Annotated in this window: 40 protein-coding genes (1 of these 40 only partly in view); 22 read left to right on the top strand and 18 right to left on the bottom strand. The window is 39.0% G+C overall.

The features are described from left to right. Positions 1 to 570: the 5' portion of a class I SAM-dependent methyltransferase gene (locus ACKGJN_RS05645; RefSeq protein WP_409538476.1), read on the bottom strand. Its footprint begins 186 nt before the window's first position; only the first 570 of its 756 coding nucleotides appear in the window; it begins with the start codon at positions 568 to 570; its stop codon lies beyond the left edge, outside the window. Between the two features lie 793 nt (positions 571 to 1,363). Between ACKGJN_RS05645 and ACKGJN_RS05640 the strand changes: the two genes are divergently transcribed. From ACKGJN_RS05640 to ACKGJN_RS05620, 5 genes are all read left to right on the top strand, one after another. Further along, positions 1,364 to 2,476: a glycosyltransferase gene (locus ACKGJN_RS05640; protein WP_409538475.1), complete on the top strand. Its 1,113-nt coding sequence runs from the start codon at positions 1,364 to 1,366 to the stop codon at positions 2,474 to 2,476. A 257-nt stretch (positions 2,477 to 2,733) separates the two neighbouring features. Next, positions 2,734 to 3,672: a GNAT family N-acetyltransferase gene (locus tag ACKGJN_RS05635; RefSeq protein WP_409538474.1), complete on the top strand. Its 939-nt coding sequence runs from the start codon at positions 2,734 to 2,736 to the stop codon at positions 3,670 to 3,672. Between the two features lies 1 nt (position 3,673). After that, positions 3,674 to 4,891, top strand: coding sequence for a hypothetical protein (locus ACKGJN_RS05630; RefSeq protein WP_409538473.1), 1,218 nt, complete (start codon positions 3,674 to 3,676; stop codon positions 4,889 to 4,891). A 199-nt stretch (positions 4,892 to 5,090) separates the two neighbouring features. After that, the gene (locus tag ACKGJN_RS05625; protein ID WP_409538472.1) at positions 5,091 to 6,065 is read left to right on the top strand and encodes a polysaccharide deacetylase family protein; all 975 of its coding nucleotides are present in this window, start codon (positions 5,091 to 5,093) and stop codon (positions 6,063 to 6,065) included. Between the two features lie 580 nt (positions 6,066 to 6,645). Continuing rightward, positions 6,646 to 7,734 carry a site-2 protease family protein gene (locus ACKGJN_RS05620; RefSeq protein ID WP_409538471.1) on the top strand — a complete coding sequence of 363 codons (1,089 nt, stop codon included), beginning with the start codon at positions 6,646 to 6,648 and terminating at the stop codon, positions 7,732 to 7,734. Positions 7,735 to 8,062: 328 nt separating this feature from the next. On the opposite strand, the gene ACKGJN_RS05615 is transcribed toward ACKGJN_RS05620, so the two are convergent. Together ACKGJN_RS05615 and ACKGJN_RS05610 are read right to left on the bottom strand one after the other, a co-directional pair. Then, positions 8,063 to 11,089 carry an AAA family ATPase gene (locus tag ACKGJN_RS05615; protein WP_409538470.1) on the bottom strand — a complete coding sequence of 1,009 codons (3,027 nt, stop codon included), beginning with the start codon at positions 11,087 to 11,089 and terminating at the stop codon, positions 8,063 to 8,065. Continuing rightward, positions 11,086 to 12,309, bottom strand: a complete 1,224-nt coding sequence (locus ACKGJN_RS05610; protein WP_409538469.1) for an exonuclease SbcCD subunit D C-terminal domain-containing protein — start codon at positions 12,307 to 12,309, stop codon at positions 11,086 to 11,088. The genes ACKGJN_RS05615 and ACKGJN_RS05610 overlap by 4 nt, the downstream gene beginning before the upstream one ends. Positions 12,310 to 12,571: 262 nt before the next feature. On the opposite strand from ACKGJN_RS05610, the gene ACKGJN_RS05605 reads away from it, so the two are divergent. Both ACKGJN_RS05605 and tnpA read left to right on the top strand, forming a co-directional pair. Beyond that, positions 12,572 to 12,805, top strand: a complete 234-nt coding sequence (locus ACKGJN_RS05605) for a hypothetical protein (RefSeq protein ID WP_409538468.1) — start codon at positions 12,572 to 12,574, stop codon at positions 12,803 to 12,805. Positions 12,806 to 12,939: 134 nt separating this feature from the next. Beyond that, positions 12,940 to 13,392, top strand: coding sequence for an IS200/IS605 family transposase (gene tnpA / locus ACKGJN_RS05600; RefSeq protein WP_409538467.1), 453 nt, complete (start codon positions 12,940 to 12,942; stop codon positions 13,390 to 13,392). Between the two features lie 298 nt (positions 13,393 to 13,690). Here tnpA and nhaA read toward each other — a convergent pair whose 3' ends face one another. Both nhaA and ACKGJN_RS05590 read right to left on the bottom strand, forming a co-directional pair. Next, complete coding sequence (nhaA, locus tag ACKGJN_RS05595) at positions 13,691 to 15,112, bottom strand: Na+/H+ antiporter NhaA (protein WP_409538466.1); 1,422 nt, start codon at positions 15,110 to 15,112, stop codon at positions 13,691 to 13,693. Between the two features lie 328 nt (positions 15,113 to 15,440). Beyond that, complete coding sequence (locus ACKGJN_RS05590; protein WP_409538465.1) at positions 15,441 to 16,013, bottom strand: pentapeptide repeat-containing protein; 573 nt, start codon at positions 16,011 to 16,013, stop codon at positions 15,441 to 15,443. A gap of 248 nt (positions 16,014 to 16,261) precedes the next feature. Here ACKGJN_RS05590 and ACKGJN_RS05585 point away from each other — a divergent pair, with 248 nt between their 5' ends. Next, a complete protein-coding gene (locus ACKGJN_RS05585; protein WP_409538464.1) occupies positions 16,262 to 17,230 on the top strand; it encodes a carbohydrate kinase family protein in 969 nt (322 codons plus the stop codon). Here ACKGJN_RS05585 and ACKGJN_RS05580 read toward each other — a convergent pair. The 3 genes from ACKGJN_RS05580 to ACKGJN_RS05570 form a co-directional block, all read right to left on the bottom strand. Next, positions 17,227 to 17,769, bottom strand: coding sequence for a 2'-5' RNA ligase family protein (locus ACKGJN_RS05580; protein WP_409538463.1), 543 nt, complete (start codon positions 17,767 to 17,769; stop codon positions 17,227 to 17,229). The two genes, ACKGJN_RS05585 and ACKGJN_RS05580, sit on opposite strands and share 4 nt — an antisense overlap. 241 nt (positions 17,770 to 18,010) lie before the next feature. Beyond that, on the bottom strand, positions 18,011 to 19,231 hold the full coding sequence (gene lysA / locus ACKGJN_RS05575; RefSeq protein WP_409538462.1) for a diaminopimelate decarboxylase: 1,221 nt from the start codon (positions 19,229 to 19,231) through the stop codon (positions 18,011 to 18,013). Between the two features lie 267 nt (positions 19,232 to 19,498). Then, entirely contained in the window at positions 19,499 to 20,677 is a 1,179-nt protein-coding gene (locus tag ACKGJN_RS05570; RefSeq protein WP_409538461.1) for an MFS transporter, read from the bottom strand. Between the two features lie 457 nt (positions 20,678 to 21,134). Here ACKGJN_RS05570 and sucC point away from each other — a divergent pair, with 457 nt between their 5' ends. Then, the gene (gene sucC, locus ACKGJN_RS05565; RefSeq protein WP_409538460.1) at positions 21,135 to 22,328 is read left to right on the top strand and encodes an ADP-forming succinate--CoA ligase subunit beta; all 1,194 of its coding nucleotides are present in this window, start codon (positions 21,135 to 21,137) and stop codon (positions 22,326 to 22,328) included. A gap of 149 nt (positions 22,329 to 22,477) precedes the next feature. Here sucC and ACKGJN_RS05560 read toward each other — a convergent pair whose 3' ends face one another. Then, on the bottom strand, positions 22,478 to 22,735 hold the full coding sequence (locus ACKGJN_RS05560; protein ID WP_409538459.1) for a DUF1456 family protein: 258 nt from the start codon (positions 22,733 to 22,735) through the stop codon (positions 22,478 to 22,480). 228 nt (positions 22,736 to 22,963) lie between these two features. Between ACKGJN_RS05560 and ACKGJN_RS05555 the strand changes: the two genes are divergently transcribed. Both ACKGJN_RS05555 and ACKGJN_RS05550 read left to right on the top strand, forming a co-directional pair. Then, the gene (locus ACKGJN_RS05555; RefSeq protein ID WP_409538458.1) at positions 22,964 to 23,965 is read left to right on the top strand and encodes an aldose epimerase family protein; all 1,002 of its coding nucleotides are present in this window, start codon (positions 22,964 to 22,966) and stop codon (positions 23,963 to 23,965) included. A 71-nt stretch (positions 23,966 to 24,036) separates the two neighbouring features. Then, positions 24,037 to 25,626, top strand: a complete 1,590-nt coding sequence (locus ACKGJN_RS05550; RefSeq protein ID WP_409538457.1) for a solute:sodium symporter family transporter — start codon at positions 24,037 to 24,039, stop codon at positions 25,624 to 25,626. Between the two features lie 204 nt (positions 25,627 to 25,830). On the opposite strand, the gene ACKGJN_RS05545 is transcribed toward ACKGJN_RS05550, so the two are convergent. Continuing rightward, on the bottom strand, positions 25,831 to 26,868 hold the full coding sequence (locus ACKGJN_RS05545) for a UDP-glucose--hexose-1-phosphate uridylyltransferase (protein WP_409538456.1): 1,038 nt from the start codon (positions 26,866 to 26,868) through the stop codon (positions 25,831 to 25,833). Between the two features lie 72 nt (positions 26,869 to 26,940). After that, on the bottom strand, positions 26,941 to 28,116 hold the full coding sequence (gene galK, locus ACKGJN_RS05540; protein WP_409538455.1) for a galactokinase: 1,176 nt from the start codon (positions 28,114 to 28,116) through the stop codon (positions 26,941 to 26,943). A 111-nt stretch (positions 28,117 to 28,227) separates the two neighbouring features. On the opposite strand from galK, the gene ACKGJN_RS05535 reads away from it, so the two are divergent. Both ACKGJN_RS05535 and ACKGJN_RS05530 read left to right on the top strand, forming a co-directional pair. Beyond that, the gene (locus tag ACKGJN_RS05535) at positions 28,228 to 28,929 is read left to right on the top strand and encodes an NUDIX hydrolase (protein ID WP_409538454.1); all 702 of its coding nucleotides are present in this window, start codon (positions 28,228 to 28,230) and stop codon (positions 28,927 to 28,929) included. 123 nt (positions 28,930 to 29,052) lie between these two features. After that, positions 29,053 to 29,946 carry a hydroxypyruvate isomerase family protein gene (locus ACKGJN_RS05530; RefSeq protein WP_409538452.1) on the top strand — a complete coding sequence of 298 codons (894 nt, stop codon included), beginning with the start codon at positions 29,053 to 29,055 and terminating at the stop codon, positions 29,944 to 29,946. 226 nt (positions 29,947 to 30,172) lie between these two features. Here the strand turns inward: ACKGJN_RS05530 and ACKGJN_RS05525 are convergent, their stop codons facing one another. Beyond that, positions 30,173 to 31,555, bottom strand: a complete 1,383-nt coding sequence (locus tag ACKGJN_RS05525; RefSeq protein WP_409538451.1) for an OmpP1/FadL family transporter — start codon at positions 31,553 to 31,555, stop codon at positions 30,173 to 30,175. A 735-nt stretch (positions 31,556 to 32,290) separates the two neighbouring features. Between ACKGJN_RS05525 and ACKGJN_RS05520 the strand changes: the two genes are divergently transcribed. Further along, positions 32,291 to 34,897 carry a cellulase family glycosylhydrolase gene (locus ACKGJN_RS05520; protein WP_409538450.1) on the top strand — a complete coding sequence of 869 codons (2,607 nt, stop codon included), beginning with the start codon at positions 32,291 to 32,293 and terminating at the stop codon, positions 34,895 to 34,897. 58 nt (positions 34,898 to 34,955) lie between these two features. Here ACKGJN_RS05520 and ACKGJN_RS05515 read toward each other — a convergent pair whose 3' ends face one another. The 6 genes from ACKGJN_RS05515 to ACKGJN_RS05490 all read right to left on the bottom strand — a co-directional run bounded on the left by ACKGJN_RS05515 (position 34,956) and on the right by ACKGJN_RS05490 (position 43,623). Further along, a complete protein-coding gene (locus ACKGJN_RS05515; RefSeq protein ID WP_409538449.1) occupies positions 34,956 to 35,792 on the bottom strand; it encodes an IS3 family transposase in 837 nt (278 codons plus the stop codon). Between the two features lie 2 nt (positions 35,793 to 35,794). Then, positions 35,795 to 36,208, bottom strand: a complete 414-nt coding sequence (locus tag ACKGJN_RS05510; RefSeq protein WP_409538448.1) for a transposase — start codon at positions 36,206 to 36,208, stop codon at positions 35,795 to 35,797. 190 nt (positions 36,209 to 36,398) lie between these two features. Then, on the bottom strand, positions 36,399 to 37,844 hold the full coding sequence (locus ACKGJN_RS05505; protein ID WP_409538447.1) for an alpha-amylase: 1,446 nt from the start codon (positions 37,842 to 37,844) through the stop codon (positions 36,399 to 36,401). A 91-nt stretch (positions 37,845 to 37,935) separates the two neighbouring features. Then, positions 37,936 to 39,057 (bottom strand): SusF/SusE family outer membrane protein, encoded by a 1,122-nt coding sequence (locus ACKGJN_RS05500; protein ID WP_409538446.1) that lies wholly within the window; start codon positions 39,055 to 39,057, stop codon positions 37,936 to 37,938. Positions 39,058 to 39,073: 16 nt separating this feature from the next. Further along, positions 39,074 to 40,675: a RagB/SusD family nutrient uptake outer membrane protein gene (locus tag ACKGJN_RS05495; RefSeq protein WP_409538445.1), complete on the bottom strand. Its 1,602-nt coding sequence runs from the start codon at positions 40,673 to 40,675 to the stop codon at positions 39,074 to 39,076. 26 nt (positions 40,676 to 40,701) lie between these two features. Continuing rightward, complete coding sequence (locus tag ACKGJN_RS05490; protein WP_409538444.1) at positions 40,702 to 43,623, bottom strand: SusC/RagA family TonB-linked outer membrane protein; 2,922 nt, start codon at positions 43,621 to 43,623, stop codon at positions 40,702 to 40,704. A 291-nt stretch (positions 43,624 to 43,914) separates the two neighbouring features. Here ACKGJN_RS05490 and ACKGJN_RS05485 point away from each other — a divergent pair, with 291 nt between their 5' ends. From ACKGJN_RS05485 to ACKGJN_RS05450, 8 genes are all read left to right on the top strand, one after another. Further along, positions 43,915 to 44,955: a LacI family DNA-binding transcriptional regulator gene (locus ACKGJN_RS05485; RefSeq protein ID WP_409538443.1), complete on the top strand. Its 1,041-nt coding sequence runs from the start codon at positions 43,915 to 43,917 to the stop codon at positions 44,953 to 44,955. A gap of 114 nt (positions 44,956 to 45,069) precedes the next feature. Then, positions 45,070 to 46,590 carry an MFS transporter gene (locus ACKGJN_RS05480; RefSeq protein ID WP_409538442.1) on the top strand — a complete coding sequence of 507 codons (1,521 nt, stop codon included), beginning with the start codon at positions 45,070 to 45,072 and terminating at the stop codon, positions 46,588 to 46,590. Continuing rightward, entirely contained in the window at positions 46,577 to 47,236 is a 660-nt protein-coding gene (gene pgmB, locus ACKGJN_RS05475) for a beta-phosphoglucomutase (protein ID WP_409538441.1), read from the top strand. The genes ACKGJN_RS05480 and pgmB overlap by 14 nt, the downstream gene beginning before the upstream one ends. 1 nt (position 47,237) lies before the next feature. Continuing rightward, positions 47,238 to 49,544 carry a glycoside hydrolase family 65 protein gene (locus ACKGJN_RS05470; protein ID WP_409538440.1) on the top strand — a complete coding sequence of 769 codons (2,307 nt, stop codon included), beginning with the start codon at positions 47,238 to 47,240 and terminating at the stop codon, positions 49,542 to 49,544. Positions 49,545 to 49,634: 90 nt separating this feature from the next. Continuing rightward, positions 49,635 to 51,497: a glycoside hydrolase family 13 protein gene (locus ACKGJN_RS05465; protein WP_409538439.1), complete on the top strand. Its 1,863-nt coding sequence runs from the start codon at positions 49,635 to 49,637 to the stop codon at positions 51,495 to 51,497. 47 nt (positions 51,498 to 51,544) lie between these two features. Next, a complete protein-coding gene (locus tag ACKGJN_RS05460) occupies positions 51,545 to 53,935 on the top strand; it encodes a glycoside hydrolase family 31 protein (RefSeq protein WP_409538438.1) in 2,391 nt (796 codons plus the stop codon). 47 nt (positions 53,936 to 53,982) lie between these two features. Continuing rightward, entirely contained in the window at positions 53,983 to 55,863 is a 1,881-nt protein-coding gene (locus tag ACKGJN_RS05455; RefSeq protein ID WP_409538437.1) for an alpha-amylase family glycosyl hydrolase, read from the top strand. Between the two features lie 8 nt (positions 55,864 to 55,871). Continuing rightward, a complete protein-coding gene (locus ACKGJN_RS05450; protein WP_409538436.1) occupies positions 55,872 to 57,548 on the top strand; it encodes an alpha-amylase family glycosyl hydrolase in 1,677 nt (558 codons plus the stop codon). Positions 57,549 to 57,671 lie beyond the last annotated feature (123 nt).

Below are 57,671 nucleotides of genomic sequence, written 5' to 3'. Positions count from 1 at the left end.
TTTTTTTTCTGTGAGTTTTAGGGAGGAATCTGCTAGTTGTTTTCTGAATTTATTTATGTCATAATGCCGATAATGTTTTTCTGAAAGTTCCCGAACTGTTGTGGGAACACATATTATAATATGTCCCCCTGGTTTTGTTCGGGAATACATGGTGCTTAAAAATTGAGTGATCTGCTCATCTGGAATATGTTCTAAAACTTCAATAGCTGTAACAACATCAAAAGTTTCCTGAAGATCTGCAGCATCTTTTGCTTGAAATTCAATTTCCGGATGAAAAGCTTTTGCAAAAAGAATAGGCCTTTCGGAAAGGTCGACACCGACTTTTCGTTCAATTTCATGGTTAAGTAGTCCTAAAAATCTTCCTTCCCCGCAACCTATGTCTAAAACGGAATCGGGATTAAGCGCTTCAGTCAATTCTTTTGTTTGCAGAAGATAGCAAAAATATTTAAAACCCCAGGAAAGAGACCGATGATTAACTACATTCTTGTTTTTGTCAAGATAGGGCAGATGATGGTAGGGAAATCTATACTGATCTTCCTGTATTTTAAATTTATCTTTTATAATTTCCATGAAATATTTCTGTTTATCTATAATGAGTTACTGAATGCGAAATAGAACAATATCTTGGGAACTTGTCCGAAATATTGACAACGACTAATTTGTATCATGAAGTGCAAATATGAACAGCTTTGCCAAAAGCAAATATATCAAATAAAGCTATTATTAAAGAGGAAAAGAACCAATTTGAGATAAACCCTATTTTAGGAGAATGTTGGCGTATCTAAGAAAATGGTATTGGAACAAGCTTTGTAAAAGCTGTTTTAGAAACTCTGGAAAATTCAAATTTGGAACAAATTGAAACTGCGCGCTTGATGGTGCTTAAGGAGAATATGAATGAGGAGATTGCTGGGAGGTTTGTTGAGGTTTATAAAATGATGGTTTGATGATGTGATTATGTGATGTTATGATGATTTGATTTTGGGATAAGTAAATTGAAATTTTTAAACAAATTCTTTATCTCTCCCTTTAACGCCAATTCTAAAGAGTGCGGAAAAAGTATTCAAATTTTCGGGCGAACCTACTATTTAAAAAAATCTCTTTTTTTATCTTTTGCTCCCCCTTTGGGGACTGGGGGGCAATATCTTCTCATCCTTTAGGTGGTCGGGGGCCGGACAGCCTCCTCAATTCGGGTTTTCCAAACTCCCAATCTGCGTAATCCGTTTTCATCCGTGGAATCTGTGTTTACCACCAATCCGTGCAATTCGTTTTAATTCGTGTAATTCGTATTTCTAATAAATTCCTCTTAAAATCTTGTTATCCTTTCTTATTCAAGTATTTTTGCACCGTAATACTGAGCAAGTAAATGCAAAAAAATAAAATTCTTCACATCATAAAATCCCTGGGTCGCGGTGGGGCAGAAATGTTATTGCCTGAAACCATGAAATTGCACAATACATCAAAATTTGAGTTTCACACAATTTATTTTCTTCCCTGGAAAAACCAGATGGTGGAAGCACTCGAAAGTGCAGGGGGAAAGGTGTCTTGTTTTTCAGCGACCAACAATTTAAAATTGATGCAACAGTATTCAGGGGTGATTGAGTATTGCAAAAAAAATGAAATAGATGTAATTCATTGTCATTTGCCCTGGGCCGGGTTTTTGGGGAGGTTGGTTTTTGCTAAAACCAAAATCCCTGTTGTTTATTCCGAGCATAATATGCAGGAACGTTATCACATTGCTACCAAAACAATTAACAGGTTCACATTTAATTCCCAGAGCCTGGCTTTGGGGGTTTCAGAAGATGTCACCAACTCAATAAAGAAGAACATCAACCCAAAAATTCCTCTAAAAACCCTTTTAAACGGGGCCAATACCGATTCATTTAGAAGAGATCCCAATTCGGGAACCAAAACAAAACTGAAATTGGGCATTCCGGAAGATGCTTTGGTTATAGGAAATGTTGCTGTTTTCCGGTTTCAAAAGCGGCTTATTGAATGGTTAAAGGTTTTTAAAGAAATTGAGACTAAAAATTCAAATGTATATGGAATAATCGTCGGCGCCGGGCCGTTAGAAGAGGAGATCAAAGCTGAACTGATCAAACTGAAATTAGAAAAAAAAGTTTTCTTCCCGGGTTTAAAAACCGATGTTAAACCCTATTTTTCTGCGATGGATATTTTTATGATGAGCAGCTCTTTTGAAGGATTGCCTATTGCCCTTTTGGAAGCCATGAGTATGGAATGCGCTATTGTTTCAACAGATGCAGGGGGGATTAAGGAGGTTATAAGAAATGGGGAAGATGGCCTGACTTGCAAAGTCGAAGAATGGACGAAACTCTCCTGTTTGTGTAAGGTTTTAATTGAGGATCCTGAAAAGTTAAGCAACTATAAAAATGCAGCCCGTGAAAGGGTATTGAATAATTTTAGTTTGAGGAGGATGGTTGATGAGTTGGAGGAAATTTATTTATCTGTGATTCGTTAATTCGGGATTGGTTAATTAGTAATGTAGTGATGAAGTGACGATGTGATGCAGTAATCTGTTGCGAAGTAACTTGTGTTAATTGAAATAATAAATTTTTAACAGAAAACAGAAAACTGAATGCTTAACCAATTAACCATTTAACAAATCCTCAATCTCCTTCTCCCCCTTTGGGGGATCGAGGGGGAAAGAATCCCGAATTAACTATTTTACCAATTTACCAATTAACCAATCCCCAGTTAACCAATTAACCATCAACTATGCAAATCAGAGAAGCCACAGAGCAGGACATCCCGGAAATTTTGAGAGTGCTAAAAGCCAGCCTTGGTGAGACTTCTTCAAAAAAGACGGAATCTGTATGGAGATACAAACATGTAGATAATCCCTTTGGAAAATCCCTGGTTTTGGTTGCTGTTGAAAATGGCAGTATTATTGGAGTTCGTGCTTTAATGCGATGGAAATGGCAATTGGGGAAAGATGTGTTTTCCACATTTAGAGCGGTAGATACGGCAACGCATCCCGATCATCAGGGAAAAGGAATTTTTAAAAAACTTACCTTGAGGGCAATTGAAATAGCTAAGGAGAACGGTGATTCTTTTATTTTTAATACCCCCAACACCCAAAGTTTGTCCGGATATCTGAAAATGGGTTGGGAGGAAGTGGATAAATTAAAGATCCGTGCAAAGCTTGCTAACCCTTTAAATTGGGTTGGAAATAAACGGTACAGGCATTACGAGATAAACAATAATAGTTCAGATGTTCAAATCACCAAATTGATCTCAAAATATAATGATTTAAAAAGTGGAGAAAATAAATTATTTACTTTAAAATCTCCCGAATATCTTTCATGGCGCTATGAAAATAACCCTTTGCAGGAATATGAAGTAAAAGCAGAAACAGATTTTTATCTGGCAGGATACATCAAACAGCACAAATTTTTTAAAGAACTGAGAATCACTGAGCATATTTATTCTGATGATTCTGGTCTTGTTAAAATAAGTAACGCGGTAAAAAAAATTAGCAAAAAGTTTGGGGCACAGGTTATTACTTCAACTGAACTAAAAGCGGGTTTGGGATTTTCGGGAAATTATGGCCCTGTATTAACCCTGAGAGATGTAAATTTGGACTCAAATTTGAAACGGGAATTATTACAGCTTAACAATTGGTCTTACACGTTGGGGGATCTGGAATTATTTTAATATGCTTGGAGCATTTTTTTTAATATTACTACTTTTACTCATTACCCAGGGACTTTTTAGTTCCCTGAGTAAAAAACATGCATTCTTTTCCAAGAAATTGATGAATCAGCTTTTTGGTTATCATCTTATTTTTCTGGGGATTTATTACGCCTATACCATATTTAACCGTTCAGACTCTAAGGCATACTTTGAAAGAACAAAGAGAGAAGATTGGGGTTGGTTTGATTTTTTTGGCACGAGTACAACTTTTATAGATTTTCTTTCATATCCCTTCATCAATTTTTTAGGCTTTAATTATGAAATGATGATGCTGCTTTTCGCCTGGTTTGGTTATCTGGGGTTTGTATATGCCTATCTTTTTTTCAGGGAAAATATTCCAATTAAGGTTACGGTTTTTAAAAATTTTGATCTACTTACCCTTATCCTGTTTTTTCCAAACATGCATTTCTGGACCGCCTCTTTAGGAAAAGGTGCTCCTATTTTCCTGGGATTGATGATGTTTGCTTATGCTATTAAAAATCCAAAGTCCAGACTTGTCCCTTTAATTTTGGGTTCATTGCTTATTTATTATATCCGTCCTCACGTATTCATGTTTGTGGCTGTTGGTACCGTTTTGGGATATATGAGTGGAAAGGAAAAAATATCATTCGGCAGGAAATTATTTGTTTATATCGTCTTGATTGGGTTATTGGTACTGGTTCAGGATACTATTCTGGGAGTGGTTGGATTGGAAAGCTCTGACGAACTGGTGGGAGGTTTTGAAGATTTTTCTGCACACAGATCTGAATCCTTAAGTTCCTCTGGTTCCGGAGTTGATATGAATTCTTATCCCTTGCCACTAAAACTTTTTACTTTCTGGTTCAGGCCATTATTTTTTGATGCGCCGGGCATACTGGGGCTTATTACCTCGGTAGAAAACCTGATGTATCTATTGCTTTTCTTTAAAATTTTAAAAAAGGATTTTATCACTTTTATAAAAAATTCAACAGTAGTTGTAAAAATGAGTTTGGTGGTATTTTTCCTTTCCTCATTTGCAATGACTTTCATTATGTCTAATTTGGGAATCATTATGCGCCAAAAATCCATGGTAATGTATTTCGCCTTTTTTGTGATCTATTATTACCTGGCTCAGAAGAAGTATGATAAGATAATTAAGATGAAGAAATTGAAGCGCATTAGGGAAATTGAGTTGGAAAAGGAAAATATTGTGACCATGTGAAGCTGTGACGTTGTAATGAAGGGACGATTTGATACTGTTGGAAAAGAAAATAGAATATAGAGAATAGACTTTTTGAAGTAGAATTTGACATCTCGACTGCGCTCGATGTGACATGTGTATCGAATTAACGAATTACAAATCACCAATCAACCAGTTAACAAATCCCGAATTCCCAATTAACCAATTAACCAATTAACAAATGAACGAATCAACAAACGGTTTTTTAGTAATATCATTGGATTTTGAACTTCTTTGGGGAGTTTTTGATAAGGTGGATCATAAAGAAAAGGAAATCTACTTCAAAAATACGCGCCAAGTTATTCCTGAAATTTTAAACTTGTTTTCTGAATATGATATACATTGTACGTGGGCAGCGGTAGGAATGTTGTTCAATAAAAACTGGGAAGAATGGAGGGGAAACACACCAAATGTTTTTCCGAAATATAAGAATTCGGACCTGTCCGCTTATCATTATGGGAAATCTATACAATCCCCGGAGACAGAATTTCTTTGTTTCGCAAGGGATCTGATTCAGCAAATTCAAAATACTCCCCATCAGGAAATTGGCACCCATTCCTATTCCCATTATTATTGTCTGGAGGAAGGTCAGACTTTATCCTCCTTTAAAGCCGATTTGGAAAAAGCTATTGAAATGGCTAAACAAATGGGAATAGAGCTTAAATCCCTCGTGTTTCCGAGAAATCAATTCAATGAAGATTATTTAAAGGTTTGTTATGATTTAGGTATTGTAAATGTGCGTTCCAATCCAACCGATTGGTATTGGAAAGACACTCAAAATGATTCCTTAAAAAATAAAATATTCAGGACCGGAGATGCTTATATCGGTCCCAATAATAAATCATATAAGTTAACAGACCTAAATATTGAAAAAGGAAAACCCTTAGCTCAAAAAGCCAGCAGGCTCCTGCGTCCTTATTCCCCGAATAAATTTCTCAACGATTTGAAATTGAAAAGGATCAAATCGGAAATGACCGCCGCTGCAAAAAACAAGGAGATATATCATTTGTGGTGGCATCCGCATAATTTTGGAAACAACCCTGATGAGAATGTTGCTGATTTAAAAGAAATCCTGGATCATTATTTAGCTTGTAAAGAGAAGTATGGGTTTCAATCTGCAACAATGGATGAGATAAATAAAGTTATGATGGTTTGATGATGTGATGGTTTGATGAAGTGAATTAAATTTTTAAACCAAAATATCTTCTCCACTTTAGTACACCGTAAACACGGTTTTTCCACTCTTCATAAAAAACTGGTTTTATTATGAAAAATTTAAAATATGGAAAGGTTTTCTTATTTCCTGAAATTTAATTATGAGTGTTGTTTTGGTTTATTTATCCCGCCCGTTTAAATACATTTCTGCCTCTTTATGTCGTTTTTGAAGCTTTTCGTGCGTTTTGGTTGTTTCGTAACAGCATTTTTTAAGTGAAAACCCTTATTTCACTGGGGGTTTCATATAGATACCCTATGCCAACCCTATGGATCACCTATGTAAAACCTTAAAAACCTCCATAAAAACCTTATAAATCTCCTAATTCCACCCCGATGCATCGGGGTCTCCGTCACCGAAATCCTGCAACTTATTTCCTCCCTACATATTAAAACAATTAACCTATAATTCCTAAAATTACTATAGAATGCTTAAATTTAAGATGTAATCTCTAATGAAACCCAAAAACCCTGAATTTGAAACCTGCTAACATCAAAATAAAAACCTTTAAAATATAAAACATATGAAAGGCGCATTAACAATTGGCAGGGTATCCGGAATACGCCTGGAGGTTCACTGGACATTCATATTTATTTTGGCGTATGTATTCATTATTTATTATCAATTGGAAAAGGACTTGCAGCAGGGATTGCTCGGGGTGCTGTTGATTTTGGCATTATTTGTTTGTGTGGTCCTGCACGAACTGGGGCATGCGCTCACGGCCAAAAGGTTTGATATAATGACCAAAAGCATCACATTGCTTCCCATTGGTGGCCTGGCGCGACTAGAGAAAATTCCTGAAAAACCTAAACAGGAATTTCTGGTTGCCATAGCCGGCCCTCTGGTGAATGTAGTAATTGCTGTTGTAATTTATTCTTTTTTATATGCCAGCAATGTTATTCCCACCCTGACAGAAAATCCGGAAGACCTGGTAAAACTTTCCGGGGCAGCATTTTGGTTTAATCTGTTGATCGCCAATGTTTTTTTAGCGGCATTTAATTTTATTCCCGCCTTTCCAATGGATGGTGGCCGAATTCTCCGTGCTTTGTTGCTTTACAAGTTCAGCCGGGAAAAAGCAACCCGAATCGCAGCAGGAATTGGTCAGTTTCTGGCAATTATATTCTTCTTCGCCGGATTTTATGTAAATATCTGGCTGATATTTATTGGGATATTTATTTTTCTTGGTGCCGGTGCCGAAGCTCAGTTTGAAATTTCCAGAACAGCATTATCCGGACATAAGGTTCGGGATGTTCTTATGAAGGAATATATCGTTTTGCTCCCGGATGATACCCTCGATAAAGCGGTTCAGTATTTACTAGACGGGCAGGCAACGGAATTTGTGGTAGCAAAAAATGATGAAGTTATGGGTATTCTCACCCGCGATGAACTTATCAAAGGATTATCGGAAAACGGAAAAGATTCCAAAGTTTCAGCTGTTATGAGAGAAGATTATCTCGTTCTGGACCCGGTAGCGCCTTTAGAGGAAATCTATCAGAAAATTATGACCACCAAATGTCCTGTAGCGCTTGTTAAGGAAAACGAAAAATTCATAGGTATAGTTGACAAGGAAAATATCAATGAATTTATTATGGTTCAACAGGCAACAGAATAATTCAAAAATGGAAAATAAAGGGCTCCTTTCCCTTGAAAGGGAAGGTGGCTTAATCGGTACGAAAGTATTTTTATATAATTAGAATTATCCTACCGATTAAGACGGAAGGGTTAAGGAATTAAATTAGAACTGGAACCACCCCAACCTTTGGCCACCCCTCCTTCCCAAGGAGGGGAGCTTTTATATTTTTAAAATTTAAGTTTGTCTTATTGGTAAGAAAAACAAAGGGCTCCTTCCCTTGAAAGGGAAGGTGGCTTAATCGGTACGAAAGTATTTTTATATAATTAGAATTATCCTACCGATTAAGACGGAAGGGTTAATTTAATTTTTAACTTGTTACCTCCAGGGTACTATATCCCTGTCCGTGCCTTTTTAGCTGAATTTGTGTCGCGATACGTTCTTTTAAAGAATCTACATGACTTATGATTCCTATGGTTTTAGAGGATTCCGATTGTAATTTTTCAAGGGTGTCCAGGGTTTGATCCAGGGTTTCGGGATCCAAAGTTCCAAATCCTTCATCTATAAATAAACTGTTGATCTCCACATTCCGTGAAGCCAGGTCAGAGAGGGCTAAAGCCATCGATAAACTCAAAATAAAGGTTTCTCCCCCGGAAAGGGTTTTTACAGATCGTCGCTGCCCACCCATATGCTCATCAATTGCTACCAGGCCATCATCTTCCTGCGCTGTAGGTTTATCGATCTTATAGCGGTCGCTAAGGTCTGCCAGCCGTATGTTTGCATGTTGCAGCAACTGACTCAAACTCAAATCCTGTGCAAAATCGTTGAATTTTTTCCCCTGGGAATCCCCAATAAGTTCATTCAGCAACTTCCATCGTTTATTTTGTTTTTCCTTTTCTGCAATTCCGGCCTCCAGTTTTTCCAGTTGTTCCCTACGATCTTTGTCATTTTGCAATTTTCTTCGCAGCTCTTCGCAAGCCGATGTTATGCTTTGAAACAGGTCCTGATGCTGTTTTAATTCCGAAACTAAGGTTTCAGCGGTTTTTTCCACATCCTGTTTTTGGAGATTCTGTAATTGTGTGGACAGTAATTTCAGTGAGTTGAGGTGGATATCGAGGTCATTTTTTATTTTTTCCCTTCGTGATCGCAACTGGTTATAATCCAGTTCGGGCAAAAGTGCTTTCCGGGCTTCCGCAATAGTTGAAAAATCCTGTGCCTTAACCGCATCAGTTAAATGGTGCTCCAGATTCCTGAAGATTTCTGTTTGTTTTTCGATTCTGATTTCCAGTTCTTTTAACTGATTAGCAAGTCCGGTATGATCTTGTTTTAATGCGGTCCATGTTTGCTGAAATTGGCCGCAATCTTTGTGAATATCAGTTCCCAAATAAAGTTTATCCAATTGTGCCTTTACTTCCACGCCTTCGCTTAATACTCCATTTAACCTAAAATGTATTGGGATCGCTGTTTGAATCGCCTTTAATTTGCCGTATTCTTTTTCATATGCTTCCAACTGTTGAAGTTGTGTCCTGTAATTCCTGAAAAGTTGGTCCCAGTCCCTGTTTTCTTCAATCTGAAATTGAGGGAATTTCTCTTTAAATTGGGATAAATCTGCTTTCAGTTCGGCTTCCAAATTTGCTTTTTGTCCGTTGATCACGCTCTGTCGATCATCAAAATGCTTAAAACTTGTGGTTGCTTCAGTGAGTTTATCGGTCCAGGTTTTAAGTTCAGCAGCTGTTTCAACGATCTTCTTTTGAAGTTCAGAATCCTGTTTCGGAAGTTCTTCAGCATAGGGATGTTCCAGGGCGCCGCATAAAGGACAGGCTTCCCCGTCAACCAAATGCGCACGATGTTCTTTCAGGCTCGACCTAAGAACCTGGTTGTGTTTTTCAAGATCCAGCTTATCCCGGCGCTCCTTAAAAAGTTCGATCCGGTTTTCAGCAGTCGTTATTTCCACGGGAAAAGCAGCAATTTTAGGCAAAAGGAGTTCCGATTCCTTGTCCAGTTTTTCAATAGCAGCTGAAGCCTGATCGAGCTTATCCTGCTCCTGCTTGGCATTCATCGCTTCTTCCAAAGCCTTGTTTAAACGGTGTTTTTCGGCTTCACATCGCTCCAGATCTATATTTTTTAATTGTTTCTGAAGTGCTTCGATGGCTTTTTCTGAATCGTTTTTCAGCTCATTTAAGGTTTTCAGACTTGCATCCGGATCTTTTTCGTTTAAGCTGAAAGAAACATTTTCCAACTCTCTTTGCAGTTGAAGCTTAAGTGTTTTATATTCCGTAGATCGTTCTGATCTTTTTTGCTGAAGTTCACTTACTTTTCTGCTGAAACACTCTAGTTCATCAGAAATATTTTCTGAGGTTATTTCAGTTCCGGTAAATTTTCCGGTAGATTCAAGACACTTTTGTTGCTCCTGAAGATTTTTCTCAAGCCCGTTTTCTTTGATTTTTTTATCCTCCTTTATTCGCTGAAGTTCAACTTGCTGGTGGCTCCATGTTCGAAGGTCTTCAGCGTGATTCTGAAGTTTTTCGTGCTGTTTCAGACTATGCCCAAATTGAGCATGAAACTCTTTTAAATGGTTTTCTTCCGCATCTTTATTTAATTCCAGCACCTGGATCTCCTTTTTCCGGGTTTTGATGGCTTCCTTTAATTCCAGGCTTTTACTGATGGTTTTCAGCGTTGCTTCCAGGGATTTGCTCTCCTGTTCTTTTTGCTGAAGATTTTTTGAGATTTTCTTCTTTTTTTCATTTTCCAGCAGCTCATCTTTTATCACCACGATTCTGTCCTGTTGTGCCTTGATCACTGCATTTACTTCCCTGAATTTTTCAAAAGCCTTAATTCCCAGTTGGCGGTACATTCCGGTGCCGGTGATCTTTTCGAGCAATTCGCCACGTTCCTCTTTTTTAGCTCTTAAAAACTGCGCGAATTCGCCTTGAGCAAGCAATACCGACTTAATAAACTGATTGTAATTTAAGCCTATAAGTGCTTCATTCCTGGCCGGAACCTCCGATTTTTTAAGGTCGAGAAGTTCACCGCTGCCAACCTCAGCAATTTGCATCTCGTAATCTTTCAGGTTTCCGGTTCTTGCAGTGGAGATGCTCCAGGTGGAGGCATATTCCCCGCTTTTACATTCGTAGGTTACCGTTGCGAATGCCTCTTTTTGGTTTCGGGTAAGAATAGCCCCTTTTTCTTCTATTTCTTTCCTGGAGATCTTGCCCAACCTGGGCACCTGGTTGAAAAGCGCCAGGGAGATCACATCCAGGATCGTGCTTTTTCCGCTTCCGGTGGGTCCCGTGATCGCAAAGAGCGAACTCGTTGTAAAAGGAGCTTTGGTAAAGTCGATTATATGGGTTCCGCGAAGGGAATTGATGTTCTGGAATTCTATTTTTAGGATCTTCATAAAGCGGTATTTTCATCCATTTCAACTTCTTGCAATAACTCATCAAAAGCGCTCAGGATCTCCTGGTGCAATTCCTGATTACACTCGTGTTTTGTAATGAGTTCCAGGAATACTTCCCGGGGTTTAAGATCTTCCAGTTGTTGGGAATTTTTATAAAGATCGGCAGCACCTTTTAGTTGATGCTTAAAATCTGTTCGGTGTTTCACGATCTCAAATCCGGGTATGTCAAAACCTGTTATCAGCTCATCAAAAAGCAATATTTTATCTGCATCGTATTGTTCTTCGGTTAGAATTACTTCCAGTAAAGATTGGAGTTCTCCGGGATCTCCCGGCGATTCCAGCTTTAGCTGAAGCTGTTCCAGGGTACCGGTAATTTTTAAAAGTTTTCGAAATGATGGAACAGGAATGCTTTCCGGAATAAAACCTTCATCTGTATCGAGCAGTAAAACCCGTTTTTCATCTTTCCGTTCACTGAAGGAAAGCGGAATTGGCGAACCGCTGTAGTAGGTTGGTACCTGCGATTTTACCTGTTGGGGTTTATGAATATGCCCCAGGGCGATGTACTGAAAATAATCCCCGAACTGATTGGCATCAAATGCCGCCAGATTTCCTATTTGGATATCCCGTTCACTGTCTGAAGTTTCAATTCCTGCCGCAAACAAGTGTCCCAGCGCGATTGCCGGAATCCCCGGGTAGCTCGTGTTGCATATTTCTGCAGCCTGTAAAAATGTCGTTTGAATTCCTTTTCGCAATGCCTCGATCCTATCTGTATAAGTATGTCCGTCGTAAGCGCTGCGCAAATCGGAATCGCGAAGGTAGGGCAGGGCAACGATCACCAGTTTCGGAATTCCGTCTTTGTTTGTGACGGGGATAATAGTGTCTTCGAGATTTTCGGGTAGGCCGCCAATAATGTGCATGTCCAGTTCCCGCATCAGTTCCCGGGGAGCATCCAGCATTGCCGGGGAATCGTGATTTCCGCCGGTAAGGATGATCTTACACTGAAATCTCCTTAGTTTCATCAACGCCCGGTAGTACTGATTTCTTGCTTCCGAAGAGGGGTTTGCAAGATCGAATACATCTCCGGAAACCAATAAAACCGATACTTTATGGGTGTCGATGCATTCACATAGCCAATTTATAAAAAGTTCAAAATCCTGTGAAAGATCGTGTTTATGTAGTTTTTTACCAATATGCCAATCGGCAGTATGAAGGATCTTCATTTAAGTTGTTGTTTAAAAGTAATCCTGGATTTTAAATCAGGGAAAGTCAAATAATTCCCCGAATTTAAAAATTTACCGGCAGATGCTTCGATAATATTTAAAAAAATGTGAAGGTGTTTTAGGTTCAAACAACAGGCTTTGACTTTTTACATTGTGATTTCTTATAAGCAAATTCAGAAGTTGGCAACAAGCTGACACGAAAACTAAAGAAAATATACAGTTTAAAATTAGAATTCGTATTTTTGAATAAAAGCTGAATGAAATGGATCTGCAATCAAGAAAAATAGCGTTTATCCAGGAGTTTTTAAAACTTAAAAATGAGGAAGCTGTTTCCCGACTTGAAAAGTTATTAAAAAAAGAAAAGAAAACCAGCATTGGTGAAGACTTTAAACCAATGACAAAAGAAGAATTGAACCAACGGATTAACCAATCTGAATCTGACTTTAAAAACAATCGTTTCAAACGGACTTCAGAACTCTTATCCAAATACGAATAATCAAGTTGGAAATTATTTGGTCAGAATTTGCAGAAAAGCCCCAACGGGGCGCAATATACTAACGATGGGTGCAGCCCATCGCATAAAAAGCGAACATATATAAAAAGCCCTGCAGGGGCGTAATATAACGTGCAATGGGCCAGTCACTTGTGAAAAATTTTATACACCTCGTTTTCAGTACAAAACACCGTGAACCATTAATACAACCACCAGTGGAATTAGAACTTCACAATTACCTCGGTGGCATTTGCAATAAACTCGATTGCCAGGTAGTAAAAGTTGGTGGTTATACCGACCACATCCACATAATTTGTATGTTATCAAAAAAATTAGCCTTGATAAAATTAATGGAAGAGTTAAAATCGCATTCATCTAAATGGATAAAAAATAAAGGCGTGGGATATGAAAACTTTTATTGGCAAGATGGATACGGAGCTTTCTCGGTAAACCCCTCTGAGATAGATACTGTTATTACTTACATTACCAACCAACACGAACATCACCGCAAGAAAACATTTCAAGATGAATACCGGGCTTTTTTGAAAAAATATAATGTTGAATATGACGAGAGGTATGTTTGGGATTAGTATGAAACACAGCCCTTAGAGATTACGCCCCTGCAGGGCTTGGATGTTGTGACTTACTTGTATTCATCCCGCTTCACGGGATGTTGGCAGATTACGCCCTTGCAGGGCTTAGAAATTAGATTCCCACACAACTTTTGTATATGAACCAGTTGTAAATCCTAAATTTGCTACAAAACTGATTAGAAACGTATTGAACGAACCTAAAAAGTTAATTAAAATAAGGGCCTCAAAAAGGCATTTAAAAACTAATTCATTTGCCTTTTAAATAAATACTCTCTTTTGTATTTCGGAAAAATAATCAGGATGTTTTTAGCGGTTTCGTTTTTTGGACAGTTTTTTTCCTGGGTTTAACTTTAACAGGTGCTTTTTTTGGTTTTTTACTTATAAGCCATAGATAGAAATAGCCTGTAAGGCCTGCCAGCAATGAGGCCACGAGAATTCCCATCTTGGCCTGTATCCTGAAATCTTCAGTTGTAAATGCGAGTTCGGTGATGAAAAAGGACATGGTAAAACCTATTCCTGCCAGGATCCCTATACCGTATACATGTTTCCAGGTTACTCCTTTTGGCAGTTGTGAGATTTTCAGGAACACCATAAGCCTTGTAAAAAGTACTACCCCAAGAAATTTTCCGAGCATAAGTCCTGAAACAACGCCGATAGTTACCGGGCTTTGCAAAAAGGCAAAGGATTCTGAAGTAAGTGTTACTCCGGCATTGGCAAAGGCAAACAGCGGAAGGATCACAAAACTTACCAAAGGATGCAAGGCATGCTCCAGCCGTTGCAATGGAGGTGTGGCATCTATGGTTAAGGAAGAAAATTTTTCTATCATATGGGTGATTTTATCCTTGTCTTCTTCTTCATCCTCAAACTCATCTTCCTCATCTTCCTCTTTTCTCTGAAGCTTGAGTTGATTTTTGATTTGATAAGATAATAATTTCACTTTTCTAAGAAACAACGGAGCATTGATCCTTTTTGTAGAGGGGATTGCAAAAGCAGCAATTACAGCTGCGATAGTGGCATGAACCCCGGAGAGCATGACCGCCATCCAAAGACCTCCAATTCCTACAATGGCGTAAAAAATAGTGTTTCTAATCCCTACATAGTTCGCCGTGAATAATATGAGCAGAAAAAATCCACCCATCGCAAGATTATCCATGGAAATATCGGCGGTATAAAACAAGGCGATTACCAGCACAGCTCCCAGATCATCCACAATGGCCAATGCCGTTAAAAACACCTTTAGCGTTAAAGGAACTTTATCTCCCAGCAGGTATAAAAGGCCCAAGGCAAAGGCTATATCGGTGGCCATCGGGATTCCCCATCCGGAAACAGCAGGCGTTCCTGCGGTAAAAAAATAATAGATGAGTGCCGGGAATAGCATACCGCCGATGGCCGCAGCAACAGGTAGTGCCGCTCCGCGCAAGGTGGAAAGTTCACCCTGGATGATCTCTCTTTTTAATTCCAAACCTACCATAAAAAAGAAAATGGACATAAGTCCATCGTTAATCCAGTGAAGCAGGTTTTTGCTTATTACAGAATCGTTAAAACCAATATGGATGTACTGTTTCCAAAAAGCATGGTATTGCTCAGCCAGCGGAGAATTTGCGATGATCATGGCCAGTATGGCCGAAAAGATAAGCAGGAGCCCAACAGAGGTTTGTTTTTCGATAAAACCTTTTATTGGAAGCAATAAATAAATATCCAGAGTAGACTTTTTCATCTGTTTATATTATTGTTTTTTAATGGTCTCCCGATGGCTATCGGGAGTAATTCGCATATTTTCATCGGTGTTTGTATCGTGTTTCAGTTTTGCTCATTTCATCTGTATGTTTTATGGTTTTAGCGGACATATGTAATTCGCATATCTTCCCCTGTGTTTGTATCGTGTTTCCGTTTTGCTCATTTCATGCTGAAGGAATTGAAGTGGAGAACTTGATCTTGCGAAATTCACGGTTTCAAGGTTCACATCGCAATATAAGAATCGAAGTTAGAATTTTAAGTGGTTTCAAAATATGACCGGAATCATATTTAAGGAAGCGACCCCGGAATTATTCAATGATAATATTATACCGGTCTAAAAGCCCTGCGATATTGGTTGCTGAAAATTTTGCGTTCCTGATCCTGTTGAGTTCCGGGTCAATAGTAAAATTTTGGGCTGTTCTGAGATCTGAATTTTCAAGGATGGTATTTTCAAATACAGCTCCGCTCAATTCACACTTGTCGAAAATTGAATTTCGAAGATCAGTTTCGGTGAAATCGACCTGTTCCAGTTTACAGGAGCTGAATTGCGTCTTTTTAAGTTTCAGCCCGTAAAAGGAAGAAAAATCAAGGATGGATTCTTCAAAAGAAAACGACAGCAAAAAGGGATTACATTCGTCAAAACGAAGGCCTAATAATTTACAGTTTTTAAACCTCACATCCCGGAAAGTGGTATTTTTCAGCAATGCCATACTAAAATCGCAGTTTTCAAAGTAACATTCTGAAAATGTGAAGGAGGAGAGGTTGGCACTAACAAAACTGCATTCGTTAAAATTACAGCTTTCATATTCTCCCAAAGCTAAGCCTCTGTCGGAGTAATTTTTAGACTTAAACAAACTGTTTTCTATAAATTTTATACTCATCAGAAAAATTCAGAATTGAAATGAATCGGGAAAACGACTCCCTCCAGCTGCGAAGATAAGAAGTTGTTATTGCTTTTTACAGTGATCGTAAATGGAAACTTCTGTTTTCCTTCTTTAGGTATTTTTTCTACCCAATTTTAATTATATTTGAGAAGTCAGGTTTTGAAGATGAAAAAAATAGGGTCTTTTAATTTAAGATCCCTATTCTTATTTCACATCTTCTTTCAGGTTAAAATCCGCAATTAATTATGAGTAAAATTAAAATAGCTACCGTAGGACCCATTCCAAGAGATACAATAATTACGCATAAAGGTGAGACTATCAAAAAATACGGATGTATTACGCATCCTACTATTGCCCTTTCAAAATTACTTGGTGATGATGGGCTTGTTTTTCCTGTTACCCATATCAATAAGGAAGATGAACCACCTATTAAGGAGCTTTTTCAGCCTTATCCAAATATAAATACAGCTGGTCTTTATACCCATCATGACAGGGGAACCATTATAGAATTAAAATTTCTTGACCAAAATAACAGGGAGGAGAAACAACTTTCAAAAATGGCTCCCATTACACCTGAGGATGTAAAACCCTTTTTGGATGTAGATGCTTTTGTTTTTGTTCCGGTTACCGATTTTGAAATAGAACTGGAAACATTGAAATATATCAAGCAAAACTCCAAGGCGCTCATTATTTTTGATGCTCACGGCCCAACTTCCAGGGTAGATGAAAACGGGGCCAGAGTTCGAAAGTTATGGGAAGATAAAAATGATTGGCTTCCCTATATAGATGTTCTTAAAATGAACCTCGAAGAATCCCAGTTTAGTTGGTGCCAGGATGAAAATATTCTAAATTCTTATGATGATCAGTACACAGATCATCTGGATGATTTTGCGGAATATGCGCTTTCCAAAAATGTAAATACATTATATATCACCCTGGATTCCAGGGGCTGTTTATCCTATCACAAAGAAAATGGTGAGACCCGGAAGGAATTTATAAAATCTGTTTGGGTAGATAATGTGGTGGATACCACCGGCTGTGGCGATAGTTTTGCCGGAGGACTGGCATATGGGTTGGCCTTATACAAGGACCGGATAAAAGCCGCTCAATATGCCAATTTGATGGGAGCATTAAGAACTCAGGGAACAGGATTCGATGTGTTTAAAAACAAGGATGAATCGGATAAAATAATTCAGGAATATTATTCTTCTTAGAGTTTCGCAAACTCAAATTCCTTAAAAATATCCCAGTTTTTTCCATTGTGTTTTAAAAGGAAAATACTTTTTGCCTGAAAAGAATCCTGAAATTCCCGTTCTTTAAAATCGGCCCAGACGGTTGGGAAGATGCGATGATTCAGATCACGGGATGCCAGGGTAAAGTGAGGATCTATTTTAGATGTCTTTTCGTGATCTTTTAAATTGAGATGGGTGGTAAGAAGGTCCTGCAAGCTTTCATAAAGTTCAATTACCGGCTGTTTTGTTTCTACATCAGCAAAGATTATACGATTAGAAAACTTTCTAAATCCAAAAATTTTTATTGTAAAACTATGTTGTTTTGCAGCAAAACCTTTCAGTAGTTCTATAAGGTCGGATTCATTTTCATTTGGGATGCGGAAGGGGATTTGCAGGGTGATATGGGCGGGAAGTTTAAGTGCGTGTTTGGCTTCGTATTTATCGGCAATCTCCAGCTTCAATAATCGGATACGTTCGCAAAGTGCTTCAGGAGGAATTAAAGCGATAAAATAAAGGCTCATTATTTCGGAATTGGTCTTTAACAATCTAAGGTGTTTTTTAGTCTCAATAATCGGGATAATTCTTTTATGCTTATCCGTTTAGAAACCTAAAAACACTTTTTGTTCCCCTGAGCGCAGTCGAAGGGTCAAACAACAACGTCTCGACTGCGCTCGACGTGACACTTTTAGTTCAAATTTGCCTTTTGGGTATCTTAACGGATATACAAATTCTTTTCCCTCAAAAATCGGTAAGCTTTACCTGCTAAGCTTCCACCTTATCAAAGTCCATTTCCACCTGATGCCTTAAAAGATCGTCAAAATCCTCACGTTCCCTTATCAAATGAGCTGTTTCATTATACCATAATACTTCCGCGGGGCGGTAGCGGGAATTGTAATTGCTGGCCATCGTGAAACAATAGGCTCCGGCATTGCTAAACGCGAGCAAATCACCTTCCTTGATCTCGGAGATCCTTCGGTTGGTGGCAAACGTATCGGTCTCACAAATGTAACCTACTACAGAATAGAAACGTTCTTTTCCCTCCGGATGCGAAATATTCCTTATCTCATGCCGGGATCCGTAAAGCATTGGCCTTATTAAATGATTGAATCCGGAATCTATCCCGGCAAAAACCGTGGAAGTGGTTTGCTTGATCACATTTACCTTTGCAACAAATTGCCCGGCCTCGCTTACCAGGAATTTTCCAGGCTCGAAAGCCAGCGTAAGTTTACGACCGTATTCTTCACAAAAGGATTTGAATTTTGTACTTAGTTTCTCACCCAGCTCTTCAATATTGGTCTCGATATCACCTTGTTTATAAGGGACTTTGAAGCCGCTTCCAAAATCCAGAAACTCCAGATCTTTGAAATGCTTTGCGGTATCAAAAAGGATTTCCGATGCATATAAAAACACTTCAATGTCCAGAATATCGCTTCCGGTATGCATATGGATCCCGTTAATGTTCATCCCGGTATTTTCCACGATACGAAGTAAATGCGGGATCTGGTGTATGGAGATCCCGAATTTTGAATCGATGTGCCCCACAGAAATATTGGTGTTTCCACCTGCCATTACATGCGGATTGATCCTGATGCACACCGGAACTTTAGGATGCCGTGTGCCAAATTGTTCCAGTATTGATAAATTATCGATATTTATTTGTGCTCCAAGTTTGGTGACTTGCTCTATTTCTTCCAGAGAAACGCCATTGGGTGTATAAATTATCTTTGATGGATCAAAACCTGCTTTCAAGCCCAGTCTCACCTCCTGAATACTAACGGTATCCAAACCGGAACCCATTTTGTTCATCAGTTTTAAAATGGAGATATTCGAGAGTGCCTTTGCAGCGTAATTGATGCGAAGCTTTTTTATTTCTGAAAAAGCATTGGTTAATCGTTTATACTGAAACATAATTTTTTCAGCATCATAAACATATACCGGACTTTCAAATTCTTTAGCGATTGTAATTAGGTCTTGATCTTTCATTTATTCAAATTTAATCCCAGCAATGGGTTTAATTCCCCCAATGTCCGTCCTAAATATTTGGACTGATTCTCATCGGGATAATGGATGTTTCCTGCATTTAAATACCTCGTGATTTTGCACAGGGTACTTTATTGGTCGGCAAAAATAATTTAGATTTTTAATTTACTGCAAGTAATACCAAAATAAAACATAATCCGAATAAATGTTTAAAACCTTACCATACTTTATTACTTTTAAATTTCAGTAAAAAAGGCTTAGGAGTCCTTATTATTCAAAGGCTAATTGGCTTTGTTCTTTCACTCCTTTTCTACGCATCAAAATAATTCCGAGCGCAATAAATACTCCAGTTCCGGCCATTGCAGCACCTACGAGCGTTGCCGATCCTATCCCGTAACCCATGGCAATTGGTAGACCGGCGAAATAAGCTCCGCTCGCATTTCCAACGTTAAAGGCACTTTGGTTAAGGGAAGAGCCAAGCATTTCAGATCCTTTTGCAGTAGTGATCATTGCCATTTGAATGGGAGTAGCAAGACAAAAAGCAAAGGTGCTTATCAGGAAGGTCAATACCAATACAGCAATTTTATCATCTGCAAAAAAGGTATTGCTAAGCAATAAAACTACCATTATGACAAGAGTTATAACTACAGCATTGATGGGGGAGTATTTTTCAGCGAGTTTGGCTCCGATAAAATTCCCTGCAACCATCCCAAGTCCTGCCAGGATCATTACATAACTTACCATTCCTTCCGGATGTCCGGCTACATCTGTTATTAGAGGAGCGATATAACTGTACCACGCGAAAAATCCGCCGGTACCAATGGTGGTAAGAAAGAAAACCATCCATAATTCGCCCCGTTTTAGAACTTTTAGATCCTTCCGCAGGCCATTGGAAGATGATTTTGGCAGTTCGGGCATCCAGAATTTTACTGCGAGTACTGCAAGAATCCCAACAACTCCCACCGCCATGAATGAAACTCCCCAGCTAAAATGCTGACCTAAAAAGGTGCCTAAGGGAACTCCCAATACATTGGCAAGGGTTAAACCTGTAAACATCATTGCAATTGCCTGCGCCGATTTTCCGGGTTTGGCCAGCTTTCCGGCTACTACAGCTCCAATACCAAAAAAGGCACCGTGTGGCAAACCCGATAAAAAACGAACTGCCATTAAAGTATTATAAGAATTTGCGAAGCCGGAGAGGGTATTGAATACGGTAAACCATACCATTAACCACATAAGGATCTTATGGGCCGGCCATCTTCCTGCTATCCCTGTAATAATTGGTGCTCCTACCACAACGCCAAGCGCGTAGGCAGAAATGAAATGCCCTGCCTGTGGGATAGTAATTTTTAAATCTTCTGCAACATTGGGCAGGATCCCCATAATAACAAATTCTGTCATTCCAATCCCAAACCCTCCAATGGCTAATGCGATGAGTGCCTTCTTCATTTTGACTAAATTTTAATCCCGTACATGGGTCTAATTCCTAAGATCATAGAGGTTTTTGATTATTTTTTCCTATTTCTTACCTCCAGAAATTACATCTTATAAATTATGGTGCAAAAATAAGGTAGATACTTTATCAAGCATCATTTTTTTGAAAAAAATCACTAAAACGATATAGGGAAAATCTCAGTAAAAATAGGGTGTTTCAAGCTTTTGATACAAAATTTCCTCACTTTTGAGCTGTGAAATTCAGGTTTTCAATTATTTTTTTAACAATAATTTTCGTTTAAAATTCATTATTGCAGCTCCATTTTGAGAAAAAAATATAGGAACAGATGATGAAATTGGATCAAAAACAGGAGCAAAGCCTCTGGAAATCATAATCTCAAAAAAGATTGGTTCATCTTATTACATTTGTTACTTTTGTTCACCGTATTAATTACTGAAGAAAAAGCAGATTATGAACATACACGAGTATCAAGGAAAAGAAATTTTAAGCAGCTTTGGCGTGCGCATTCAGCGTGGTATTGTTGCTCATAATGCAAAAGAAGCAGTAGATGCTGCCAAGGAACTTACCGCACTAACCGGAACAGGTTGGCACGTGATTAAAGCACAGGTTCACGCCGGTGGCCGTGGAAAAGGTGGTGGAGTGAAAATTGCCAAAAACCTGAAAGAAGTTGAAGACATCACCGGACAAATCATCGGGATGGATCTTGTAACTCCTCAAACTTCTGCGGAAGGAAAAAGGGTACATAAGGTATTGATTGCTGAAGATGTGTATTACCCGGGAGCCAATGAGCCCGAAGAATATTATATGTCTGTTTTATTGAACCGTAGTACAGGACGTAATATGATCATGTATTCTACCGAAGGTGGTATGGATATAGAAACTGTTGCTGAAGAAACTCCTGAATTGATCTTTACTGAAGAAATCGATCCTTCGGTAGGTTTAATGCCTTTCCAGGCCAGAAGAATTGCTTTTAATCTAGGGTTAAGCGGAACTGCTTTTAAAGAAATGACCAAGTTTGTGATGGCCCTTTACACGGCTTTCGATAAATCCGACTCTTCTTTATTTGAAATCAATCCGGTTTTAAAGACCAGTGATGATAAAATTATGGCAGTTGATGCCAAGGTTACCATAGATGACAATGCCTTATTCCGTCATAAAGACTATGCTGAAATGAGGGATATTCGCGAGGAAAATCCTGTGGAAGTAGAAGCTAAAAGAGTGGGACTTAACTATGTGGATCTTGACGGAAACGTGGGTTGTATGGTAAACGGTGCCGGTCTTGCAATGGCAACTATGGACCTTATCAAGCAGGCAGGTGGTGAACCTGCAAACTTCCTTGATGTAGGTGGTACTGCAGATGCAAAACGTGTGGAAGAAGCATTAAGACTTATCCTGAAGGATGACAAGGTAAAAGCAATCCTCATCAATATTTTTGGTGGAATTGTACGTTGTGACCGTGTAGCTCAGGGTATTGTAGATGCCTGTAAAAATATGGGGGATGCGGTAAAAGTGCCTATCATCGTTCGTTTACAGGGAACCAATGCCGATATAGCTAAAGAAATTATCGACAACAGCGGATTCAACTTTTTCAGTGCTACCGAATTTCAGGAAGCTGCAGATAAAGTTCAGGAAGCTCTTAAATAAGTAGAACTTATATAAAACAGAAAAATCCCGGTTTTGCCGGGATTTTTTGTTTATAATTTTTTCAGTAATGTCCGGTAAAGAGTTAAGGTCGTTCCGCCTTTGGCGTAACTGCAGGAGCTAAGAACCAAGACTCAATACTCACATCTCAATTATTCCTGATTCTTGTTTCCCGGCTCTTTCTTCGGCATCACTCCTCGTTTATGGATTACAAGTCCGTTTAGGAAATTCCTTAGGAACTGGTCTCCGCATTCCATGTATTTTGGATGATCTTCTGCCCGAAAGATCGCTCCCAGTTCACTTTTTGTTACCTTGAAATCTACCAGGGAACAAATTTCTACTATATCGTCATCACGCAATTTAAGCGCAACCCTCAGTTTTTTGAAAATGTCGTTGTTTGATAATGCCATAGCAGCAAAAGTACGTGATTTAAATTCAAAATTCAAAATTCAAACCCCATCCTATTTTTATTAGAAACAACGTCACAACATCACTTCATCACCCCGTCACTTCATCACAACATCACTTCGTCACTTTTAAAATCCCCGAAAAAGTCCTTTCTTTGGAAGACGTTTTCTAAAGGAATTCATTTCAGAAGGAATCTGCAGAAAATAGTCCCACTTAATATACTCCGGTTTATGAATCAAAGTTCAAATCCTTCCCCCGAACATTTAAAGATCTATACCCTTTCCAACAAGCAGGGAACTCAACTACAGGTCCTGAGTCTTGGAGCTTCAATTTTTAGTTTAATCCTAAAAGATAAAAACGGAAAACCTGTTAATGTAGTGGTGGGGCCTAAAAATTCCGAAGATTATATCTCTGAAAATTATGCTGAAGAAAACAAGTGTTTTGGGGCATCGGTGGGAAGATATGCAGGCAGGATCTCTAACGGAAGTTTTCGGCTAAATGGTAAAACCTATGAACTTTATCAGAAAAATGGCTCTCATCTTCATGGTGGTTTCCGCGGATTTCAAACTAAAATATGGAAACTTGAAACAGAGATTTCAGGAACAGATCCGTCACTGATTTTAAGTTGTGTTTCTGAAGATAGGGAAGAAGGCTATCCCGGAAGACTGGAAATTGAAGTAAAATATACGTTGACCTCTAAAAATGAGCTTATTGTTGAATACACCGTTGCAACTTCTGAAAGCAGTCCGGTAAATCTCACCAATCACACCTATTTCAATTTGAACGGAAAAGGGAATGTGAGCGAACATAGTCTGTTCATAAATGCAGAAAGAATTCTTGATACAGATAAAGAATTAAGGCCTTCAGGAGATTTCACCTCATTAAAGGGACATGCTAAAGATTTTTCAGAAGAAAGGAAAATTCAGCAAACAGCTCTGGATGATACTTTTGTGCTGAAAGAAAATACCAGCATCGCGGCTTCCCTGTATGCTCCGGCAACCGGAATTGAAATGCAGGTGGAAACAAATCAGCCTTCCGTAGTGGTTTATATTCCTGAAAAATTACCGCGAAAATGGCGGTATCAAACAGAGATTTCTGATGCTTTTCCATCGATATGTATTGAAACCCAGAATTTTCCGGATGCTCCAAATCAGGCTAATTTCCCAAATTCAATTCTGGAACCGGGGGAAAAATATTTAAATCGTTCGGTATTTAAATTCAGAATAAGGTAATTATAAATGTAGATAATACGTTCACCACATTTAAAATTTTATATTAGCAAAATTTTAAAAGCGCAACAATTATGGTTGGAATTTTATCCTTCGTTGGATTTACCGCTTTGGTAGCGATTATTGCCTATTGGGCTACCCGTAAAACAGATGAAAGTTCCAGCGATGGCTATTTTCTGGGAGGGAGAAGTCTTACGGCAGGGGTAATTGCCGGTTCTGTGCTGCTTACCAATCTTTCCACAGAGCAAATTGTAGGCTTGAACGGACAGGCATTTTCCGAAGGTATTCTTGTGATGGCCTGGGAAACCCTGGCTGCAATCGCTATTGTAATCACTGCACTGTTCCTCTTGCCACGGTATTTAAAGGGCGGACTCACAACGGTCCCGCAGTTTCTGGAGAGGCGGTATGATAAAATGACCAAAACGCTGGTTTCAGCGCTGTTTCTTTCCGGTTATATGATCATTTTTTTACCCATTGTTTTATATTCCGGAGGTTTGGCGCTTAGCACTATGTTTGGGGTTCCCGAGATGTTGGGCGTTTCTGAAAATACCGCCCTTTGGCTCTCGGTATGGGGAATTGGGATTATAGGTTCCATTTATGCCATTTTTGGAGGATTAAAAGCAGTAGCGGTTTCAGATACTGTTAATGCCATAGGTTTATTGATTGGAGGGCTTATGATCCCTGTTTTTGGCCTTATGGCCATAGGGGATGGTGGGATCATCAATGGACTCGAAGTTCTTGTAGATTCCAATCCAGAAAAATTCAATTCCATTGGAGGACCGGATGCCTCGGTGCCATTTTATACCATATTTACAGGAATGATGCTTGTTCAGCTTTTTTACTGGGGTACCAATCAGGCCATTATTCAGCGGGCACTGGCTGCAAAAAATCTAAAAGAAGGTCAAAAGGGGCTTATGCTGGCGGCTTTTATTAAAATTCTTGGGCCAATAATGGTCGTGCTTCCGGGGATTATCGCCTGGCACCTGTTTGAGGGAAAACTTGAAAATGCAGATCAGGCCTATCCGGCACTTGTAAATGCAGTCTTGCCTGCACCATTGATAGGATTTTTTGCCGCGGTTTTATTTGGCGCCATTTTAAGTTCATTCAACAGTGCGCTTCAAAGTTCAGTGACCCTTTTTGGGGTAGATATTTATAAGCAGTATTTCAATCAGGAAGCTACAGAACGTACAGTGGTGAAAAAAGGAAAACAGTTTGGGATCCTGCTGGCAATCCTGTCCATGTTTATCGCCCCTTTGATAGCAAATGCCCCAATGGGTCTTTTTGGATATCTTCAGGAAGTTAACGGAGCATATAGTATCCCAATTCTTACCATCGTAATTGTTGGATATTTGACGAAACGTATTCCCGCTTTAGCCGCGAAAATAGCCATTTTTAGTGGGGTAGGGTTTTACCTCATTTACTTATTGCTGAAATACTTCGTTATGGAGGAAGGCGCGCTTCCCCATTACCTGCACGTTATGGCGATTTTGTTCGTGATGAACGTAATAATTATGATACTTATTGGGAAATGGAAACCAAACCCGGTGGCGTACATTGAAGATTATACCAAACAGGTGGATATACAACCCTGGAAAGCTGTAAAACCTGTTGGGATTGCAATTGCGGGATTGGTGATCTTTATCTACATCTATTTTGCCCAATAAGCATCTTAGCTTTTAAAATTTTTAAAATTTAAGTTTGTTTAAAATAATAAGAATAAGAGCAAAGGGCTCCTTCCCTTTAAAGGGAAGGTGGGTTAATCGGAAACAGGAGGTTTCTAATTTAACTGAATTCTTCTGCCGATTAAGTCGGAAGGGTTAAGTCCAATAGTTTTTCCAGGTCCTTTAAAGTGATCTTTTCTTCCATTTCTATCTATTGCTGTAATGGATTTCCGGTAGGTTTTTTAAATTTTCTGCTGCCTGTTCTGCTGTAATATCGCGCTGCGGGTCGGCAAACATTTCATAGCCTACCATGAATTTTTTGATGGTTGCAGAGCGGAGCAAAGGCGGATAAAAACTCATATGAAAATGCCATTCCGGATATTCAGTTCCATCGGTAGGTTGTTGATGTATCCCGGAGGAATATGGAAAAGAGGTTTCAAAGAGATTATCATATTTGATGGTGAGTTTTTTTATTATTTCAGCAAAAGCCAGCTCCTCTTCCTTATTTAATAGTCCGATATGTGCATAGTGTTTTCGTGGAAGGATCATCGCTTCATAGGGCCAAACCGCCCAATAGGGGATAAGTGCAACGAAATGATCGTTCTTTTCCAGAATGCGTTCGTCCAGCACTAATTCCTGCTCGAGATAATCTTCCAATAAACTCCTTTTATGTTCCTTCCAATAATCCTTCAAATGCTTTGATTTTTTCTGAATTTCTGTTGGAATGGATCTTTGTGACCAGATTTGCCCGTGTGGATGCGGATTGCTGCATCCCATAATTTCGCCTTTGTTTTCAAATATTTGAACATAATTAATGTCTTGACTTCCCCCGAGTTCAGCAAATTCCTTTTTCCATATTTGCACCACTTTTACAATATCTTCAACTTCCATTACCGGAAGCGTAAGTGAATGATTAGGAGAAAAACAAACCACCTTGCAGATACCTGATTCAGCCTCGGCGATTAAAAGCCCATTGTTGACGAGCCCTTTATTTCCATCAGGCAAAAGGGCGGGGAAGTCATTGATAAAAGAATAAGGCACTTTATAATCCGGGTTCTTTACTCCGCTGTTTCTAATATTTCCGGGACACAGATAACAATTGGTATCATATTCCGGCTGTATTTCTGTAGCAGATTTTTCGGTTTTCCCCTGCCATGGCCTTTTGGTGCGATGCGGGGAAACTAGGATCCATTCTCCGGTTAAAATATTATATCTTCGGTGAGGAACTTTATTTATAGTGTTCATTTTCTGAATAGTTATCTTTTGTGTTGAAGACCTCACAGTTTTAAAAACCCGTGAGGTCTGGTTTAAAATCTATTAGTTCTGGTATATACTCGTTCCTTTACTAGGAACGACCGTGATTATTTCCGGTGTTATATTAAACTCTTTTTGATAGGCAATTTTCACTTCGGCACTAAAATCTGCGATATGGCTCTCTTCTATAATATTAATTGTACAACCTCCAAAACCACCACCCATCATTCGGGAGCCGTAGATAAAATCCTTGTTTTCGGAAAACTTTACAAGAAAATCGAGTTCTTTACAACTAACTTCATAAAGATCCTTTAAACCATAATGGGATTGATTCATAAGTTCCCCAAGTTTTTTCAGGTCTCCGTTCTTCATGGCTTCTGCTGCTTTTAAAACCCGCTCATTCTCCTGAAGTATGTATAAAACCCGGATGTATTCTTTTTCTGAAAGATCCTTTTTACAGGATTCCAGAAGTTCCATGTCCACATCCCGAAGGGTTTTTACTTCAGGAAACTTATGCTTGATAATCTTCAACGCATGTTCACATTCCGACCTTCGGATATTATATTCACTTTCTGCGAGATTATGGGAAACCATGGAATTGATTAAAAGGATCTTACAGGATTTGAGATCGGCAGGAATAAATTTGGCTTCCAGTGTAAGACAATCCAGTAAGATAAAATGATCCTTTTTGCTCATTACAGAAGCAAACTGGTCCATTATTCCGCAATTTGACCCCACGAAATTATTTTCTGCAGCTCTCGCGATATTTACGATCTCCAGTTTCGAAAAATTCAGTTGAAATAATTCATTTAAACCAGTTGCCAGCCCGCATTCCAAAGCAGCCGAAGAACTTATTCCGGCACCAGCCGGCAAATCGCTTTTAATGATACAGTCAAAGCCCTGATCGATATTTTTGATTTTCAGAATTTCGTGTACTACACCCAGGATGTGATTCTCCCAGCTTTCTGGGCTTTTTGAGATAGAACTCAAATTGAACCAAAACCAGGATTTATAGGTCTCGCTAAAGATGCGGCAGGTTTTTTTACATCCGTTTTTGCTGATCTCGAAATGTATCTTTTTATCGATTGCAGTGGGAAATACAAATCCGTGATTATAATCTGTATGTTCCCCAATAAGATTAATTCGTCCTGGCGATTCCACAAAAATGTTTGCTTCACCTGGATTAATATTCCGGATAAAGGGAAAATCTTTTGGATTTTGCGGCTGGTTGAAATTCAAAAAGCAGTAAATTTAAATGTTGTTATAGGCAAAGATAATAAACGTAAATAATACATTAATTATCTTTGCTGAAAATATGGTTTTAATTTACTTTAATTTTCTTTTAGACTTATGATTTCTCACAATGATTTTTATGATCAAAATGACAAGATGTATGTGGCTACCGACTGTATCATTTTTGGATTTGATGAAGGAAAACTAAAATTATTGATCTTCAAAAGAAGAGTTGAACCCCGAAGCGGGGAATGGTCGCTTGTTGGTAGTTTTGTGAAGTTGGAAGAAGATGTTGCCCAGGCCGCTAAACGGGTGTTGGCTGAGATAACCGGACTGGAAAATGTGTTTATGGAGCAACTTCGCACGTATGGCGCTGCAGATCGTGATCCCGGGTATCGGTGTATTTCCATCGCCCAATATTCCCTCATTCGCATAGATGATTCTGATAAGCACCTGGTTGAAAAACACGGAGCACATTGGTATGACATCGATCAAAAACCGGCTTTGGTACTGGATCATGATCAAATGGTTGCAGATGCCATGGAAAGTTTAAAACGCAAAGCCCGGTATCAGCCTATAGGTTTTGAACTATTGCCTGAAAAATTCACCATTCCGCAATTGCAACAGCTTTATGAGGCTATCTATCAGAAAGAATTGGATGCCCGGAATTTTCGTAAAAAAGTGCTTTCCCATAATGTATTGATCAAGCTGGATGAAAAGGATAAATCCTCGTCCAGACGCGGAGCTTTTCTTTACCGGTTCGATCATAAAACATATCAGAAACTAATAAAGGCAGGCTATAATTTTGAGATCTCCTGATAAACCCAGAGCCGTCAGAATCAGAGATTTTCCCCAGTAAAACTTTTAAAGCTTTGCAGGGTTTTGACTTATACAATCCTGAAAAGTATTAAATTGAGGAGCTACTAATAAATTCATGATATTATGCAAAGTAAATACAACAGAAGAGAAGCCCTAAAGAATCTTGCTTTAGGATCTGGAGCCATAGGGTTAAGCGGTTTATTATCATCCTTCTCATCCCTGGAGATCCTGAAAGAATCCTTTAAAGAAACGGACCATGATTTTAAGAATTCTGTATGTCGCTGGTGCTTTAATGATATTCCACTGGATGAATTTGCTTCAGAATGTTCAAAACTGGGGATTCAGGCCATAGATCTTTTAAAACCGGAGGAATGGGAAACCGTTAAAAAATATGGACTTGAATGTTCCATGGGCACCGATGTATTTGCCATTATTGAACACGGGTTTAATGATCCTGCAAATCATGCAGAACTTCAGGAAAACTACCGCGGACTTATAGACAAAGCGGCCGAAAACGGAGTTAAAAATGTGATTTGCTTTTCCGGAAATCGAAGGGGAATGGATGATGAAACGGGGATTGAGAATTGTGCAAAAGGACTTCTCCCACTGGTGAATTACGCAGCTGAAAAAAATGTAGTTATGGTAATGGAATTGCTTAACAGTAAGGTCGATCATCCGGATTATCACTGTGACCATACTCTCTGGGGCGTGGCACTTTCAGATAAAATGGGAAAGCCGGAGAATTTTAAACTGCTTTATGATATCTACCATATGCAGGTGATGGAAGGTGACGTAATTGCCACTATTACCAAATACAAAGATTATATCAATCATTTTCATACCGCCGGAGTTCCTGGCAGAAATGAGATTGATGAGACTCAGGAATTGTTTTATCCTGCAATTATGCGTGCAATTGTAGCAACAGGTTTTAACGGCTATGTAGCCCAGGAATTTATTCCTACCTGGGAGAATAAAATCGCGGCGCTAAAAGAGGCGATTACTATTTGTGATGTTTAAAACACTTTGTTCATTGGATTTAAGCAATGATGAGTTTTTATATTTTATTCGTGCATTCGTGGCTTAAAAGAGCAAAAATTCAGCGATAAACCTGCTTTTGTCAGCCGATGCATTGATGTTAAAGTAAGTTAAGTTATACCTGAAAATAAAAACAATCAAATCTGGTCTATTGAAATAAAAAACGACTTCCGAAGAAGCCGCTTTTTGGCTAATTCACAAAAAAAAATCATTTGGTAAATTGATAGGATACACCTAGCATTACCATATTGGTAGTCATTTCATAACCTACTTTGCTGCCGGTAATGGCTCCGTAAGGAGGATTATTTTGAATATTCTGCGGGCTCAATATTTCGCCTTCAGTTTTATCTCCGCTGGTTGCATAATGAAAAACACCGTTCAATTTAAAGTTATCGTTAAATGGATAGCTTAATCCAAACTGGAATCCGTTTTTGGTTACTGCCGTTGCAGGGATTGAGAAGAATGCCAGTTCATCCTCTATTGGATTACTGCTGTAGGTATAACCAACTCTTAAAGGCAATTTTTTAATTCCCTTATATTGTAAACCAGCAGAAAGTATGTTGATATTCTTCCAGCCAAAACCTTGTACTGAACCTGTTTGAGTCCAACCTTTCGCTTCAAATCCATCGGTGTTTTCATAATCCACAAATCTATAATCCAAAGCCAAATCAAAATCTCCTGTGGAATATCCTATTCCAAAAGATAAAATTGACGGATAGTCCATATTAAAGGTATTTATTGAAGTGGAATTATCCAGATGTGTATTTGTGAATTCGAGGTCCTCAAATTTTTGTTGTGTCTTATAAGAAGCCCCTAATTTTAATCCTACAGGGGAACTATAAAACACGCCGAATTGTGCACCGTATCCAATTGCTGAAGCTTTATCGCTTACAGGATATCCCGATGCATTTGGGTTTGCGGTAGGATTTGGCGCCAGTTCCAATGCTGCATAATTTATATTTGGTTGAATACCAATTGACAATTCATCAGTTATCTGGTAAGCCCAGGCCAATCCGATTTGAAATAACATATAATCAGATTCAATATGCCCAAAACCTCCCAAACTTTGCGGATAATTTATAGGATTTGAATTATTGGGATCCCAATTTGGGTTAGGGTTCCCATTTGCATCCATCGGTAAATTAGTTTCTTCAGGAAATGTTACTCCAAAACCACTGATACCAAAGGCAGAAAATCCAAAAGTATGCTTGCTGCCTTCCTTTCCATATAAAAAAGCCAAAGCCGGCATAGGAGAAACAGGCCTGTCATCTTTTGTTATTCCTGAAACAGCTGGAGAAGTGGGTGAGCCTGGACCAAAAGCATCCGCAGGCCACATGGCCCCTGCAGGTAGGCTGGCACTTAATTCTGGTGAAGAAGAGAAAACACCAATATCAAAATTTATTATCTTACCGTCAAATACCGAAATTGCAGCCGGGTTCCAATGTAATGCACCGTTAATGTCTAAAGGTTGTGCTGTAGCAGCGCCGCCCATTGACATATTAACCGATCCGGCACTTTGCATAATATGCCCGGATTGTGCAAAGATTGCTGTAGAAAAAAGCACGAATCCTAATCTAATTAAATTTTTCATCTTTGTTTTTATTTAGTTTGGTAATCCTTGTTTATTGATCATTCAATACCTACTGATTTATATTCTTATATAAGGCTTAAAAGTAGGAAACATACCAATTATTTCTTGTGACTATTATCAGCTTAAGCCACATTTAAAAACATATCTGATAAAATCGATGTATATTTTTTATAAAAATTATGAAATCCCAAATGTTGTGAAACTGTAGAGGGATAAAATTTTTTCTTTTTTTTATTAATTTGTGCTCTTTATTTTTTAAGGACCAAAACCGGGAATGAAGAAGGGAAAATGAAATTTTCAATTCAACCGAAATTCAAAATGCCATTGAGTAAGAGTTTGAATCTTTCTCTGAAAATTCGGTAGCTATTGTAAATTAGAGACAAAATAGTTGATCGCTCTGAACTTCGGTAATTGAATTTAAACATTGATGAGTTTTTTATATTTTATTCGTGCACCTGCCTGAAGACAAAGTTAGGTTCGTGGTTTAAAAGAGCATTAAGGTAAAGTTTGGACACGAATACATGAATAATAATTATTTGGGATCCTGGAAGCTTAAATTAAATTTACTTCTGAAATTGCTCTAAAAAATCCGTTTATTTTTACTTCTGTAAAAGCACAATATTTAAATTACATAGATCAATATATTTATGAAATGCGCATAACGGAAATACGATAAAAACACCGGTCAGAATATGCGAATTATATATGACCATTATAAAACGAAAATATAAACAGATGAAATTAAGAGTATTATTAAGGTTAATTCCCACTGGAATTTTTGCGTTGCTTTTTTTAGTATCAGAAATTTCCATTGCTCAACTTCCGCAGGAAAAAGAAGATGTTTATGTAGATGAAAGTGGCGTGATGCGCTGGGGTCACAACGATTTGGAAGTGAAGGGTTTCGGAGTTAATTATTCGGCTCCTTTTGCTCACGGATTTCGTTCGGCACAAAAATTAGGGGTAGATTTAAGAAAAGCGATAGATAATGATGTTTACCATTTTTCCAGGCTGGATTTCGATTTATACCGCATTCACGTTTGGGATACCGAAATAAGCGATGCTGAAGGGAATTTGCTGGAAAACGAACATCTGGAATTATTTGATCACCTGCTGAAACAGCTAAAAGACCGTGATATCAATTTTATGATAACTCCCATTGCATATTGGGGAAATGGCTGGCCCGAGCCGGATGAGGAAACTCCGGGATTTTCTCATAAATACGGAAAGAGAAACAGTCTTACCAATGCTGAAGCCATCAAAGCACAGGAAAATTACCTTGCCCAATTCTTAAATCATGTAAATCCTTATACGGGAGTTGCTTATAAAAATGAGCCCAACATCATCGCTTTTGAAATAAGCAATGAACCACACCATAAAGCTTCCGCAGAAGAAGTTACAGAATTTGTTCAAAAAATGGTTACGTCCATGCGCAGCACGGGCACTAAAAAACCCATTTTCTACAATGTGAGTCATAGCACTCATTTAGCCGAAGCTTATTTTAATGCCGATATACAGGGTGGGACTTTTCAGTGGTATCCTACCGGGCTTGGTTTTCAAAAAGAACTGGAAGGCAATTTATTGCCGAATGTGAATGCATATATCATTCCTTTTAACGATGTGATAAAAGAAAATAATGCCGCCAAACTGGTGTATGAATTTGATGCGGCCGATGTGATGAAATCTTACATGTATCCGGCTATGGCGAGGAGTTTCAGGGAAGCCGGGATCCAAATTGCAACTCATTTTGCCTGGGATCCTACTTATATGGCGCACGCAAATACAGAGTATAATACGCATTATATGAACCTTGCGTACACGCCTTCCAAGGCACTGGCTCTTATGATAAGTGGGAAGATTTTCCATGAGGTGCCAATGAATACGGAGCTGGGAACCTATCCTCAAAACCTTAAATTTGATGATTTTGAGATCAGTTATGAAGAAGATCTGGGGGTGTATAATTCTGAAGAAGAATTCATTTACACCAACGATAATTCACATAAACCCAAAGATCGTTCAAAACTCAGGAAATTAGCTGGCGTTGGCAGTTCTGAACTGGTGAATTATGAAGGAAATGGAGCCTATTTTCTGGATAAAATAGACAATGGCGTATGGAGACTGGAAGTTATGCCCGATGCTATTTTGGTGAAAAACCCCTTTGGAAAAAACAACCTGGAGAAGACTGTCGCAGTTATCAACTGGGGAAATTGGGAAATGACACTTAATCTCCCTGGGTTGAAGGAAAATTTCAGTATTGAGACTTTAAATGAAGGAAATGATTTTATGGCCAAAGCAACTGGGAAATCTTTCAGAATTGAGCCTGGAACTTATTTGTTGAAAAATGTTGGAGTTTCGGATTCCTATGCTTCAAATCAAAGCTGGAAGACTATAAAACTGGGCGATTTTTTTGCTCCTGAAACCACGGTGGAAAAAATCTATGTCCGTCACGAAGCGATAAAGGAGGTATCAGAAAATTCTCCTTTGGATATTTCAGCTGAAATAGTTTCCAATGAACCCATTGAAAAAGTTGAGGTATGGTTTCAGAACGGCGCTGTTTATGAATCTGCAGCACTTCAAAGGGATAAAGCCTTTACCTATAAAATGTCGGTGCCAGAAAATCTGTTTAAAAATGGGTTTCTAAAGTATCGTATCATAGTTTTTACTTCAAGCGGGAGCAGAACTTTTCCTGCAAATGGCAAAGGAAATCCGGGGGAATGGGATTTTTATGAAACAGCTTCCTACATTACCCGAATACAAAAAGTTGGAGGTCCTCTCTATTTATTTAATGCAGCAACAGATTCAGATTATATAGTAGGGGAGTGGAGACGCGGGAATCAAATTGTTCCGGGAACAAGACCGGGAGAAGCGGAATATCAGGTCAGGGTGGAAGAACTTTTCAGGGAAGATGAAGAAAATCTGAACGCAGCACCTGTTTATGACTATTCTTTCAGATATAATTTTCAGGATAAAATCAAAGGCAGAAGCGGGGAACTTTCGGATTATAATAACCTGATAGTTAGCGGGAGGAGTCTTTCCGGGGAATCAAAGAAGATCCAGGTCGCCTTTGTGAATAAAAATGGCGCCAGCTTTGGGGAAATAATAGAACTGCAGCCCGGGGAGGGAGAATATGTGATAAAACTTTCTAATTTACAATCGGTTAAAACGGTCACTTTGCCGCGGCCTTATCCTTCATTCCTTCCGTATTATTTTGAACATAATAACACCGGCGGATTTGATTTAAACAATGCAGAAGCCATTCAGGTATCTATTGGGCCAGGATTGGAGGAGGAAGAAGTGAATAATAGTCAGGAGATTGGAATAACGAGTTTCAGGCTGGAGGAATAAGGTTTAGTATTCGTTCCATGTCCATGCCTATATAGCATTGACCGCTTTTAGTTGAATGTTAATATACATTTATTGATTCTTTTTCTCTTAAACATCTCTTTTTATTTTCAAATTCTACCGGGTTCATTTTCCCTATTGAACTGTGAGGTTTTTCTGTATTGTACATTCTTACTGCCTTAGCAGTCATTTTAACCAGTTCATCAAAGGTTTTAGGGACATAATGCCTTACATAGTTGTTCTTTATGATCCCGTTGAGCCGCTCGGCATTCGGGTTCTCATAAACTGATATCCCCATACTGTTCCGTATTCTTTCTCTGGATGTAACCTTCCTAAAATCATTGGAGTAATATTGTCCGCCTCCGTCTGAATGAAAAATCAACCCATTTAATGCTATATCTTTACGTCTCTTGATCGCTTTGAGCAGGGCAGGTATGGTGGTATATTCTGTCCTTAGGCTACGACTTACATTATGACCTACGATCAACCTAGAATAAAGATCCATTATAAAAGTGATGTAATAAAAAACATCCCCTATCCTATAGTAGGTTATATCGCTCACCCAGATCTGGTTGACACCATCCAACTCAAAACCTTCGATAAGATTGTCAAAGCGTATGACACCTGAGGAGTCTGTAGTGCGCCTGAAGGCTTTTTTAATTTGAACCCCATAGCCCATCGATTGAAAACAATGCTCAAAGGCATCCCTGCCCACAAAATCTCGTGCTATAAGCCTATGAAGATCCCTAAGGTTCATCCCTGGATGGTCTTTTCTGACTTCCATTACCACAAGTTCGAGCTGTGCCATTGCCTCATTTTTTGACATTTGCCTATCCAACTTTGCGTGGAAAGACTGCTTGCTCGTACCTATGGCAGTAAAGAATTTATTTAAGCTCATATTCATTCCTTTACGGTGTTCCCAGAACCAGACTTGGGTTTTGAACCAGCTTTTTTTTTAATATCAATGCCCAGGTCATCTTCGGTTATCTCTATAAGCTTCTCCAAAAAATCCACCTTCATCTGTTTCTGGCCAACGGCTTGCTCGAGCTCCTTAATCCTTGCCTGCAGCTCTTTTACCTTCTTTGTGCTACTCATAGGTTCTATTATTTGCCTGTACCCTTTCTGATACAAGATAGAATATTTATAGACCCATTTATATATCGCAGTAGTGGAAACACCATAAAGAGTTGAAATCTCCCGAACGCTAAATTCGTTGTTCTCGATACGCTTCACCATATCCTTTTTAAACTTCTCACCAAAATTACGAGACAATCGTTTGTCAAAACTCTTTTTAAAACCTTCTAAATTTGCCATTTTTGATTAGTTTTATCCAACCTTAAACGGTCAACGTATTTCAGGCATAGACACCAAAGAAAGAAAACTTCTGAAAGATTTGCTGGGTTTTCATAATTGAAAGTCAACCCAAATAAGGATTTTTCGGTGTTAGAAATTAACTTCAAAAGCGGCCAATGGCCGCTTTTGAAGTTAAAGACAAAATTCTATATTATTCCATAATAGACCAAACACTGTAAGAATTTCCAGGAGCCTCAATGCTTACTGTACCATCTCCACCTGTTTCCGGAGAATGGGAAGACTGGAAACTGTAGTCCATCAATTTTTCACCGGTCCAGTTAGTAACCACGCTTCTTCGCTTGGTGTTTCCGCTGGTATTGATGTACAAGATCAATCCTGGATTTGAAGCATTTCCGCTTCGCTTCATCACATATTCATCATTATCATTATAAAGAACTTCCACATCCCCGGTGGCCAGGGAATTGTGAATCAGGATCAATTGTTTCAGTTCATCCTGGAATCCTTCATTTTCATAATCTGAATAAAAGATCGTTGGGTACCCGTCGTGGGTTAAGATGTATGCATAGGCTTTCATCTTATTGCCTGAGGATATCCTGTTATCTTCATTGGTGTCTTTTTCCGTATCGTGATTGGCAACAAAAGTAACCGCTTGGTCCGGGTAGGTTTTTCTAAGCATATCCCGTCCTAAATAGGTAAGGTCATCGTGCCGGTCCAGCGCTTCTTCCAATTTATAAAAAGCTGCGAAATCAAAAGCAGAAACCCCTGTTTCTTCTACCCATTTTTCAAGAACAGCGGCATCTCCATCCCAATTCTCACCAACGGCAAATCCTCCTACAGATTCCATCCATTCTTTGATCACCCAGGGTCCAAAGCCTTTTACATAATCAAATCTCCAGCCGTCAAATTTCATTGTGTTCTTGTAATATTTTGCTACCGAATTTTCATCTTTCCATAACCAGTTCTGCACATATTCCTGATGATGACAAAGGTCTTGTTCATCATAAAAAAGATCTCCTTCGTCCCGTTCATGGATGTCGTTTGGATGAAAACTGTTAAAATCGCGATCAAACATTCCAGAAGCATTTCCGGCAGTTTTATCAAAAAGGGTATAGGTGTCTTTGTTTCTGAAAGGATTAAATTCCTTTCCTCCGCCCGAATTGTGGTTTAGGATAATATCCGCAATCACTTCCAGATCGTTGTTGTGTGCATTGGCAATTAAGGTTTCCAGTTCACTTCTGGTCCCAAAGCGGGTAGGAATAGTGCCGTGCTGCATAAACTCCCCAAAATCAAAATAATCGGAAGGGTCGTAACCCATAGAATAGCCTCCGGACTGGCCTTTGCTCACTGCGGGTAGCCATAAACGGTCTATTCCTGCCTCTGCCCAACCTTCCACTTTTTCATTGATGATTTTCCACCATTCGTGGCGTGGTTCTACATCCCAGTAAAAAGTTTGCATCATAACCCCGGTACCGTTCTTATAGTTCTCCAGGTTTAGCGCAGTTGCTTCTTCGGGTACTACAGGAATTTCTACACCCTGATCGTCGGTCGTATCTACCGCAGTATCATCACCAGAACAGGCATTAAGACCCAGGCTAAGTGAAATGATAGTACTAAAAAACAATAATCTTTTTTTCATCTTTTTATTTTTAATGAAAAACTGCCTAAATATTTTGGATGTATTTCAATCCATTATACCAGGCAGCTTTAATTAATGATTCAACGGTTTGTTATTCTGAAACTATAGGTATAAAGATATAGCGTCCTGTGATATCGTTAAACCAAATATCATAAGTACCTGCCGATACAGGGATGTTTGGCCCACCAAAAGATGAAACTCCGCTCATAGCAGTATCTCCACCCCAGTTATCTGTCCAGTCATCATCTGCACGGAATTTCATTTCCCCATCTCCCAATTCTATTCCGGTTACATACCAAATATGCGCATCAAACGCAGATTGCGTCATATCTTGATCTGCATCCCATCCATCTGCCGTGGCATCACCTATCACACCAATGGTGTTATAGGTGTCAGCAGCACTTGCATCAAATGGGTCGAAGGAATATGTCATCTCATCAATATCAACAATTAGTGTGTAATAGCCCGCCGCACTCACTAAAAATGAACCTGGATCACCACCTAATAGATCACTATTGGTTAAAGAACCGTTATCAAGTCCCCATTGTGGTTGCCAATCTCTAACTTCTAATAATTTAAATTCACCGGCACCAAAATATCCTGTATAATTATACACATTTGGATTGTCTGCCGATCTAAATAAAGGAGTATTATTGTTATTTGGATTCCATCCTGCAGCTGTAGCATCACCTACCAAAAACAAGTTTTTAAGGGTTTCTTCTTGTTCTCCTTCCGGTAACATTGCAGTAACCGATTTTACTTCTGAATTCTGCGCATTGCTATTCCCGGCGTTATCTCCAGCGTAGGCAATAACACGAAAAAACAGCGCTCCAGAATTGGCTGCTTCGGTATTTGGATCTGCATCATATCCGGCATCCTTTGCAAGGTTCAACATTTGTTGTACGGTTACCGCAAGGTTATTATCACCGGTTGTCCCCATAACATCAAAGTTGGTGAAGTCGGTATCTATAGATCCCTGTAATTCATAGGTGATGTTGGTTGGAGATGCAAAATCAACGGTATTCCAAACAAAACGTTCAGCCACATTTGTTGCAGTGGCAGGTGTTAGAATGTAACTTGCGTTGAAGCTGTTGGTAAAGTTTATTCCTTTAACATCTGGTTGTGCAATAAAGACCACGTCATCGTCACTGCTACAGGAATATATTCCTGAGAATGCTACGAATGCGAATAATAAGATTGATAGTTTTTTCATTTTATTTTTTTTAAAATTAATATCCAGGATTTTGAGTTAAGTTGGTATTTACGCCCAGGTCTGATGCCGGGATAGGGAAAATATTTCTGAAGGGTTGCGTAGTAGCTCCCTGGGGAACACCACCTTTAAATGCCCAGATCCCATTTTCAGTGAATTGGTTGAACCTCACAAGATCTGTTCTTTTATGAGCTTCCCAATATAGTTCTCTTGATCTTTCGTCCATTATAAAATCAAGACTTAGATCGGAAGTTGAAATATTCCCATTTGAACTTCCATAAGCGCGCGCTCTTAATTCGTTGATATAGGTTACAGCTTGTGCTGTACTTCCTCCACCACCTCTAACAACTGCTTCAGCATACATTAAATAGGCATCTGCCAATCTAAACATAGGGAAATCTGTATCGGGAAAATCACCTGTACTATCTTTCCCGGGATTTCCGTTTACATCTACGTTTTTATATTTTGTGATCGCATAACCATCGGTAAAAGCAGATATGCTGTTAATTTCCTTGTTTTGACCATCTGTATGGAACATAGCTCTTGAATCATCGGAGTCAGCTCCATTTGGAAACGTATCAACAAATTCAGGGGTAGTTCTTAATCCGGCCCAACCACCGTTTACACCAAATTCATCCGGATCCATAGATCCCCCTATTGCTGCGTGAATAATAAAAGTCATTCCGCCATAGGATTGAGATTCTAACCCATCAAATGTAATTGGGAAAATCACTTCATTTTGAGATCCGTTGGTATCGTTATCCGCCAAAAATAAATTTTGATAGGGAGCATCCGGAATACTGAATCCTGCTTCAATAACTTTAGTTGTATAGTTGATCACATCTGCATTTCTGTTTGCACCTACATATACTTCAGCATTTAGATAAATCTTGGAAAGCAACATCCAAACAGCAGCCTGATCTGCACGTCCATATTCATTTTGTCTTGCCGGAATAATTTCATTTTCAATGGCAAGCAATTCAGATTCAATAAATGAGAAAAGATCGGCTCTTTGAATTTGCTCCGGGAGAAATGCCCCAATGGCATCATCTTCATCTACAAAAGGAGGATTTCCGAAAAGATCCATGGCATGGTAGTAGCTCAAAGCTCTAAGAAAACGAGCTTCAGCACGATATTCCTGGATAGTTGCCCGTAATTCCCCATCTACACCACGACTGTCCAGTGCGACATCGTTGGTTTGTCTTAGAAACTCATTTGTAAGCGCTACCTGATACATAATCCTGCTGTACATTGTTCTGATGAATTCATTTCCTGAAGTCCAGTTATGAGCGTGAAGATCGGCAATGGTACCATCGTTCCAGCCAATTACGGCCTCATCTGTTGTAAGTTCCTGCATCATGAAATACAATCTCATGTAATTGGAGAAACCTTCATCTAAACCTGCAAGATCAGGTTGACCAGCAGGGCCTTGTTGTCCACTAAGGGATAATCCGGCGTAAAGTTTAGCCAGAAATTGCTTGTAAGCCTCCGGACTGTCAAAAACTGTTTGGTTCGTTTGCCTGTTGTCTTCCGGAGCTAAATCCAAATCATCTGCACAAGACCACAATAGCAGGCTACTTATAAAGATGATTAAAACAGGTCTTAATTTTTTATAGATCATACTTATTATATTAGTGTTTCTATTATTTAAAATGTGATGTTAAGTCCCAACACGATATTTCGTGTTCTTGGGTAGAAGTTATTGTCTATTCCATTGCCAATCTCCGGATCCAGTCCTTCGTAATTTGTGATAACAAACAAGTTGGTTCCGGTTAAAGTGGCGCGAAAATCTACATCGTCTCCCGGGATCAAATATCCAAGAGAAAGGTTGTCCAGTCTTATAAAATTGGCACTACTGATATAATAATCTGAGAAAAACTGACTGTTCTGAAAATTGGATTCCAAAACATTGGAATTCAGGTTGGAATAATAAGGCTGTGGAGTAACTGTTCCCGCACCTACAAATCCATTTGCCGATTGCGTGTTATTGTACACGTAATTTCCAAAGTTCCCCCTAAAGGTAAAACTTAAGTCCAGGTTTTTATAGCTAAATGTGTTTGTAAGTCCCATAAAATAGTCTGGAGTTGCTTTTTTATAAGCCTGACGATCGGCCTCTGTAATTTCATTATCTCCGTTCACATCTACATAAGCACCTTCAATTGGTTGTCCCTGCTCGTTATATACCTGGCGGTACACAAAGAATGTGGTAGGATCAAAACCTTCTTTCCATAACTGGATGTTGTTCCCTACACCTCCTGAAATTCCTCCTTGAGGAATAAAGAAATTGGGATCATTTCCAAGGGATAGCCCTGTAATTTCCAAATCCTGAAAGGAGATGTTGTAGTTCATATCCCAGTTAAAATTTTCGGTTTGTACCAGTATTCCGTTTAAGGAAACCTCTATACCTTTACTTACTGTTTCACCAACGTTGGTGGTAAGTAAATCTGTAAGATTTGCACCAGCCGGCACGGGTACTGTAGCCAAAAGATCTTCGGTGGTACGGTAATACGCATCTACGCTTCCAGAAATACGATTGTTAAAAAATCCAAAATCCAATCCTACGTTATAGGTTTGCAATTCTTCCCATTTTAGGTCCTCATCAAACCCCTCCGGGCGTAAAGTTCCAACGAAATTTTGTCCAAACTGTACGTTTGCCCCCTGTTGGCTTGGAGTATAAACACCCAGGTAACCATAATTAGGTCCTATTTCCTGGTTTCCTGTTACTCCAAATCCCGCCCGTAATTTTAAATTAGAAAAGGTTGCGGAATTTTGCATAAAAGGTTCGTTCATCAATTTCCATCCAACAGCCAAAGATGGGAAATCACTCCATCGGTTATCTTCTGAAAATCTTGAAGATCCATCTCGTCTGTAACTGGCAGAAATCAAATACTTGTTGGCAATATCAAAACTCGCCCTGGCAAAATAAGATTCCAAAGCATTTCTGTTTATGTTTTCCGGAGGATTTACAAAGGCATTGTTTTGGGTAAACCTGCTTTTGCTCCACACATAAAATTCCTGATAAGAGTGTCCTGCGGTTAAATCAATTTTGGAATTAATAGCCTCCACATTGGTTTTGTAATTGAAATAAAAGTCCAGTAATGAGTTTCTATTTAATCCGCGGTATTCATTTTCAAAAGCCCTGTCCTGAAGGTTTGCTGCAGAAGTTACAGGTCTTGTTTCATACCCATCCAATTCTGAATAATCGATTCCTCCGGTAAGGTTAAATCTTAAATCCGGAAGAAAAGGAAAACGGTAGTCCAAATTTAAATTGGTGATGTTTCTTAGGTTTTCAGCATTATTGCTTCGCTGATTCAGGAGCGCAAGAGGGTTCCTGGTAGCTTGTACCATTTGGTTCCCAAGGGCATTTCCTGTTCTAAACTCAAAGAAACCATCGAAGGGGCTTGTTGGATCGTAAATATTTTGTGTAGGATCAAAACTAACTGCAGATCCTATTGCTCCCTGATCTGCAAAATGATTGCGATCAACAATATTTTTGCTGTTCAGGGTGATTTTTAGATCATTGTCAAACAGGTTTTGAGTAAGGCTTATATTCACCGCATTTCTTTCATAAAGATCGGTTTTTAAAACCCCTTGCTGGTCTGTTCTGTTCAGGTTTACGCGATAGGTAAAGTTGTCGAATCCCTGTGCAACTGTGATATTGTGAATTGCACCTACCGATGTTCTGTAAATCTCATCTTGCCAGTCCGTATTGGCATCTCCTAATAAAGAAGGATCTGTACCCGGAGTATTTTCAATTATATTTCTGAACTGTGTTGCATTTAAAACATTCACTTTATCGGTTATTTCACCTACAGATGTTTTAAGATCATAGGACATGGTGAAATCTGAATTTAAATTCCCCTTTTTGGTAGTTATAAGAATAACGCCGTTGGATGCTCTCGAACCATAAATAGAAGTTGCCGCAGCATCCTTTAGGATCACAAAATCGGCAATTTCATTTGGGTTAATAGCATTCAGTTGATTTCTCACTCCCTGCACACCTCTTTGATCTAATGGAATTCCATCAACAACAATAAGTGGTGAGTTGTTTCCGGAAAGGGAAGATCCCCCACGAATTCTTATTTCCGATCCTCCTCCAGGCTCACTTCCAGGGGTAATCCTAACTCCCGCAGATTTTCCTGCAATAAGCTGTTCAGGAGAAATAACTGCTCCCTGGTTAAAGGATCCGGGGCTTATTTTTTCAACAGCTCCCGTAGCATCTTGTTTTGTGGTAGCACCATAACCAATTAAAACCACTTCTTCCAGTGCAGAGGCACTTTCGTCCAGTTGCACGTTAATTGTGTTCTGTCCCGTAAAAGTTATTTCCTGTCGCATAAAACCTAAAAAGGAAAAAACCAGAACATCATTCTCATTCACTTCTGAAATAGTATAATTACCATCAAAATCTGTGGTTGTTCCATTGGTGGTTCCCTTTAAGATAACATTAACTCCCGGGATGGGGAGACCTGTAGCACTTTCTGTTATGGTTCCACTTACTGTTTGTTGGGCAAAAAAGCTCATTGGCAGCATAAATAGCAGCAACAAAGTACTTTTAAATAATTTTTTCATAAATATTATTATTGATTTAACTAAACATTAAAATTAATACTTTCGCTTCCGTTTGTTAAAAGTATGTAAAACTTAGGTTAACTTTTAAGAAGCTCGCTGTAGAAAATCTTCGCAAACGTTTTCGTGTTGAAAACTTTCTTGTTTTAACGTTTTTCTTAATATTAATATGATAATTTTGCGCAGAGTTGAAAAGCTTGAAACCAAGAATTTAAAACATCCATCAGAAAATTTTTCTCACACAGGGCAATGATTTCAGGATGTTATAAATGTCCTCTAAAACAATGAAATAGTATGAAAAGGAAGCTAACATTAAAGCATATAGCCAGTGAGTTGGATGTCTCAATATCTACTGTATCGAAGGCCTTGAGGGATAGCATTGAAATTAGTGAGGATACGCGTGAAAAAATCAAGGCCTTCGCCAAATTATATAACTACAAGCCCAATAATATTGCATTAAGTCTTAAGAACCGAAAGTCAAAAACCATTGGGGTTATCATTCCTGAGATCGTTCATCATTTTTTTACTACCGTGATAAGTGGTATAGAGCAGGTTGCAAATGAAAAGGGCTACCATGTAATTATATGTATGTCCAATAATTCCTTTGATAAGGAAGTGATAAACATGGAATTGCTGGCAAACGGAAGTACCGATGGATTTATAATCTCTGTGGCAAAGGAAACCCAACTAAAACAGGATTATCATCATCTTACGGAAGTAATAGAACAAGGAATGCCCCTGGTGATGTTTGACCGGGTGATCGATGAGATTGAATGCGATAAAGTGGTAATAGATGACGTAATAGGAGCAAAGAAAGCAGTCGATAAGCTAATTGCAATAGGTTGTAAAAAAATTGGATTGATCACAACTGTAGATTATGTTAGTGTTGGGAAGCTGCGTACAGAGGGTTATTTCCAGGCGTTAACAGAAAAAGGGATGGAAGTAGATGAAAGCCTGATCCTTAAAATTGATGATTTTGACTTAAGCGAACCGGAGATAAAGAACTTTTTAAAAAATAAGGATTTAGATGGGGTGTTTGCTGTTAACGAGCATTTCGCTATTTATGCCATCAAGGCCTTCCAGGAAAAAGGACTAAGCGTTCCTGAGGATGTTGCGGTAATTGGCTTTACCGATGGGGAATTGTCTAAACGCTTTATCCCGAGTTTGACTACAGTTAGTCAGCATGGAGCTGAAATGGGTGCCCAATCTGCCCGCTTATTGATTAAAAAACTGGAAAGTGAAGACTCTGATGAGGAGGCGTATGAAACGATAATTATTGAAACAGGATTGGTAGAACGAAACTCTACCAAAAAAGATTTTGCTTTGAGCTTTTGAAAAAAAGTATATCTTTGCTCCTTTGAAAGAATAGTCAGAACCCATATTTTCACTTCCGTTAATATGTTTTGACGAGTCATAGTGCTTGTCGTAGTCTTAATTTAACCTTACGATATGCAAAAACGCACCCTTAGTTTTTGGGAGATCTGGAACATGAGTTTCGGATTCCTGGGTATTCAATTTGGTTTTGCCCTGCAAAACGCCAACACCTCCAGAATTTTTGAAACTTTAGGAGCAAATGTTGAAGATATCCCTATTTTGTGGATCGCCGCTCCTGTTACCGGGTTGGTAGTCCAGCCTATTATAGGATATTTTAGCGACAGGACCTGGAACAGGCTGGGCAGGCGAAGGCCTTATTTTTTGATAGGTGCCATTTTATCTTCTATTGCATTGTTTATCATGCCAAATTCCCCCACCTTATGGGTAGCAGCAGGAACCTTATGGATCATGGATGCCTCCATCAATATTTCTATGGAACCTTTTCGTGCCTTTGTAGGTGATAATCTCCCCGAACGCCAGCGAACCCTTGGTTTTTCCATGCAAAGTTTCTTTATTGGAATTGGAGCGGTGGTTGGATCTGCCCTTCCATGGGTTTTCACCAATTGGATAGGGCTTAGTAATACCGCCCCTGAAGGAGTTATCCCCGATTCAGTAAAATGGTCATTTTATGTGGGTGGTGTAGTATTCTTTCTGGCGGTGCTGTGGACCGTTATAAAGTCTAAAGAATATTCTCCGGCAGAACTTGCAGCCTTCGAGAAAAGAAGACTGGAGATAAGCCCTGCAAAGGTGGATGCATTGGATAAAATTAAAAATATCCGAACGCAACTTCTTTCCGGGGTGATCATGACGCTAACCGGTGCTGTAATGTCTGCAGTTATTTATTTTAATGATCTTACTAAGGAACTGTACATACTTTTTATAGGCCTGATATTTATAGGCCTGCTTTTTATGATCGTTTCCCAGTTACGTTCAAAAGATATCCGAAACGGGTTTACCATTATAATAACCGACATGCTCAATATGCCGGGCACAATGAAACAACTCGCCTGGGTTCAATTCTTTTCCTGGTTTGCCTTGTTCTCTATGTGGATCTATACCACACAAGCCGTTACAGGACACGTATTTGGGACCAGGGATACCACTTCAATATTATACAACGATGCTGCCGACTGGGTAACCATCATGTTTGGTGTTTATAACGGGGTTGCAGCCGCGGTAGCTTTTTTATTGCCTGTGCTGGCAAGAAGGACAAGTAATAAATTCACCCATATGCTGGCCCTTGTAGCTGGTGGATTGGGGTTGCTTTCCATCTATTTTGTATCCGATAAAATAGGGCTTACCATGGCCATGATAGGAGTAGGAATTGCCTGGGCAAGTATTTTGTCTATACCTTATGCGATGCTTTCAGGATCATTACCTTCTGCGAAAATGGGGTATTATATGGGGGTTTTTAACTTTTTTATAGTGATCCCGCAAATTGTTGCAGCAACAATTTTAGGATTTTTAGTAAAGGAATATTTTAATAATGAACCAATATATGCCCTTGTCATAGGTGGTTTTGCGTTTATTATTGCAGGACTTTTAACCCTTAGGGTGAATACTCAACGAAAAATAGATATTAGTGAACAAAAATAAAGGTGTAATTTTCGATCTGGACGGTGTAATTGTAGATACCGCCAAATTTCATTTTCTTGCATGGCAGAAACTGGCCAATGATCTTGGATTTGATATTACCGAAGCTCAAAATGAACAATTGAAAGGGGTTAGTAGGGTGAGCTCCCTGGAGAAGATCCTGGAATGGGGTAATATGAAGTTATCCCAGGATCAATTTATGGAACAAATGGCGATGAAAAACGACAATTATCTCACCTATATCTGTTCCATGACAAAAAAGGATATTTTACCAGGAGTGGGTACCATAATCGATTATCTTTCAGAAAACAGGATCCCTTTTGCACTGGGATCGGCAAGTAAAAATGCCAGGGCCATTTTAGAGAAAACCGATTTAATTCAGCGTTTTAACGCTGTTGTAGATGGAAATGATGTAAGCAAGGCAAAACCTAATCCTGAAGTGTTTTTGATCGCAGCAGAGAAAATCAATATTCCATCTGAAAACTGTATCGTATTTGAAGATTCAGTTGCAGGAGTTCAGGCGGCAAATATGGCCAAAATGACCAGTATTGGGATTGGTCAAAAATCGAATTTACACGAAGCGCATTACGTTTTCAAAGATTTTACCGAAATTGATAAAGATTTTATTTTAAAACTATTAAATAACTGATATGAACCAAGATTATATAATACCAAATAAATGGTCCATCATTGAAGAAGGATTTGAAAAAGGACGTGTAAAATCTTCCGAAAGCTTATTTAGCATCGGGAATGGAGCCATGGGCCAAAGAGCCAATTTTGAAGAGCACTACAGCGGCCCCTCTTTTCAGGGAAGTTATATTGCCGGCGTTTATTATCCCGATAAAACCAGAGTGGGTTGGTGGAAAAACGGTTATCCGGAGCATTTCGCAAAAGTTTTGAATGCCCCCAACTGGATTGGAATAAATGTTTTCGTGAATGAGGAAGCACTGGACCTAAATACCTGTCAGAAAGTTTCAGGTTTCCGAAGGGAACTGAATATGAAGGAAGGCTGGTATCAGCGAAGTTTTATCGCACTTCTTCAAAACGGAATAAAAATAAAGGTGGAATCTACCCGGTTTTTATCCCTGGATCTTGATGAACTTGGTGCGATTAATTATAAAGTCGAGTTGATTTCGGGAGCGGCAAAAATCACTTTCAAACCCTATATAGATAGTGGAATTACCAATACAGATGCGAATTGGGATGAAAAATTCTGGAAAATTCTGGAGGTTCAGGCTGAAGATGAGCAGGGATTCATCATTTCCAAAACCTTAAAAACAGAATTCCATGCCTGTACCTACATGCAATCTGAATTGAAGCTGAATGATGAAAAGGTGTCTGGAGATTTTCAGAAGGAAACAACAGAAGATAAAGTGATTTTCACCTATTCTGCCAATGCTGAAGAAGGCGATGTAGTGAGCCTTAGGAAATTTGCGGGCTATGTTACAGATATGAACCATAATCAGTCAGAGCTTATTTCTGCAACTAAGGCAGTGCTGAAAAAGGCCGCTGAAACCGGTTTTACAAAATTGTTGGAAAATCAAAAAGATGCCTGGGCTAAGATCTGGGAAATGGCAGATATTACCATAGATGGGGATATAAAGGCACAACAGGGTATACGTTTTAATATTTTTCAGCTCAATCAAACCTATTCCGGGAAAGATGAGCGGCTTAATATTGGGCCAAAAGGCTTTACCGGCGAAAAATACGGTGGAAGTACTTATTGGGATACCGAAGCCTATTGCATCCCGTTTTATATGGCGACAAAAGATCAACAGGTTGCACGGAATTTATTGACCTACCGGTACAATCATTTGGAGAAAGCCATTGAAAATGCTGAAAAACTCGGGTTTTCAAACGGAGCGGCACTTTATCCTATGGTTACCATGAATGGGGAAGAAAGCCATAATGAATGGGAGATCACTTTTGAGGAGATCCACAGGAATGGAGCTATGGTATTCGCGATTTACAACTACGTGCGTTATACCGGTGATTTTGATTATATCCCTGAAAAAGGGCTGGAAGTAATGATCGCTATCGCCAAATTTTGGCATCAGCGGGCAAACTTCAGCAAAGACAAAAATAAATACGTGATCCTTGGGGTTACTGGCCCTAATGAGTATGAAAACAATGTTAACAACAACTGGTACACAAATTACATCGCGAAATGGTGTATTGAGTATTGTTTGGAGATGATAGAAAAGGTTAAGGATGGCCATAAAGAGGATTATGACAGGATTATAGGCTTAACCAGGATTAACGATGAAGAACTTATTGAATGGAGAGAAGTTGCAGAGGGCATGCATTTCCCTTATTCTGAAGAACACGGTGTTTTTCTTCAGCAGGATGGATTTTTGGACAAGGAGATCATTCCCGTTGATCAATTAGACAGAATGAATCGTCCTATCAACCAGCAATGGAGCTGGGACAGGATCTTAAGATCCTGTTATATCAAACAGGCCGATGTTTTACAGGGCATGTATTTCTTTGAAGATCAATTCAGCAAAGAAACTTTGGAGAAACATTTCGATTTTTATGAACCATTGACCGTGCACGAATCTTCACTTTCTCCTTGTGTTCATAGTATTCAGGCGGCAAAACTCGATAGGATGGATCAGGCTTATGAGTTTTATGTGAGAACAGCAAGACTGGATCTGGACGATTATAATAATGAGGTTAAGGAAGGCTGCCATATTACAAGTATGGCAGGTACGTGGATAAGCATTGTTGAAGGTTTTGGGGGAATGCGTATTGTTGATGATCAACTTTCATTTCATCCAAGAATTCCCGATGGATGGCAGGCCTATTCTTTTAAGGTGAACTTTAGGAACCAAATCGTTAAGGTGGAAGTGAATTCAGGAAAAACAACTTTTAAAGTAGAAGGAGATCAATCGGTTTTTATTCTTGTAAAAGGACAACAAATTGAAGTTAATCCTGATGAATCGGTTTCGGTATAAACTTAGATTATAAAATATCCTCTCTTTTCAGGGAGGATTTTTTTTACTTTTTTTTCTGAAAAACAGTAACATTTTTAAAATGAACCAACAATGAAGAAGTCCTTATTTATCCTTTTATTCTTCTTATTCTACGGAAGTATTTCAATGTATTCTCAAATTGACCGGGTAGAACCGCCGTATTGGTGGAGCGGGATGCAGGCTGAAGAATTGGAACTGATGTTCTACGGAAAAAAAATTGCAACTTATGAACCTTCCATAGCACAGGGAGTAGTTTTAAGCAAAATAACCAGAACCGAAAATCCGAATTATATTTTTGTGATGTTGGATCTAAAAGGTCTGAAAGCAGGAATCTTTAAGATCGATTTTAATAAAGACGGAAAAACTGCCTTCAGTAAAAATTATGAGCTCAGGGAACGAAATAAGGATTCAAATTTAAAGGAAGGTTTCAACAGTTCGGACGTTATTTATTTAATTACCCCAGATCGTTTTGCAAATGGATCTATTTCAAATGATGTTGTAAAAACAATGAATGAAAAAACCCTTGACAGAAAGGATGATTATGGACGGCATGGTGGAGATATCAAGGGAATTACAAATAATTTGGAGTATATAGACCAAATGGGATTTACTGCTATTTGGCCATCCCCGGTGTTGACCAATGATATGAAAGAGAGTTCCTATCACGGATATGCAATGACCGATTTTTACCAGGTAGATCCACGGTTTGGTACTTTGGAGGATTATATTGAATTGGCTCAAACTGCAAAAAATAAAGGAATTAAACTGATCATGGACCAGGTTGCAAACCATATTGGAAGTGAACATTGGTGGATAAAGGATTTACCGGCCAATAACTGGATCAATTATCAGGACGAATTTTTAAAAAATAACATTGTTGTCACAAATCACAGAAGAACGACAAATCAGGATTTGTACGCATCTGTAAAAGACAAAAATTTAATGCGTGAAGGCTGGTTTGTTTCTTCCATGCCCGATTTAAACCAGAATAATCCGTTGCTGGCAAAGTACCTCATCCAAAATAGTATTTGGTGGATAGAAACCCTGGATCTTGGCGGGATTAGACAAGATACCTATCCCTATCCGGACAAGCAGTTCATGTCCAATTGGGCCGGAGCAATAATGGAGGAATATCCAAATTTCAGTATAGTTGGGGAAGAATGGAGCACCAATCCGTTATTGGTTGGTTACTGGCAGCAAGGCTCAAATAACAAAGATGGATATGAATCTAATTTGACCTCTACCATGGATTTCCCAATGCAAAAAGCAATTGTGGAAGCATTGACTGAAGAGGAAAGCTGGGATAATGGTTTTGTGAAAATGTATGAAGGTTTGGCAAATGATTTTTATTATCCCAGTCCGGAGAACATTATGATATTTCCAGACAATCATGATATGGACCGAATTTTCACCCAATTAAACGAAGATTTGGAACTGACCAAAATGGCGCTGGGTTACATGCTTGCGTTGCCAAGAATTCCGCAGTTGTATTATGGAACCGAAATTTTGATGGAAAACACGGCCAAACCCGGGGATCATGGATTAATAAGAACCGATTTTCCCGGTGGCTGGAAGAATGATGAGGTAAATGCGTTTACGGGAACTGACTTAGCTAATGATCAGGAGGATATGCAATCATTTCTGAAAAAAATGCTGAATTACCGTAAGAACAGCGAAGCAATACATTCAGGAAAAACAATTCATTTCGCCCCTGAAAATGGGGTTTATACCCTTTTCAGAATAAAAAATGATGAAACTGTAAGCGTTATTATGAATAAAAATGAGGAACCGATCTCGCTGGACTTAAACCGGTTTGAGGAGGTTGGTTTGCTGGGAAAACAAGTGAAGAACATCCTAACCGACGAATCTTTTATTTTTGAAAATAACCTTGAAATAACTTCAAAAGGGATTCTCCTGCTTACAACGAAAAAGTAGTGATTTAAGGCTAAAAAGAAACTATAAATACCAATCCAAATAACTTCATGAAATTATTAAAATTAATTTTCGTTTTTTTTATTGCAGGAAGTTCATTTCTAAATGCACAAAACCCGGACAGGATTTATGAGGGTTATGAAGTTTTAGAAAATTCGGTTAAAGTTGCTGTAGCCAAAGGAACTTATATTTTTCAGCCTTATACTTCTGAAATTATGGAAACCAACTTTATTCCAGAAGGTAAAACCAGGGATACGGTTTCCCATGCGGTTATCCTTATTCCTGAAAAAGTCCTTTTCACGGTTTCTGAAGACAAGGCTTCGGTGAAAATAGATTCTGAAGGCATCGATGTTCTGATCACTAAAAAGCCTTTTCATATTCAGTATTTTTTTAATGAAGAACCGGTTATTTCTGAAAAAACAGGATATTTCAAGGATGAAACCCACGAAAAAATAGAATTCAATCTGGAAGAAGAGGAAGTTCTTTTTGGGGGAGGCGCAAGAGCCTTGGGGATGAATAGAAGGGGAAACAGGTTGGAATTGTATAACCGTGCCCATTATGGATATGAGGAACGGTCGGAATTATTAAATTTCAGCCTATCAATCGTTTTATCTTCGAATAAGTATATGCTGCATTTTGATAATGCACCAATAGGATTTTTGGACCTGGACAGCAGGGAGGATAACTCCCTTACTTATGAGACCATTAGCGGGAGAAAAACCTACCAGCTCATAGTAGGAGAAACCTGGGAGAAAATCCTTGACAATTATACCTTGTTAACCGGCAGACAACCTTTGCCCCCGCGATGGACCTTTGGGAATTTTTCCAGCAGGTTTGGATATCATTCTCAGAAAGAGGTGAAGGAGACTATTGAAAAGTTTAAAAATGACAGTATTCCCGTGGATGCCGTGATCCTTGATCTATTCTGGTTTGGACATGAAATCCAGGGAACTATGGGGAGTCTGGAGTTTGTTCGGGATTCATTTCCGGAGCCGAAGAAAATGATCGAAGATTTAAAGCAGCAGGGAGTTAAAACTATTTTAGTGACAGAACCTTTTATTTTGACTACTTCAAAAAAATGGGAGGAAGCTGTAGCCGAAGAGGTTCTTGCAACCGATAAAGCAGGAAAACCCTTTATTTATGATTTTTATTTTGGAAACACCGGCCTGATCGATATTTTTAAACCAAAGGCGCAAACCTGGTTCTGGAATATATACAAGGATCTCACAGAAATGGGCGTTGCCGGTTGGTGGGGCGATCTTGGAGAACCTGAAGTGCATCCTTCTGCCTTACAACATGTTTCGGGTTCTGCAGATGAGGTCCATAATATTTACGGACATTATTGGGCAAAATTGCTGTACGATGGCTACAGCACCGATTTGTCCAATCAGCGGCCATTTATCTTAATGCGTGCCGGGGCAGCCGGATCTCAACGTTTCGGATTGATTCCCTGGTCCGGGGATGTGAACAGAAGTTGGGGCGGCTTAAAAGCCCAGCCGGAAATTTCGCTTCAAATGGGATTGCAGGGCCTTGCGTATATGCATTCAGATCTTGGTGGATTTGCCGGAGATCTGGAAGATGATGAACTATATAATCGTTGGCTTCAGTACGGAGTTTTTCAACCTGTTTTTCGCCCGCATGCACAGGAAGAAGTACCTTCAGAACCGGTTTTTAAAAACGCTGAAACCAAAGCTCTGGCCAAAACAGCAATCGAATTAAGATACAAATTGCTGCCCTATAATTATACGCTTGCCTTTGAAAACAGTCATACCGGAAATCCTCTAATGCGACCTTTGTTTTTTGAGGAACCTGAAAATATGGAGTTATACGAAATAGCCGATACCTATTTATGGGGAAATGACTTTTTGATCGCCCCCGTAATGTCCGACAGTTTAACCGAAAAGGAGATCTATTTTCCCGGTGAGGGGAATTGGTTTGATTTCTACTCAAATAAAAAATACAGCGGTGGCAGCACTGCTCTTGTTTCAATCCAGGAAGATCATATTCCAACTTTTGTGAGGGGCGGGGCATTCATTCCAATGGCAAAACCTATGCAAACAACTGCAAATTATGATCCGTCTACAATGGATGTGCATTACTACTTCGATGAAAACACCAAAAACAGTCAGGGTATGCTTTATCAGGATGATGGGCATACTCCAGATTCTTATAATAAGGGCATGTATGAAATAGTAAGGATGGAAAGTGTTTATGATGGAGCGGCCCTCAACCTGAAAATTAAAAAAGAAAAAGGAGGAGAACATTTTGATTCAGAAATCGAACTCGTAAGAATACATATTGAAAACCTTCAAAAACCAATAAAGTTCGTTTGGCTTAACGGAATAAAATATACCGCAAAAAATTATATGCACCGTGGAAAGCTTGATATTCCTGTTCATTTTTATCAGGATATCACCACCATAAAAATTGAATTCGATTAACTGAAATCTTCTCTGAAGAATAAAAATAAATCTAAAATTTTATATTTATGAACCGAATTAAATATGGGCTTTTATTCCTGGCAATTTCACTTTTAATCGCTTGTAAAGACGAAGCTAAACCTATAGAAAAACAACCTATGGCTGCATCTGAAGCAAAGAAAAAAGAAGTCGTCTACCAGGTATTCACACGTTTATTCGGGAATACCAATTCCACGAATAAGCCCTGGGGCAGCATTGAAGAAAATGGTGTTGGAAAGTTTAAGGATTTCACAAACAAAGCCCTGCAGGAAATTAAAGATCTGGGAGTTACCTATATTTGGTACACCGGAGTTCCACAACATGCTACCATTACAGATTATACCGAATATGGCATTTCTCTTGACGATCCAGATGTGGTGAAAGGCCGTGCCGGTTCGCCTTATGCGGTTAAGGATTACTATAATGTGAACCCGGATCTGGCTGAAAATCCCGAAAAACGTTTAGAGGAATTTGAAGCTCTCATAGCCCGGACTCACGAGGCAGGACTAAAAGTGCTTATCGATATCGTTCCAAATCACGTCGCCCGAAATTATGAGGGACTAACAAACCCTGATGGCGTTACAGATTTTGGTGCCGAAGATGATAAAATGCTTACCTATACCGTAAATAATAATTTTTATTATAATCCGGGAGAAGCATTTCAGGTTCCGCAATGGAAAGATGGATACCAACCCCTGGGTGGTGAAAACCATCCGTTGGCCGATGGGAAATTTGATGAAAACCCTGCAAAATGGACCGGGAACGGATCCCGTTTAGCCCAGCCGGATATGAACGACTGGTATGAAACGGTAAAGATCAATTACGGAGTAGATCCCGATGGAAATTATGATTTTGACGAACTGCCCGCAGGTTTTGAAAACAAAGATTATAAAGCCCATTTCGAATTTTGGAAAGGTAAAACTGTTCCCGATTCCTGGGTGAAATTCAAGGATATCGTTTTGTATTGGGTCGATAAAGGGGTGGACGGATTCCGGTTTGATATGGCAGAAATGGTTCCAGTGGAGTTTTGGAGTTATATGAATTCGGCTATAAAAACAAAAAATCAGGAAGCTTTTTTGTTAGCGGAAGTTTATCAGCCTCATTTATACCGGGATTACATCAGAAAAGGAAAAATGGATTACCTGTATGACAAAGTCCAGTTATACGATACCATTAAAAATATCATGCAGGGCTACGGGAAAACAGATCATATACCAGCAATTCAGGAAGATCTAAAAGATATTGAGCAGCATATGCTGCATTTTCTGGAAAATCATGACGAGCAACGCATTGCAAGTCCGGAATTTGCCGGAAGTGCAGAAAAAGGGAAACCGGCTATGGTAGTTTCAGCCACTATAAGTTCTTCCCCAACCCTGGTTTATTTTGGACAGGAATTGGGAGAACCCGGAGCCGTAGATGCCGGGTATGGAAAGCCATCCCGTACCTCTATTTTTGATTATATTGGAGTGCCCACCTATCAGCGTTGGGTGAACGAAAAGAAATTTGACGGCGGACAATCTACAGAAGCGGAAAAGTCCCTTCGCGATTTCTACAAAAGACTACTGAATTTCACTATAAACAGTACCGCACTTGTTGGGAATTATAAGGATATCCATACCTACAACAGGGAAAATACCGAAAATTATAATAGCAAAGTATTGTCTTTCGCACGTTGGAGCGAAGATGAAAAACTGATAATCATTTCAAATTTTGATGCTGGAAAATCCTATGAATTTAATTTGAAGATCCCGGAAGAGATCATCAAATCCTGGAATTTAGATGATGGATTTTATTCCCTGACAGATATGCTTTATGGCACCTACAAAACAGAAATTAAAGTTGAAAATAATCTTGGAAGCATTCAAATTAAATTGGGCCCATTAGAATCATTCATTTTAAAGTTAAACTAAATCCATATATGAAAAAAATAATAGCATTAAGCTTTTTATCAATTGCACTAAGTTGCAATCCCGGAGCAAAAAAAGATAAAGATCAGGTCGCCGATGTTTCCACATCTCAAAACAAATCCCCATTCTTTTGGGAAGCAGCCAATATTTATTTTTTACTTACAGACAGGTTTAACAATGCGGATCCTTCAAACGATGTTAATTTTGACAGGACCATGGAAACCGGGGAACTGCGTGGGTTTGAAGGAGGCGATTTAAAAGGAATCACCCAAAAAATCAATGAAGGTTATTTTACAAATTTGGGGATCAATGCCATTTGGATGACACCGGTTGTGGAGCAAATTCATGATGCCACAAATGAAGGAACCGGGAATACCTATGGATATCACGGATACTGGACCAAAGACTGGACAGCGATCGATCCCAATTTTGGAACAAAAGAGGATTTGAAAGAACTGGTTAATGCTGCACATAAAAATGGCATAAGGATCTTATTGGATGCAGTGATCAATCATACAGGACCAGTGACTGAGAAGGATCCTGTTTGGCCGGATGAGTGGGTGCGTAACGATACTCCTTGTACCTATCAGGATTACGAAACTACCGTGACCTGTACACTTGTAGAAAATTTACCAGACATAAGAACTGAAAGTAATGAGGCGGTAGAATTGCCTCCACAACTCGTGGAAAAGTGGAAAGCAGAGGGAAGATATGAACAGGAAATTGCAGAGCTGGACGAATTTTTTGAGCATACCGGCCATCCGCGGGCGCCAAGGTTCTACATAATGAAATGGTTAACCGATTATATTACCGAATTCGGAATAGACGGTTACAGGGTAGATACGGTAAAACACACAGAAGCTTATGTATGGCAGGAATTTAAAGAAATAGCCGATTATGCTTTTGCTGAATTTAAAAAGAATAACCCTGAAAAGGTGTTGGACGATAATGACTTTTATTTGGTGGGGGAAGTGTATAACTACGGGATTAGCAACGCTAAGGATTTTGATTTTGGAGATAAAAAAGTCAATTATTTTGATGCTGCTTTCACGAGTCTTATAAATTTTGAATTAAAGTATGACGCTGGGGAACTCGACCATGAAACCTTGTTTAAAAAGTATGATAAAATATTGAGCACAGATCTTGACGGATATGGTTCTGTAAATTACCTAACCTCTCATGATGACGGACAACCCTTTGATAAGGAGCGTGAAAAGCCAATGGAAACCGCAACCATACTTTTGCTAAATCCTGGGACTTCGCAGGTGTATTATGGAGATGAATCTGCCCGTTCTTTAATAATTGAAGGAACAGTAGGCGATGCTACTTTGAGATCCTTTATGAACTGGGAGCAAATAGATTTCAGTGCCTCTACAAAAGAAGTTTTAAGCCATTGGCAAAAACTGGGTCAGTTTAGAAGGGATCACCCTGCCGTTGGAGCAGGAACCCATCAAATGATTAGTGAACAGCCTTATTATTTTAAAAGAAGTTTTGAAAAAGATGATTATTCGGATACGGTCATTATAGGGATTGGCGTCTCAAAAGGAGAAAAAGTTATAGAAGTGTCACAAACTTTTGAAAACGGAGAAATGGTTCACGACGCATATTCCGGTATTTCAGCGGAAGTAATAGACGGAAAGGTTTTAATAGCTTCAAAATTTGAAATCGTTTTGCTGGAGAAAAAGTAATTTTTACAGAAAAATCATGAATTTTAAATTATTCAGGTGCGAATTTCAATAAATACGGAATTCAAATTGTAAATAATTAAATAAACGCCTCTTAAACAGGGCGTTTTTTATGAGTTATCAACC

It is taken from the genome of Gillisia xinjiangensis (assembly GCF_046298265.1).
GTDB lineage: Bacteria > Bacteroidota > Bacteroidia > Flavobacteriales > Flavobacteriaceae > Gillisia > Gillisia xinjiangensis.
The sequence above is the reverse complement of the archived record's forward strand: the minus strand, read 5'-3'. Positions and strand labels throughout refer to the sequence as shown.

What these genes read in the sequence shown, in the direction of transcription:
- ACKGJN_RS05640 (WP_409538475.1), top strand. Translation starts at nt 1,364, where the DNA reads ATGCAAAAAAATAAAATTCTTCACATCATAAAATCCCTGGGTCGCGGT.
- ACKGJN_RS05635 (WP_409538474.1), top strand. Translation starts at nt 2,734, where the DNA reads ATGCAAATCAGAGAAGCCACAGAGCAGGACATCCCGGAAATTTTGAGA.
- ACKGJN_RS05630 (WP_409538473.1), top strand. Translation starts at nt 3,674, where the DNA reads ATGCTTGGAGCATTTTTTTTAATATTACTACTTTTACTCATTACCCAG.
- ACKGJN_RS05625 (WP_409538472.1), top strand. Translation starts at nt 5,091, where the DNA reads ATGAACGAATCAACAAACGGTTTTTTAGTAATATCATTGGATTTTGAA.
- ACKGJN_RS05620 (WP_409538471.1), top strand. Translation starts at nt 6,646, where the DNA reads ATGAAAGGCGCATTAACAATTGGCAGGGTATCCGGAATACGCCTGGAG.
- ACKGJN_RS05615 (WP_409538470.1), bottom strand. Translation starts at nt 11,089, where the DNA reads ATGAAGATCCTAAAAATAGAATTCCAGAACATCAATTCCCTTCGCGGA.
- ACKGJN_RS05610 (WP_409538469.1), bottom strand. Translation starts at nt 12,309, where the DNA reads ATGAAGATCCTTCATACTGCCGATTGGCATATTGGTAAAAAACTACAT.
- ACKGJN_RS05605 (WP_409538468.1), top strand. Translation starts at nt 12,572, where the DNA reads ATGGATCTGCAATCAAGAAAAATAGCGTTTATCCAGGAGTTTTTAAAA.
- tnpA (WP_409538467.1), top strand. Translation starts at nt 12,940, where the DNA reads ATGGGCCAGTCACTTGTGAAAAATTTTATACACCTCGTTTTCAGTACA.
- nhaA (WP_409538466.1), bottom strand. Translation starts at nt 15,112, where the DNA reads ATGAAAAAGTCTACTCTGGATATTTATTTATTGCTTCCAATAAAAGGT.
- ACKGJN_RS05590 (WP_409538465.1), bottom strand. Translation starts at nt 16,013, where the DNA reads ATGAGTATAAAATTTATAGAAAACAGTTTGTTTAAGTCTAAAAATTAC.
- ACKGJN_RS05585 (WP_409538464.1), top strand. Translation starts at nt 16,262, where the DNA reads ATGAGTAAAATTAAAATAGCTACCGTAGGACCCATTCCAAGAGATACA.
- ACKGJN_RS05580 (WP_409538463.1), bottom strand. Translation starts at nt 17,769, where the DNA reads ATGAGCCTTTATTTTATCGCTTTAATTCCTCCTGAAGCACTTTGCGAA.
- lysA (WP_409538462.1), bottom strand. Translation starts at nt 19,231, where the DNA reads ATGAAAGATCAAGACCTAATTACAATCGCTAAAGAATTTGAAAGTCCG.
- ACKGJN_RS05570 (WP_409538461.1), bottom strand. Translation starts at nt 20,677, where the DNA reads ATGAAGAAGGCACTCATCGCATTAGCCATTGGAGGGTTTGGGATTGGA.
- sucC (WP_409538460.1), top strand. Translation starts at nt 21,135, where the DNA reads ATGAACATACACGAGTATCAAGGAAAAGAAATTTTAAGCAGCTTTGGC.
- ACKGJN_RS05560 (WP_409538459.1), bottom strand. Translation starts at nt 22,735, where the DNA reads ATGGCATTATCAAACAACGACATTTTCAAAAAACTGAGGGTTGCGCTT.
- ACKGJN_RS05555 (WP_409538458.1), top strand. Translation starts at nt 22,964, where the DNA reads ATGAATCAAAGTTCAAATCCTTCCCCCGAACATTTAAAGATCTATACC.
- ACKGJN_RS05550 (WP_409538457.1), top strand. Translation starts at nt 24,037, where the DNA reads ATGGTTGGAATTTTATCCTTCGTTGGATTTACCGCTTTGGTAGCGATT.
- ACKGJN_RS05545 (WP_409538456.1), bottom strand. Translation starts at nt 26,868, where the DNA reads ATGAACACTATAAATAAAGTTCCTCACCGAAGATATAATATTTTAACC.
- ACKGJN_RS05535 (WP_409538454.1), top strand. Translation starts at nt 28,228, where the DNA reads ATGATTTCTCACAATGATTTTTATGATCAAAATGACAAGATGTATGTG.
- ACKGJN_RS05530 (WP_409538452.1), top strand. Translation starts at nt 29,053, where the DNA reads ATGCAAAGTAAATACAACAGAAGAGAAGCCCTAAAGAATCTTGCTTTA.
- ACKGJN_RS05525 (WP_409538451.1), bottom strand. Translation starts at nt 31,555, where the DNA reads ATGAAAAATTTAATTAGATTAGGATTCGTGCTTTTTTCTACAGCAATC.
- ACKGJN_RS05520 (WP_409538450.1), top strand. Translation starts at nt 32,291, where the DNA reads ATGAAATTAAGAGTATTATTAAGGTTAATTCCCACTGGAATTTTTGCG.
- ACKGJN_RS05515 (WP_409538449.1), bottom strand. Translation starts at nt 35,792, where the DNA reads ATGAGCTTAAATAAATTCTTTACTGCCATAGGTACGAGCAAGCAGTCT.
- ACKGJN_RS05510 (WP_409538448.1), bottom strand. Translation starts at nt 36,208, where the DNA reads ATGGCAAATTTAGAAGGTTTTAAAAAGAGTTTTGACAAACGATTGTCT.
- ACKGJN_RS05505 (WP_409538447.1), bottom strand. Translation starts at nt 37,844, where the DNA reads ATGAAAAAAAGATTATTGTTTTTTAGTACTATCATTTCACTTAGCCTG.
- ACKGJN_RS05500 (WP_409538446.1), bottom strand. Translation starts at nt 39,057, where the DNA reads ATGAAAAAACTATCAATCTTATTATTCGCATTCGTAGCATTCTCAGGA.
- ACKGJN_RS05495 (WP_409538445.1), bottom strand. Translation starts at nt 40,675, where the DNA reads ATGATCTATAAAAAATTAAGACCTGTTTTAATCATCTTTATAAGTAGC.
- ACKGJN_RS05490 (WP_409538444.1), bottom strand. Translation starts at nt 43,623, where the DNA reads ATGAAAAAATTATTTAAAAGTACTTTGTTGCTGCTATTTATGCTGCCA.
- ACKGJN_RS05485 (WP_409538443.1), top strand. Translation starts at nt 43,915, where the DNA reads ATGAAAAGGAAGCTAACATTAAAGCATATAGCCAGTGAGTTGGATGTC.
- ACKGJN_RS05480 (WP_409538442.1), top strand. Translation starts at nt 45,070, where the DNA reads ATGCAAAAACGCACCCTTAGTTTTTGGGAGATCTGGAACATGAGTTTC.
- ACKGJN_RS05470 (WP_409538440.1), top strand. Translation starts at nt 47,238, where the DNA reads ATGAACCAAGATTATATAATACCAAATAAATGGTCCATCATTGAAGAA.
- ACKGJN_RS05465 (WP_409538439.1), top strand. Translation starts at nt 49,635, where the DNA reads ATGAAGAAGTCCTTATTTATCCTTTTATTCTTCTTATTCTACGGAAGT.
- ACKGJN_RS05460 (WP_409538438.1), top strand. Translation starts at nt 51,545, where the DNA reads ATGAAATTATTAAAATTAATTTTCGTTTTTTTTATTGCAGGAAGTTCA.
- ACKGJN_RS05455 (WP_409538437.1), top strand. Translation starts at nt 53,983, where the DNA reads ATGAACCGAATTAAATATGGGCTTTTATTCCTGGCAATTTCACTTTTA.
- ACKGJN_RS05450 (WP_409538436.1), top strand. Translation starts at nt 55,872, where the DNA reads ATGAAAAAAATAATAGCATTAAGCTTTTTATCAATTGCACTAAGTTGC.